This window comes from Chloroflexota bacterium (assembly GCA_011322445.1).
GTDB lineage: Bacteria > Chloroflexota > Anaerolineae > Anaerolineales > DRMV01 > DRMV01.
Genome location: DRMV01000037.1, coordinates 1 through 57,671, shown reverse-complemented (window position 1 = coordinate 57,671; position 57,671 = coordinate 1). Strand labels below are relative to the sequence as shown.

46 protein-coding genes and 1 pseudogene (1 of these 47 running past the window's edge) are annotated in these 57,671 nt (G+C 62.2%); 18 read left to right on the top strand and 29 right to left on the bottom strand.

All coding sequences use genetic code 11. From position 1 onward, the window contains the following. From ENJ54_07735 to ENJ54_07700, 8 genes and pseudogenes are all read right to left on the bottom strand, one after another. Positions 1 to 379 carry the start of a metal ABC transporter ATP-binding protein gene (locus tag ENJ54_07735; protein HFC09719.1) on the bottom strand. 413 nt of this gene lie to the left of the window's left edge, so only the first 379 of its 792 coding nucleotides appear in the window; its start codon is at positions 377 to 379; its stop codon lies off the left edge, out of view. Further along, complete coding sequence (locus ENJ54_07730) at positions 376 to 1,380, bottom strand: zinc ABC transporter substrate-binding protein (GenBank protein HFC09718.1); 1,005 nt, start codon at positions 1,378 to 1,380, stop codon at positions 376 to 378. Before ENJ54_07730 ends, ENJ54_07735 begins: the two co-directional genes overlap by 4 nt. Further along, positions 1,377 to 1,874: a transcriptional repressor gene (locus ENJ54_07725; protein ID HFC09717.1), complete on the bottom strand. Its 498-nt coding sequence runs from the start codon at positions 1,872 to 1,874 to the stop codon at positions 1,377 to 1,379. Before ENJ54_07725 ends, ENJ54_07730 begins: the two co-directional genes overlap by 4 nt. Before the next feature lie 139 nt (positions 1,875 to 2,013). Continuing rightward, the gene (locus tag ENJ54_07720) at positions 2,014 to 2,826 is read right to left on the bottom strand and encodes a TlyA family RNA methyltransferase (GenBank protein HFC09716.1); all 813 of its coding nucleotides are present in this window, start codon (positions 2,824 to 2,826) and stop codon (positions 2,014 to 2,016) included. Between the two features lie 555 nt (positions 2,827 to 3,381). Next, positions 3,382 to 5,883, bottom strand: a pseudogene (locus tag ENJ54_07715) (alpha-amylase). A 58-nt stretch (positions 5,884 to 5,941) separates the two neighbouring features. Then, the gene (gene tatC, locus ENJ54_07710) at positions 5,942 to 6,832 is read right to left on the bottom strand and encodes a twin-arginine translocase subunit TatC (protein ID HFC09715.1); all 891 of its coding nucleotides are present in this window, start codon (positions 6,830 to 6,832) and stop codon (positions 5,942 to 5,944) included. 53 nt (positions 6,833 to 6,885) lie between these two features. Next, positions 6,886 to 9,276 (bottom strand): hypothetical protein, encoded by a 2,391-nt coding sequence (locus ENJ54_07705; GenBank protein HFC09714.1) that lies wholly within the window; start codon positions 9,274 to 9,276, stop codon positions 6,886 to 6,888. 217 nt (positions 9,277 to 9,493) lie between these two features. Next, on the bottom strand, positions 9,494 to 10,132 hold the full coding sequence (locus tag ENJ54_07700) for a hypothetical protein (protein ID HFC09713.1): 639 nt from the start codon (positions 10,130 to 10,132) through the stop codon (positions 9,494 to 9,496). 115 nt (positions 10,133 to 10,247) lie between these two features. Between ENJ54_07700 and ENJ54_07695 the strand changes: the two genes are divergently transcribed. Both ENJ54_07695 and ENJ54_07690 read left to right on the top strand, forming a co-directional pair. Then, positions 10,248 to 11,045, top strand: a complete 798-nt coding sequence (locus tag ENJ54_07695) for an SDR family oxidoreductase (protein ID HFC09712.1) — start codon at positions 10,248 to 10,250, stop codon at positions 11,043 to 11,045. Then, complete coding sequence (locus tag ENJ54_07690; protein HFC09711.1) at positions 11,017 to 11,928, top strand: DsbA family protein; 912 nt, start codon at positions 11,017 to 11,019, stop codon at positions 11,926 to 11,928. The genes ENJ54_07695 and ENJ54_07690 overlap by 29 nt, the downstream gene beginning before the upstream one ends. Before the next feature lie 119 nt (positions 11,929 to 12,047). On the opposite strand, the gene ENJ54_07685 is transcribed toward ENJ54_07690, so the two are convergent. Together ENJ54_07685 and ENJ54_07680 are read right to left on the bottom strand one after the other, a co-directional pair. Continuing rightward, positions 12,048 to 13,109 carry an HD-GYP domain-containing protein gene (locus tag ENJ54_07685; protein HFC09710.1) on the bottom strand — a complete coding sequence of 354 codons (1,062 nt, stop codon included), beginning with the start codon at positions 13,107 to 13,109 and terminating at the stop codon, positions 12,048 to 12,050. A gap of 33 nt (positions 13,110 to 13,142) precedes the next feature. Next, the gene (locus tag ENJ54_07680) at positions 13,143 to 14,051 is read right to left on the bottom strand and encodes a quinate 5-dehydrogenase (protein HFC09709.1); all 909 of its coding nucleotides are present in this window, start codon (positions 14,049 to 14,051) and stop codon (positions 13,143 to 13,145) included. Positions 14,052 to 14,128: 77 nt separating this feature from the next. Here ENJ54_07680 and ENJ54_07675 point away from each other — a divergent pair, with 77 nt between their 5' ends. Beyond that, positions 14,129 to 14,647, top strand: coding sequence for a hypothetical protein (locus ENJ54_07675; GenBank protein ID HFC09708.1), 519 nt, complete (start codon positions 14,129 to 14,131; stop codon positions 14,645 to 14,647). Between the two features lie 26 nt (positions 14,648 to 14,673). Here the strand turns inward: ENJ54_07675 and ENJ54_07670 are convergent, their stop codons facing one another. From ENJ54_07670 to ENJ54_07650, 5 genes are all read right to left on the bottom strand, one after another. Further along, positions 14,674 to 16,059 carry a DUF3459 domain-containing protein gene (locus ENJ54_07670; protein ID HFC09707.1) on the bottom strand — a complete coding sequence of 462 codons (1,386 nt, stop codon included), beginning with the start codon at positions 16,057 to 16,059 and terminating at the stop codon, positions 14,674 to 14,676. Positions 16,060 to 16,080: 21 nt separating this feature from the next. Continuing rightward, entirely contained in the window at positions 16,081 to 17,001 is a 921-nt protein-coding gene (locus ENJ54_07665) for a TIGR01777 family protein (GenBank protein ID HFC09706.1), read from the bottom strand. Between the two features lie 96 nt (positions 17,002 to 17,097). Beyond that, positions 17,098 to 19,116 carry an EAL domain-containing protein gene (locus ENJ54_07660; protein HFC09705.1) on the bottom strand — a complete coding sequence of 673 codons (2,019 nt, stop codon included), beginning with the start codon at positions 19,114 to 19,116 and terminating at the stop codon, positions 17,098 to 17,100. 61 nt (positions 19,117 to 19,177) lie between these two features. Continuing rightward, on the bottom strand, positions 19,178 to 20,803 hold the full coding sequence (locus tag ENJ54_07655) for a M23 family metallopeptidase (GenBank protein ID HFC09704.1): 1,626 nt from the start codon (positions 20,801 to 20,803) through the stop codon (positions 19,178 to 19,180). Between the two features lie 16 nt (positions 20,804 to 20,819). Beyond that, entirely contained in the window at positions 20,820 to 21,497 is a 678-nt protein-coding gene (locus ENJ54_07650) for a JAB domain-containing protein (GenBank protein ID HFC09703.1), read from the bottom strand. A gap of 93 nt (positions 21,498 to 21,590) precedes the next feature. Between ENJ54_07650 and ENJ54_07645 the strand changes: the two genes are divergently transcribed. Next, positions 21,591 to 22,148, top strand: a complete 558-nt coding sequence (locus ENJ54_07645) for a zinc ribbon domain-containing protein (protein ID HFC09702.1) — start codon at positions 21,591 to 21,593, stop codon at positions 22,146 to 22,148. Between the two features lie 21 nt (positions 22,149 to 22,169). On the opposite strand, the gene ENJ54_07640 is transcribed toward ENJ54_07645, so the two are convergent. The 3 genes from ENJ54_07640 to ENJ54_07630 are packed head-to-tail and all read right to left on the bottom strand — an operon-like array spanning position 22,170 to position 24,868. Next, positions 22,170 to 23,633 carry a hypothetical protein gene (locus tag ENJ54_07640; protein HFC09701.1) on the bottom strand — a complete coding sequence of 488 codons (1,464 nt, stop codon included), beginning with the start codon at positions 23,631 to 23,633 and terminating at the stop codon, positions 22,170 to 22,172. Between the two features lie 19 nt (positions 23,634 to 23,652). Next, positions 23,653 to 24,666, bottom strand: coding sequence for a hypothetical protein (locus tag ENJ54_07635; protein ID HFC09700.1), 1,014 nt, complete (start codon positions 24,664 to 24,666; stop codon positions 23,653 to 23,655). Continuing rightward, positions 24,659 to 24,868 carry a DUF951 domain-containing protein gene (locus ENJ54_07630; GenBank protein HFC09699.1) on the bottom strand — a complete coding sequence of 70 codons (210 nt, stop codon included), beginning with the start codon at positions 24,866 to 24,868 and terminating at the stop codon, positions 24,659 to 24,661. The genes ENJ54_07635 and ENJ54_07630 overlap by 8 nt, the downstream gene beginning before the upstream one ends. A gap of 221 nt (positions 24,869 to 25,089) precedes the next feature. Between ENJ54_07630 and ENJ54_07625 the strand changes: the two genes are divergently transcribed. The 11 genes from ENJ54_07625 (at position 25,090) to ENJ54_07575 (ending at position 35,519) form a co-directional block, all read left to right on the top strand. Further along, on the top strand, positions 25,090 to 25,683 hold the full coding sequence (locus tag ENJ54_07625; GenBank protein ID HFC09698.1) for a site-2 protease family protein: 594 nt from the start codon (positions 25,090 to 25,092) through the stop codon (positions 25,681 to 25,683). Further along, a complete protein-coding gene (locus ENJ54_07620; protein ID HFC09697.1) occupies positions 25,632 to 26,177 on the top strand; it encodes an HD domain-containing protein in 546 nt (181 codons plus the stop codon). Before ENJ54_07625 ends, ENJ54_07620 begins: the two co-directional genes overlap by 52 nt. 23 nt (positions 26,178 to 26,200) lie before the next feature. After that, positions 26,201 to 26,851: a protein-L-isoaspartate(D-aspartate) O-methyltransferase gene (locus ENJ54_07615; GenBank protein HFC09696.1), complete on the top strand. Its 651-nt coding sequence runs from the start codon at positions 26,201 to 26,203 to the stop codon at positions 26,849 to 26,851. A gap of 195 nt (positions 26,852 to 27,046) precedes the next feature. Further along, positions 27,047 to 27,343: a DUF4491 family protein gene (locus ENJ54_07610; protein ID HFC09695.1), complete on the top strand. Its 297-nt coding sequence runs from the start codon at positions 27,047 to 27,049 to the stop codon at positions 27,341 to 27,343. Further along, a complete protein-coding gene (locus tag ENJ54_07605) occupies positions 27,340 to 27,606 on the top strand; it encodes a DUF4491 family protein (GenBank protein ID HFC09694.1) in 267 nt (88 codons plus the stop codon). The genes ENJ54_07610 and ENJ54_07605 overlap by 4 nt, the downstream gene beginning before the upstream one ends. A gap of 24 nt (positions 27,607 to 27,630) precedes the next feature. Continuing rightward, complete coding sequence (locus ENJ54_07600) at positions 27,631 to 28,155, top strand: hypothetical protein (protein HFC09693.1); 525 nt, start codon at positions 27,631 to 27,633, stop codon at positions 28,153 to 28,155. An 87-nt stretch (positions 28,156 to 28,242) separates the two neighbouring features. Then, a complete protein-coding gene (locus ENJ54_07595) occupies positions 28,243 to 29,457 on the top strand; it encodes a tyrosine--tRNA ligase (protein ID HFC09692.1) in 1,215 nt (404 codons plus the stop codon). Between the two features lie 171 nt (positions 29,458 to 29,628). Continuing rightward, the gene (locus tag ENJ54_07590) at positions 29,629 to 30,414 is read left to right on the top strand and encodes a hypothetical protein (GenBank protein HFC09691.1); all 786 of its coding nucleotides are present in this window, start codon (positions 29,629 to 29,631) and stop codon (positions 30,412 to 30,414) included. A gap of 90 nt (positions 30,415 to 30,504) precedes the next feature. Continuing rightward, a complete protein-coding gene (locus ENJ54_07585) occupies positions 30,505 to 33,885 on the top strand; it encodes an MMPL family transporter (protein HFC09690.1) in 3,381 nt (1,126 codons plus the stop codon). A 149-nt stretch (positions 33,886 to 34,034) separates the two neighbouring features. Continuing rightward, positions 34,035 to 34,625: a sigma-70 family RNA polymerase sigma factor gene (locus ENJ54_07580; GenBank protein ID HFC09689.1), complete on the top strand. Its 591-nt coding sequence runs from the start codon at positions 34,035 to 34,037 to the stop codon at positions 34,623 to 34,625. A 21-nt stretch (positions 34,626 to 34,646) separates the two neighbouring features. After that, complete coding sequence (locus tag ENJ54_07575) at positions 34,647 to 35,519, top strand: hypothetical protein (GenBank protein ID HFC09688.1); 873 nt, start codon at positions 34,647 to 34,649, stop codon at positions 35,517 to 35,519. A gap of 188 nt (positions 35,520 to 35,707) precedes the next feature. Here the strand turns inward: ENJ54_07575 and ENJ54_07570 are convergent, their stop codons facing one another. From ENJ54_07570 to ENJ54_07535, 8 genes are all read right to left on the bottom strand, one after another. Beyond that, positions 35,708 to 38,005, bottom strand: coding sequence for a hypothetical protein (locus tag ENJ54_07570; protein ID HFC09687.1), 2,298 nt, complete (start codon positions 38,003 to 38,005; stop codon positions 35,708 to 35,710). Then, entirely contained in the window at positions 37,996 to 39,591 is a 1,596-nt protein-coding gene (locus ENJ54_07565) for a hypothetical protein (protein HFC09686.1), read from the bottom strand. The genes ENJ54_07570 and ENJ54_07565 overlap by 10 nt, the downstream gene beginning before the upstream one ends. Positions 39,592 to 39,598: 7 nt before the next feature. Beyond that, on the bottom strand, positions 39,599 to 41,701 hold the full coding sequence (locus tag ENJ54_07560; GenBank protein HFC09685.1) for a hypothetical protein: 2,103 nt from the start codon (positions 41,699 to 41,701) through the stop codon (positions 39,599 to 39,601). Further along, complete coding sequence (locus ENJ54_07555; protein ID HFC09684.1) at positions 41,691 to 43,229, bottom strand: hypothetical protein; 1,539 nt, start codon at positions 43,227 to 43,229, stop codon at positions 41,691 to 41,693. The genes ENJ54_07560 and ENJ54_07555 overlap by 11 nt, the downstream gene beginning before the upstream one ends. Further along, positions 43,226 to 44,032 (bottom strand): carbon-nitrogen family hydrolase, encoded by an 807-nt coding sequence (locus ENJ54_07550; GenBank protein ID HFC09683.1) that lies wholly within the window; start codon positions 44,030 to 44,032, stop codon positions 43,226 to 43,228. The genes ENJ54_07555 and ENJ54_07550 overlap by 4 nt, the downstream gene beginning before the upstream one ends. 7 nt (positions 44,033 to 44,039) lie before the next feature. Continuing rightward, complete coding sequence (locus ENJ54_07545; protein HFC09682.1) at positions 44,040 to 44,978, bottom strand: pseudouridine-5'-phosphate glycosidase; 939 nt, start codon at positions 44,976 to 44,978, stop codon at positions 44,040 to 44,042. A 10-nt stretch (positions 44,979 to 44,988) separates the two neighbouring features. After that, positions 44,989 to 46,080 (bottom strand): ribokinase, encoded by a 1,092-nt coding sequence (locus ENJ54_07540; protein HFC09681.1) that lies wholly within the window; start codon positions 46,078 to 46,080, stop codon positions 44,989 to 44,991. A gap of 1,689 nt (positions 46,081 to 47,769) precedes the next feature. Continuing rightward, positions 47,770 to 49,302: a hypothetical protein gene (locus tag ENJ54_07535; GenBank protein HFC09680.1), complete on the bottom strand. Its 1,533-nt coding sequence runs from the start codon at positions 49,300 to 49,302 to the stop codon at positions 47,770 to 47,772. A gap of 180 nt (positions 49,303 to 49,482) precedes the next feature. Here ENJ54_07535 and ENJ54_07530 point away from each other — a divergent pair, with 180 nt between their 5' ends. From ENJ54_07530 to ENJ54_07520, 3 genes are read left to right on the top strand one after another with little or no spacing between them, the layout of a single operon-like run. After that, positions 49,483 to 50,175 carry a FadR family transcriptional regulator gene (locus tag ENJ54_07530; protein ID HFC09679.1) on the top strand — a complete coding sequence of 231 codons (693 nt, stop codon included), beginning with the start codon at positions 49,483 to 49,485 and terminating at the stop codon, positions 50,173 to 50,175. 44 nt (positions 50,176 to 50,219) lie between these two features. Then, positions 50,220 to 52,052: a 2-oxoacid:acceptor oxidoreductase subunit alpha gene (locus ENJ54_07525; GenBank protein ID HFC09678.1), complete on the top strand. Its 1,833-nt coding sequence runs from the start codon at positions 50,220 to 50,222 to the stop codon at positions 52,050 to 52,052. A 4-nt stretch (positions 52,053 to 52,056) separates the two neighbouring features. Continuing rightward, the gene (locus ENJ54_07520) at positions 52,057 to 53,085 is read left to right on the top strand and encodes a 2-oxoacid:ferredoxin oxidoreductase subunit beta (GenBank protein ID HFC09677.1); all 1,029 of its coding nucleotides are present in this window, start codon (positions 52,057 to 52,059) and stop codon (positions 53,083 to 53,085) included. A gap of 135 nt (positions 53,086 to 53,220) precedes the next feature. Here the strand turns inward: ENJ54_07520 and malQ are convergent, their stop codons facing one another. The 3 genes from malQ to ENJ54_07505 are packed head-to-tail and all read right to left on the bottom strand — an operon-like array spanning position 53,221 to position 57,468. Further along, entirely contained in the window at positions 53,221 to 54,720 is a 1,500-nt protein-coding gene (gene malQ / locus ENJ54_07515) for a 4-alpha-glucanotransferase (GenBank protein HFC09676.1), read from the bottom strand. After that, complete coding sequence (locus ENJ54_07510; GenBank protein ID HFC09675.1) at positions 54,717 to 55,976, bottom strand: glucose-1-phosphate adenylyltransferase; 1,260 nt, start codon at positions 55,974 to 55,976, stop codon at positions 54,717 to 54,719. The genes malQ and ENJ54_07510 overlap by 4 nt, the downstream gene beginning before the upstream one ends. A 40-nt stretch (positions 55,977 to 56,016) precedes the next feature. After that, positions 56,017 to 57,468, bottom strand: a complete 1,452-nt coding sequence (locus ENJ54_07505) for a glycogen synthase (protein HFC09674.1) — start codon at positions 57,466 to 57,468, stop codon at positions 56,017 to 56,019. Positions 57,469 to 57,671 lie beyond the last annotated feature (203 nt).

The following is a 57,671-nucleotide window of genomic DNA, read 5'->3' as shown; positions in this document are numbered from 1 at the left end:
CCCGCTCAACGGCCGCGCGGTCAGCCTTGCCCGGCCGCCGGAACAGCCCGAGCCGCGCGTACCGTCCCATCATCACCACGTCTTCCACCCGCACCGGGAAGCGCAAATCCACCGCATGCATCTGCGGCACATAGCCAATCTGGCGGCGCAACCGCCCCAAAGCCGTAGCCGGCCTGCCAAACACCAGCACCTCCCCCCGCACGGGTTTGACCAGCCCCAGAATCGTCCGCACCAGGGTGGTCTTTCCCGCGCCGTTGGGGCCAATGATCGCCAGAAAAGCCCCCTCCGGCACGGTCAGGTTGACGTCTTCCAGCGCCTGCACCGCGCCATAAGCAACCGTCACGCCTTTCAGTTGAATAATCGGCGGCCTCTCGCTCACGGCGTGCCTCCTAACCCCTTTTGAAGTTGCTGCAAATTCCAACGCATGAGTTTGATGTAGGTCTCACGCGGAGGCAAACCGCCCAGGGGGTCAAGGGTGAGCACCGGCACACCGGCTTCCTGAGCAATGACCTGGGCTGCCCGCGGAGAAAACTGAGGCTCGGCAAATACCGCTGGCGCGCCGGTCGCCTTGATAATTTCCACAATTTTCGCCACCTCGGCAGCAGAAGGCTCCTGGCCCGGCGTGGCTTCCAGCACCGCCGCCTGATGCAAGCCATAATCGTGGATAAAGTAAACCCACGAAGCGTGAAAAGTGACCATTTCGCGGCTGTGGAAGCCCGCCACGGCCCGGCGGATATCGGCGTCGAGTTGCTGTAACTGCGCCAGATAGGCTTTGGCGTTGGCCCGATAGACGGCCTCGTGCGCGGGGTCGGCGGCAATCAGCGCATCGCGAATCCGGGCCACATATTTCATCACCCGCTGGGGGCTGAGCCAGAGGTGGGGGTTCCCCGTGGCATGGGGGCCGCTTTGAAGAATCTCCATGCCCTCGGAAAGCACCACCACCTGCAGGCGGGGATTCCCGACGGCCTGCACGGCCTTATCGGCCCAAAATTCCAGCCCCACGCCGTTGAGGAAGAGGATGCGCGCCGAAGCCAGGCGACGCATCTGCTCGGGCGTGGGCTCGTAAGTGTGCGGGCTGGCCCCGGGCGGCACCATTGTCAGCACTTCAACCTGGTCGCCGCCCACCTGGCGCACCATATCGGCAATCGGTGGAATGGATGCCGCTACCAGCATTTTGCCCGACGACGTGGCAGGCGTCGCAGCACTGCCACACCCTGCCAGCAGGGCAACCAACAACACACCTCCAACAAAATGCAAACCACCCTTCCAGGGGAACATTTTGGCTCCAAGCCCCTGCCACCGGCGGGCTTGCTTTTCAGGCCCACGCTGCCCCTTTGCCTTTGCCCAAGTTAACCTGGCTATACGAAAAACCCTGCTCATTGCTTTGCCTCCCGACACACGGAAGTTTTTCGTGCGTCCTCTTCAGCCCGAACAGCACGCTGACAATCGGCGCACAACCCTACCAACTGCAACCAATGGTCTTCAACCACAAAGCCACTCTCACCCGCCACCGCTTGCATCAACTCGCCCAAATCATCGCCGCTGAAATACCACACCCGGCCACACCGATGGCACACCAGCAAATGCTGATGCCCCGGCTCAGCGGCCACGTAAGAAGTGCACTGCGCGTTGCAATGCACCCGTTGCACCAACCCTAATGCCTGAAGGGTCTCCAACGTGCGATACACGGTGACCAGCCCCAGCCTGGGCACTTGCCGACGGGCCAGGTCGAAAATCTGGGTAGCGTCTAACGCGCGGTCGCTCTCGGCCAGCACGCGCAGCACAGCCTGGCGGGCGGGTGTCAGGCGATAACCGCACGCCTGAAGCGCTGAATGCCAGCGCGCAATCCGTTCCTCAGCGGAAGAGGCGCTCATGCAGGTCTCCACACCATCTGGGTTGCTCCTCGCCAGCGAGGAACAATTGAAAACGATTTTCAGTTTCGCAAAGATTATAGCGCCATCGCTCCCCCGCCGTCAAGGCATTCCCCCAAAAAGCGCGAAATCCACGCTGCGGTTACCCCTTCACGCAGGCTTCGATCCACACCGCGAGGGCATCTTCCGTGGCGGGAAGCCCCCCAACCTTCAGCCAGGCCAGAAATTCCACATTCCCTTTAGGGCCGCGAACAGGGGAACGCGCCAAACCGCGCACCCCGTACCCCTGTGTTTGGGCAAACGCCAGGACGGTCTGCAACACCCGGCGATGCACCTCCGGGTCCCGGATGACCCCCCGGCCGCGCGCGGCTTCCTGCCGACCCGCCTCGAACTGGGGCTTGATGAGCGCCACGACGTCGCCGCGCTCGCCTCCCTCAGCATGTACGGCTTCCGGGAACCAGCCACGCACCACCGGCAGCAGCACCCGCAAAGAGATAAACGAGGCATCAATGGTAACCAACGCCACCGGCTCAGGCAAGCGTTCGACATAGCGGGCGTTGGTCCCTTCCATCACCACCACACGCGGGTCATTGCGCAGTTTCCAGTGCAACTGGCCCTTCCCCACATCGAGGGCATACACCCGCGCCGCGCCGTGCTGCAACAGGCAATCGGTAAAGCCGCCCGTCGAAGCCCCCACATCGGCACACACCTTTCCCCCCACCGCAATGGGGAAAGCCTCCAGCGCGGCGGCCAGTTTCTCCCCCCCACGCGAGACAAAACGAGGCGGCTGGGCCACCTCGAGACGGGCATCGGCATCAACCCGCTGGCCGGGCTTGAGGGCGACTTGGTCGTTCACCCGCACCTGCCCGGCCATGATCAGGCGCTGGGCCTGGGTGCGGCTTTCCACCAGGCCACGGGTCACGAGCAAAGCATCCAAACGCGGTTTCTTCGGCATGGGTTCATTTTACCCCCAATTCACGCCACTACCTCAGCCGCGTTCGCGCGGCCGGGTTGCCTCAACGGCTTCCGCCCACAAGCCGGCCACGTCGGGCGTCTCTTCCGCAGGGATTTGCCACACCGCGGCCACAGCCGCGCGCACCGCCGTCGGCAGGCAAGGGAACGCGAGGCCAGCCAGCACCTGCAACGGGGTGAGCAAGGGAGGCGAAAGGTCGGGCGTTTCCTGCTTCCCGGAAACAACCCCACCCGCCATGCCGGCGCACAACCGCTTGCGCCACTGCCGCTGCCAGGCGCACCGTGGCTCCTGCTCCTCCGGGCACGGCGCCCACAAACGGTCAAGCGCCTGCCGCAACGCCTCCACCCGGGCGGCAAAAGTTGCCGCGGCTTTTTCCGCCGCCGCGCTTTCCACCTGAGCGGCCACAAGCACCTGCCGGAATGCCTCCACCACCGCGGCAGCATCCTCGGGCGAAGGCTGAGGGCCCAGCGGCTGGCAAAGAGGAAAGCGCCGCACCCATACCGCCGCCAGTTGCTCCGCCGCGGCCTGCAACGGCGGGAAACGCTCGCGATACGCGGCTTCCAGGTCGGGCACACCCGCACCGCCCAACGCCTCGGCCAGCCGCGCCCAACGGCCATCGGGGTCGGGAAGGACTTCCCAATCCACGAACACCTGCGCCTGGTAAGCCCGCAGGTGCACGTGCAACCCCTCGCGGTGCAACGCAGCGGCTTCCCGCAGATACCACAGGCCGCTCACCAGATCGCGGAAGCGCACCCACAGGCCGGGGTCGCTGGGCAGTCCCAGCGCTTCGGCCAGGGTTTCGGTGCGCGGGGGTGCATCCGGCGCGTGGGGGCTGACGAAGGGCGCGCTGTGGTGCAGCCGCCCGGCGGTTTCGGCATAACGGTTGTGATACACCACCAGCGCCCGCGCGTCACCCTGGCGGTTGGTGTAGGCGAAGACGTCGGGGTTTTCGCCGCCGTCGGTTTCCAGCAGGAACCAGCGGAAGGCTTCCACGCCCGCGAACAGCGCCCGCCGATGGAGCAGCGGCCCGAGGCGGCGGCGGTGCTCGGCGATGAAGCCCTCGTCGCGGCTTTCGTCGGTGCGGGGGGCACGGAATTCATGGCCGTATTGCTCCTTCAGCCCTTCGATTTGCCCGTGGCCGAACATGGGCAGGCCGGGGAGGGTTGCCATCAGGGTCGCCACGCCGAAATATTTATCGCCCTTGCCGAATTGCTCCACGGCGGGCTTCTCGTCGGGGGTGGTCATGAAGTTGACATAGCGCTGCAAAATGCGCGGGTCGAAGGTCAGGGTTTCCCGCACCAGTTTGTGATAAGCCGCGTTGCGCTCATCTCGCAGCATGTGCATGAAGGCGCTGTTGTAAACCCGGTGCATCCCCAACGTGCGCACGAAGTAGCCTTCCAGCAGCCAGAACGCCTCGGCAAGCAGCAGAGTGTCGGGGGCTTCGGCGGCCACGCGGTCCACCACTTCGCGCCAGAATTCGCGCGGCATGTGGCGCAGGAATTCGGCGCGGGTCATGCCCTGCTCGGCGCGGGAGGGGATTGCGCCGCCTTCCCCCGGGGCGGGGAACCACAGCCGCTGGTAATGTTTTTGGGTGAGGGTCATCGCGGCGTCGAAGCGAATGACCGGAAAGCGCCGCGCGACTTCCAGAATAGTGCGGATGAGGGCTTCCCGCACTTCGGGCAGCAGGTGGTTGAGTTGGGCGGTGTCGTTCCAGGGAATGGCCGTGCCGTCGTTGCCGTGGTAGATGTAACGGGTGCGCCCATCGCGGTGGTCGCGCATCTGGAAGACCACTGCCGCGTCGCTGCGGTCGTAGTAACCGTCTTCGATGCGGATTTCCACCGTGGGGTGCGAGGAAAGGTTGGGGCCGGTGAAGCGGTAGTTGGGGAAGGGGGGCGCGTCGGTCTGGATGAACCAGTCGGGATGCTCTACCACCCAGCGGGAATCCAGCCCCATGTGGTTGGGCACCATATCCGCGCCCAGGCGGATGCCAAAGCGGGCGGCCTGCGCCTTGAGGGCTTGCAGGGCGTCTTCCCCGCCCAGGTCGGCGGCCACGCGGTAATCGTACACCGAATAGGCCGAGGCCAGGGCGTCGGGATTGCCCATCAGGCGCTTGATTTTCTGCGAAGCGGGGCTGCGTTCCCACACGCCGATAAGCCACAGGCCGTTGATGCCCCATTCGGCCAGTTCGGCCAAAGCCTCATCGGGGATCTGGTCAAGGCGGTGAATGTCGCGCCCAAAGCGGCGGGAAAGTTGCGCCAGCCAGACATAAACGTGTTTGGCGACCAGCACCAGGCGGGGCATCCATTCCCGATCGGGGGAATAGGCTTCGGGGGCGTCGGCATCGAAGGGCACGGCGGCAAAATCGGTCTCGTCGGGCGGCGGGGGTGCAGCGGGGGCACGGCGCTCGGCCTCGCGGGCGAAATCCAGTCCCCGCAGCAGGTTGGCGCGCATTGCGCCCAACGCCTCGCCCCAGGCTTCCAGCACGTAGGCCAGTTGGGCGGCCAGGCTGTGGGGGGAGCGGCGGGCAGGGGCGAGCAGGGCTTCGGGCACGGGCAGGTTTTCGGGGGGCAGGGGCGGCTGAGTAGCGAAATAGGCTTTAGCAGCAGCCATCGCCCGCGGGAAGGCCTCCCCCAGGGCCTCGACCGGGCACAGGGGGGCAAACACGGCAGCCGCGGGGTTGTTGGCCGTGGCCCAAAGGATGAGCAGGCTTTCCCACAACCTGTTGCCGAGGGCCGGGGTGCAGGCATCCCCAAAGGTCGCGGTCAGGCCATCCACCGCGGCGTCACCCAGTGCGGCGCGCAGGTAGGCTTCCAGGCCGGGGAAAACGGCAGGGTGAGCCCGGCGATAACGGCGCAGCAGCAGGCGGAAGGCATCTTGCAGCAGCCCCAGGGCATAAAGTTCCGCAGGGTCGGCATCGGGAGCCAGCGCCGCCGCCAGGGCGCGCGCCGAGCGAATGTCGAGCGGGAGACCGTCGGCATCAGGTTCTCCGGCGTCAGACAAGCGGCCCATCCAGGAAGGGTGGAGCAAAAGAGAGGGCATAGGGGCAATCGTTGAGTTGGATAGTCGCGGGCGGGTAGTCAGGGGGTGACGCAGTCGCTTAGTCGTCAGGTCGGGTGGTCGTTTGGACAGGCGGGCGAGAGCGCTCGGCAAATTTCGCCAGAACGGCACCCAGGAAGTAAAGCACCGTCAACGGCGCCATCACCAGCAGCATGTTGATGGGGTCTACCGTGGGTGTGATGACAGCAGCCACCACAGCAATCGCCACCACGGCTTCCCGCCAATGCTTCCACAGCATCGAAGCGCGCACCACCCCAAACGCTGCCAGCAAGTAAATCACAAGGGGAAATTCAAACGAAAGGCCAGTCCAAAACAGCAGCGCGGTCACAAAGCGAATGTAAGAATCGGGCCGCGGCACGGTGTGAATGCCCATGAAGTTGAGCAAAAACGGCAGTGCCGTGGGCAGCATGGCATAGTAAGCAAACGCCATCCCGCCCACAAAGAACAACAACACCAGCGGGAAGCCCAACAGCCCGATACGGCGCGCACGCGGCCGCAAGCCAGGGGCAATGAAAAGAAAGAGTTCCAGATAAGTATAAGGCAAAGAAACGGCAAAGCCCAGCAACAACGCCACCCGCATGAAAACCCCGATGGGTTCGGTGACCTCGATGGCCTGCAAGTGGCTCATGCCGCCAATCGGGCGTGCCAGAAAGTCGAGAAAGCGGGGGGTGTAGATAAAAGCCGCCACCGTGGCGACCAAAAAGCCCAGAAAGGCCCGCAAAATATGGCGGCGCAAAGCCGCGATGTGGGGCAACAGCGCCGCGGGGGATTGCACAACTTCTTCCAATGCATCGCCCAGCGGGCGCTCCTCCGGCTCCTCAGTAAGAAACCGCACCACCGTCTGACGGGCGCGATACAGTTGCAACGCGGCCCATCGCCAGGCGCGGAACGGGGCGGTAAGAAAACGGAAAAGGCGGCGAAAGAGGGACATGGGATTGGCTATTGCAATTGAGAATCAGCGATGAGCGAGTGGCGGTTCGCGGGTCAAGGTGCGAAGGCCAAGGTAACGGTTTGGGTCGCCGTAGGGAGGAAGAAAACGCCATCGGCGCGGGGCGATACGTCGTGCCCATCGGCTTCCACCCGCAGCGATGCAGCCCCATGCACCACCAACCGCAACCGCTGGTAAGGGAAAGCAAACTCGCCCTCCACCGTGCGGTGCAGGGTCAGCACCGAGCCACTCCGGTGCACGGTCCAGTCTTCCACGCGAGAGGAGCCTTCGCCATCCCCCGCGTCGAAGAAAACGCGGCTGTGATATTCGCCTTCCGGGGGCCAGCCCAGCCACAGGGTCAGGGCCTCGCCGTCGTCCAGTGGCAGCAATGCCCCGGCGCGCACCAACAAGGCCGGATGCTCCAGAGGGGTGGGCAAGAGCACCTCCGCCGGGCCGTAGTGGGGTTCAGCAGGCGCCCAAAAATCGTACCACGCCCCCCACGGCAGTTGCAAGAAACGCTCTTCCTGCCCCGGAGCCAAAGCAGGGGCCACCAACAAGGCATCACCCAACAGGAAAGCATCATCCACACCCCAAAAGTCGGCCTCCTGCGGGGCCAGCCACCACAGAGGCCGCACCAACGGCTGCCCGCGAGTATGGGCTTCCCAGGCCAGGGCGTAGAGGTACGGCAACAAACGGCGGCGGAAACGCAGCACCTCGCGGGCATGCGAAGTCCACGGCTCGCCAAAAGACCACGGTTCACGGCCGGGGGTATGCACCGCCGAATGCGTGCGGAAGAAAGGCAACAACGCGGCCAATTGCAGCCAGCGCAGGTAAAGTTCACCATCGGGCGCGCCCGCAAAGCCACCTACATCGGGACCCACAAAGGGCACCCCACTCAAGCCCATTCCCAACACGGTAGCAACCGTAAGCCGCAGGGTTTCCCATGTGCTTTCGGTATCCCCCGTCCACGCCCAGGCGTAACGCTGCAACCCCACCCAGCCAGAGCGGCTAAGCACCCAGGGGCGGCGGTCGGGGCGGGCTTTGCGCAGGGCTTCGTGCGCGGCCCGCGCCATTTGCAGGCCATAGACGTTGTGCACCAGCCGGTGGTCGCCTCCCTCGCCTTCCAACGCGTGGCGCGTTGGCAACGGCAGCGTGGGGTCGCCCGCGTCCACAAAGGCGGCCGGTTCGTTCATATCCAACCACAAGCCGTCAATGTGCCAGGCGTCGACAAATTCAGCCACGTGCCGGCCCCACCACGCCCGGGCTTCGGGATCGGTGAAATCCGGGAAAGCGCACCATCCCGGCCAAACCGGTGCGCTCACCTCCTCCCCATCAGGCAGGCGGCAGAAAGCCCCCGCGTCCCGGCCTTCCTGATAAATATCCCAACGGGGGTCGCGCTTGACGCCTGCATCCACAATCGTGACCAGGTGCGCGCCCTGCCCATGCGCTTTTGCCGCCAGCGCCTGCAGGTCGGGGAAACGGCTTCGATCCACGGTAAAAACCCGGTAGCCTGCCATGTAGTCAATATCCAGGTGGAGAGCGGCGAGGGGCATCTCATGTTCCCGAAAGCCGTCGAGCACCGCCGCGGCCTGCCCCTGCGTGCGGTAGCCCCAGCGAGATTGGTGATAGCCCAACGCCCAGCGAGGCGGCATGGCCGGGAAACCGGTCAGTTCGGCCCAACGGCGGGCAATGTGGGCGGGGTCGCCGGTGATGAAATAGGCCACCAGCGCGCCGTGGTCGAAACGCACATGGAAGCCATCGTCAAGGCGCACTTCGCCAGGGGCAGGGTTGTCGTAAAAAATCAAATACGCGCCCGCAGGCTGCAATACCCAGGCCACAGGCATGGTGATGTAAAGCGGGTCGCGACCAGGGCCATAATGGCCGTTGGGATCCTGATTCCACAAACGGTAGGTGCCAGGGCGCAGGTTAGGGCCCGCGGCGCGCTCACCCAGCCCGAAGACCGCCGCTTCAGGGTGCAGCGCAGCCGATTGCCGCCAGCCCTCGCCCCGGCGGGAAGGCCAGGTTTCGCGGCGCAGCAGTTCACCCAGGGCCGTGTAAAAAGCCAAACCCTCGGTGGTGACGACGAGTTCCAACGCATCGGTGCGCAGTCGCCAGGCGTCGCCGCGCTGGCGGAAGGCCACCTCTGGCAGCGGCCAGGCGGGAGGCTCAGGTATGGCATACGGCGGCGGCGGTGCGCCGGGCTCCCACGTCAACCGGACGACATCAGGGGCGAGGAAAGCAATTTCCAGCGCGGCAAAGGCAAAGGTCACTCGCGCGCCGTGCCTGGTCTGCGTCACGGTATGCAACGCGCCCACCCCTTGCAAGGGGGCAGGCTGACGCATCAGAGGCATATCGAGGGCTTCCTTGCGGCGGCGATAAGTCCATGCCCGCCAGGCATTTCGCAGGCCGACCAACCGCAAAGCCGCAAGCGTCTCTTTCCAATCCATAGGGCTATTTTATCAGCCTTTCGAGGCAACGGCTTTCCCGGCCAGCGGCAGCCTTTCCGCCACCTCCACAACTCTCCCTCCCAAGGCGCACCTTTCCCCCATTTCACCGCCCAAAGTGCTTGACATCCTCCAAAATCGGGCCACAATTAAAGCACGGCTGGCGCGTCACACCAGCGCATGCCGCGGCAACAAGCGCGCCAGATTTCAGACCCCATTGCTACCGGCGGGAAGCCGCGGCACAGGCTGCAGCCAGGGCTTCAAAAAAGGCCCTGGCAGGCTCTTCTTTCGCCTGCAACGGCGGCAACGAGAGCCGCAGAACGACGTGCGGTTGCCGCCGAGAAACCGAAAGCGAAATCAGCGCATCGCCATAACGCTCCAGGAAAGCCTTCCAGGGCTTCAAATCGGCTTCCCGGGTCTTACCGCGCAACAAAAGCGTCAGGCCGTGCGGCCCATCAACCGCCTTCGCCCGGCCTTCCGTCTGCATTTGGCGAAGTTCCGGGCTGCCAGCCCGCGCCGCCTCCCACGCTGGCGGGAGGGTACGCAACGCCGCCTCCAAAACCATGTAATCGCGATGGCCGCGCAGCCGCTGGAAAAGCCACCACGGCAAAATGTCGCGCGCCTCCAGGCGGAACACGACTTCCATGCGCCGAAAAGGCGAGCGGGCTTCCCCCACCACCAGCCGCGCCCCGGCTCCGAGCCAACGCGCCTCGGTGAGTTCCCCCACCGCCTCCCGCAAGCCCTCCCGCAGCCAGTAATAAGTGGCAATACCACGCTTGCGGTTGATGATCATTCCCCCAAAATACCACAACATCAGCACCACGCTGAGCGCGACGAGAAGCATCTGGCCTACATTCACTGTGGTAAACTCCTCAAAGAGTATCGGATGACCCCGGCAGTGTAACGCAAAGGGTGCACATTGTCAAAACACACCTGGCAAGCACCTCAACGCTTGCCCCTCACAGGAGGAACTCATGGACCTGGGCTTGAAAGGTAAAAAAGCCTTCGTCGCCGGTTCCAGCAAAGGGCTGGGGCTGGCCATTGCCACGGCATTGGCGCAAGAAGGCTGCGCTGTGGCAATCAACGGCCGCAACTTCGAGCGCCTGAAAGAAGCCGAGCGACGCATTCGGGAAGCCAGCCACAACGCGGTGGCTATTGTGCCCATCACGGGCGACCTGGCCGACCCCGAAACGCCGCGCACGGTCATCGAACGGGCCGCCACTGCCCTGCAAGGGCTGGATTTGCTCGTCACTAACACCGGCGGGCCGCCGGCAGGCGCTTTTGAGGCCTTCGACGATGCAGCCTGGGAAAGCGCGGTCAACACCCTGCTGCTGGCGCACGTGCGGCTCATTCGGGCAGCGTTGCCGTTTTTGCGCCAATCGACCGCCCCCAGCGTGCTGACGCTCACTTCCTATTCGGTCAAACAACCCATCCCCAACCTGGTGCTTTCCAACAGCATTCGCGCTGCCACAGTCAACCTGACCAAAACCTTAGCCCTGGAACTGGCCAAAGAAAACATCCGCTTCAACAGCATCCTGCCGGGGTGGACGAAAACCGAGCGGGTCACCGAACTGCTGGCTGCCCGCGCCCAGCAAAACGGCCGGACGCTGAACGACGAACTGCAAGCCGTGGTGAAAGGCATTCCGCTGGGGCGCATGGCCGAGCCAGAGGAGTTTGCCAAAGCGGCGGTCTTCCTGCTTTCCCCCGCGGCCTCATACATTACCGGTGTGGCGCTGACCGTGGATGGCGGCGCTTACCAAGGCACGTGCTGAAACCTGGTACACAGCCATCTTTTCCGTCGGGCGGGCAGGCCAAGCCGCCCGACGCCGTTTTTGGACAAAAAGCCCTTTCTATGGCATAATCAACGCAAACCCATTCCTGCGAGGAGGCCAACACATGGCTGCCAAACGCTCAAAACGCGCGAAAAGCCGCCGCCAGCGGCTGGAACGTCAGCGCCGCGAACGCATCATCACCATGGTGGTAATTGCCGGGCTTATCTTGCTCGTCGGTGGGCTTTTCCTGCTTACCTCCTCTTCCAAGTCCACCGCCACACCCACCCCGGCAGCCACCGACATCATGATGCCGCCCTCTCACCCCCACCCGCACGCCAACATGAATGTCGTGGGGGATCCCAACGCACCGGTAACCATCATCGAATATTCCGACTTCCAGTGCCCCTTCTGCGGCCGTTTTGCCCGGGAAACCGAACCGCTCATCTTGCAAAACTACGTGGTGCCTGGCAAAGTGCGCCTGGTGTATCGCACCTTTGGCGACTGGATTGGCCCCGAATCGCTGCTGGCCGCCGAAGCCGCCTACTGCGCTGGCGACCAGGGCAAGTTCTGGGATTTCCACGACATTCTCTTCTACAACCAACACGGCGAAAACGAGGGCGCCTTTAGCCGCCCGCGCATTGAAACCATGGCTAAAATGCTGGGCCTGAATATGGACCAGTTCAACCAATGCCTCGACAGCCACAAATACCAAAAGCAGGCCATGCAAGATTTGCAAGATGGCAAAGCCGCAGGGGTCAAAGGCACGCCTTCCTTCGTCATCATTGCCCCCGACGGCAGCCAGCAGTTCATCGAAGGCGCCTTGCCTTACGCCCGTTTCCAGGAAGCCATTGATGCCGCGCTGGCCAAGCAACCTTCAAAATAACCTTCAAGCCGTTTTCTCCACGCGAACCTCACGAGCGCAGCCCGAATGCTGCGCTCGTGTGACGTAAGGGGGCTTTAAAAGGCAAAAAAACTTCCTGCAATGCCAACTGTTTACAGCCTTCAGGCATTTTCTTGAGCGTACTTTCCCCCTTCCCCAAAAGCAGGAGCAAACCACCGCGCCGCCCGCCGCTGCAGAGCCCGCGCCCATTGCAGCACACCCCAGCCCTGCCCGGTTCGTTGCAGCGCAGGGGGCATTCGGAGGTTTTCTTCCCTCGCTAAGCGGCTTTCCCTGCCAAGAAGACGGACAAACGTCGCCGCGATCGTCGGGTCAAGCGACGTGCCCGCCTGCGCAAGCAAATAATCACGCGCCTGCGCCACGGGCAAAGGAGCATGATAAGAACGCACCGAAACCAGAGCGTCCCACGTATCAACCACGCCCACAATGCGGGCCAACAGCGGAATATCCCGGCCGATCAGCCCCTGCGGATACCCTCCCCCATCCCAGTGCTCATGATGATACAACACCACTTCCAACACCTCATCAGGAATCCCTGGCACTCCGGACAGCAATTGATATCCCCAGCGAGGATGCTGGCGCACAACGCCCCACTCTTCCACCGTCAAGGGGCCGCGCTTGTTCAAAATCGCTGCAGGCACATGCATTTTGCCAATATCGTGCAACAGCGCGCCCCAGCGCAGATATCGCAAAGCACTCCCCTGCAAGCCCAAAACACGTCCCAGCCGTACGGACCATCGCGCTACCCGCTCACTATGGGCATAAGTGGCCATGTCGCGCTGGCATAGCACCCGGCACCATCCGCCCAAATGATGGTCAGCGCGAGGCTCATGATCTCCCCACCTTCCAGGTGCCGCGCCCCTTGCAGACAAGGGATAGGGCGGCCTTCCCACAGCCTCGCGCCCGCTTGCCGCCCACCGCTCCTCACGGTCGGCCAACCCTGCTGCGGCAAACGTCGCATAAACTTCACGGGAACTTTGCCAACGCTTTTCCCTGTTCATCGTCCTGCTCCATCCCGCCTTTAATGGCAACACGGCTACCTTTCGCTTCTTATGACGCAAAGACACCGCAAAAGATACGCCCTCCGTTATCCAAGCCCAAACACACCACGTCGCGCGCCCAAAAACAGAGGCCCGGGAACGCTCGTCTCCGGGCCTCTGTTGCATACGCGGCAGTGCATGGATGTTAGCCAAAGCCCCTCAGGGGCTCAAATACAACACCGTGGGGCGCAAATCGAGTTCATCGATCAGAGCATTGAGTTCTTCCAACGTCAACGGCCTGCCTTTGCCCGCGTAGGCGGTCAGAGCGGCTTCCATCATGTTAGTACCAAAAGAGCGCCCATCATAGCGCGGTGTGGTGGTAATCAGCAAGCGCACGCCGTGTTCTTTCAAAAAAGCCACGTTTTCTGCCGTCGTGGTATTGGCCACCAGCGTTTTGCCTTTCAACATGTGAGGCGGCATATATTTCTTCATGAACATAAAATCACAGGCAATCAGGTCGGCCTGCTGCCAGTATTTCTCGTATTTCGGCTCGTTTTCCACACCGTCGCTGCCGTAAAACAACATGCTCATCGGGAAAAAGCCCACCACGGGCAGCAAAGTCTTCAGCAACCGAATGTAAGTTTTCAGCCCACGGATGGGGATAGGCAACCCCAGGCCCACCATGAAATCGCCGAAGATAACCTCATCGGCCACCTCGTCCACTGCCTGGGCCAGACCCACGCGGTCAAGCGCCAAAGGCATAAAGGCCGTTTTGAAATGCAACGGCTCTCGTAATTGCGGGGCTGCCAGTTCGAACACCCGCCGCTCCAGCGTGTGCTTCAACCCCTGCCCATCCACCACAGGGGTTTGTTTCACATCTTCGATGAGTTTAAAAGCCGCCCGCAAAGGATATTTATGGCCGTCGACGCGCAGATACATATCCACGCCGCCCATCCCAAAGGCATCGACTTTGCCATCCAGTTCACGATAAAGCCGTTTGGCGGCTTCCACATCACCATCGGTGCCAATGCGCTCGATCACCACGGTAGTATCGCCAAACTGCACCGTGACTTTTTTGTCGCGCTTGGAGCTTCCCAAACTGATGCTGACAGCGTGACGGGTTTTCATAGCGGCAGCCTCCTCAGTTTGCAAGGTGTGGTGCCATTTATTATAATACCCCCACCTGTCACCGGTAGGAGATTCCGATGAGCACACCGCCTCCCCCAAACGTCCCACCCACGACAACCACATCGCCACGCCGCCACCGGCTGCTCAACCTGCTCGCCAGCCTCGACGACGTGTTACAGTGCATCGCGGGCTTCCTGCTGGCAGGCGTTGCCATTGTGCTGCTTTACCACAGCGCGCTGGTTTTCCGAGAGATGCTCGCCCCCGAAAGTTACCAGGATGCCGTGCTGCGCGCCATCCACGACATCTTGCTGGTCATGATCGTGCTGGAACTTTTGTGGACGGTGTTGGCCTACCTGCGGGAACACGCCGTCCCGCTGGAACCGTTCCTTTTCGTGGGCATCATTTCCAGCGTGCGGAAGTTGCTGCTCATCGGGGCGCAGATGTCCATCGAGCATCAGACGCCACAGGTTGTCAACCTCCAACTCCACGAAATGGTCGTGCACGGCGGCCTGATTTTCGTGCTCATCGTGGGGCTGGTGCTGGTGCGCTGGTCACGGCGGTGGCGGCTGAAAGACGAACTACGGGTAAGCAAATAGGGGGCTACGCTGCCGGGCAGGGTCGTTCAGGCCAACCACACCACCTGGCGCGGCAAAATATCCCAGTGGAGCGTGTCACCAGCCACCACACCCTCGCCGTGCCCCAACAAATCGTGCACGATGCGCCCGTCTTCCCACCCCAACGCAGCCACTGGCAAATGGCAATGTCGTTTGACCGACGAGGCATTGGCAACCACCAGCACGGCTTCGGCCCCTAACACGCGGCCAAAAGCCACACACTGACGACCGTCTTTCGCTTCCACCAGCCGAAAATCCCCCCGCCGCAACGCCGGGATGCGCTTGCGCACCGCAATCAGCCGCTGCACCCAGGTGCGCACCCCCTGCCGCCATTGCGCTTCATCCCAGGGGAAAGCGCGGCGGTTGTCAGGGTCTTTGCCACCTTCCAGGCCAATTTCATCGCCGTAGTAAACGGCCGGCGCCCCAGGGTAAGCAAACTGAAGCCCCAACGCCAGCCGCACCTTCTCTTCGTCGCCGCCCAGCACGGTCATCAACCGCTCAGTATCGTGAGAACCTAACGGCAAATACATGCCCCTGGCATGTTCGCCGTAAAGGGTGAGGAATTCCTGCAAGCGGGAAGCAAAAGCAGGGGCCGCGAGGCTGCCTTCGACGAAGCCCAAAATGGCTTCCCGCAGGGGGTAATGCATCAGTCCATCGAAATGCTGCACCCAGCGGGCATCAGCCGTCCAGATTTCTCCCACCAGGCAAGCGTCAGGATTAGCGGTTTTCACCACGTGGCGAAATTCCTGCCAAAAGGCATCATCATCAATTTCATTGGGCACATCCAGCCGCCAACCGTCAATGCCCTGCTTCAGCCAGTAACGCGCGACGTCAAAGATGAATTCCCGCACCTGGGGGTTCGTGGTGTTCAACTTAGGCAGGCTCCGGAAACCCCACCACGCCTCGTAATCCTCGGCTTTCCCTTCGCCGTAAGCCTGCACCGGGAAACGGTGGATGAGATACCAGTCCTTGTAAGGGGAATGCTCGCCGTTCTCCAAAATGTCGTTGAAAGCAAAAAAGCCGCGGCCGGTATGGTTGAAAACGCCGTCCAGAATCACACGAATGCCGTTCGCGTGGCAGGTTTCCAGCAAGGCATGGAAATCGGCCAGGGTGCCCAATTTGGGGTCAATGCGGTAATAATCGGTGGTGTTGTAGCGATGGTTGCTGGTCGCATGGAAAATGGGGTTGAAATAAAGCGCGTTGACGCCCAGGTCAAGCAAGTAATCCAGGTGCTGAAGGATGCCCCGCAAATCGCCGCCCATAAAATTCCAGATTGTCGGCTGGCTGCCCCAGAGGGCGACGTTGGGCGGGTCGTTGTCGGGGTCGCCGTTGGCAAAACGGTCGGGGAAAATCTGGTAAAAGACGGCATCGGGAAGCCAATAAGGCAGGGTCATGAGCACCTCAGCAAAGGGAAATCAAGCCATACGCGGCGCGAGCAAATTATCCAGCGCCGCATTGAGCACAGGGTAACGAAAAGCATAACCAGCATCGAGCAAACGGTTAGGCAGCACGCGCTGGCTGGCGAGCAACACACTGCTCATTTCGCCGAAAAGCAGGCGTAACATAAAAGCCGGCACACGGAAGAACGCCGGGCGGTGCAGGCGCTGCGCCAGCGCGCGGGTCAGTTCGGCATTTGTCACCGGTGTCGGCGCCACAAGGTTGAAGACGCCTTCCGCCTTCTCGTGGGTCATTAGAAAAATCATTGCGCCAACGTGGTCGGCAATGTGAATCCACGGCACCCACTGGCGACCGGTGCCCAGAGGGCCTCCCAACCCCAGGCGGAGAGGCCACAACAAGCGGGGCAAAGCACCACCTTCCTGGCTCAGTACCACCCCGGTGCGCAGCACTGCTCGCCGGACACCCAAACCTTCCACCGTGGCGGTGCTGGCTTCCCACTCAACACACAGCCGAGCGAGGAAATCATCGCCGGGCGGCGTGCTTTCGCCCACCAGGTCATCGCCCCGGTCGCCGTAATATCCCACCGCAGAAGCCTGCAGCAGCACCTTGGGACGCGGCTGGGCCAGGCGAATGGCCGATGCCAGCACCCGGCCAGTTTCCACCCGGCTGGCAACCAGGGCGCGTTTGCGAGCAGGTGTCCAACGGCTGGCAGCAATGTTCTCTCCCATCAGGTTGACCACCACGTCGGCTTCCCGCAGGTGCTTTGCTATCGCGCCGGGGGACTGAGGCGTCCACTGCAACAAGCGCACCGTCGGGGGCAGGCCGCGTCGGCGCTCTGGCTCACGCGTGAAAATAGAAACGGTATGCTGCCGCATCAGCAGAGCATCTGTCAATGCTCTCCCCAGCATACCCGTGCCGCCCATGATAATCACATACATAGGGCATCTCCTATCGACCCAGGCCACCTTGCCGGCGATGTCATTGCAAGCGCCCTTTAACGCTACCGCCACAGCGGCTGCGCTCAGGGCAGGCTCTCAGGTACCAGCCTTAGCGCCCAATGTTTGAGCACTCAACGGCACATATTGAGGCACCAGTTGCATGGGAATGGCCTTGGAAAAGTAATATCCTTGAATAATGTCAATGCCCATCTGTGCCAACCTGCGAGCCTGCTCTTCCGTCTCGACGCCTTCGGCAATGGTCGTAAGGTGAAGGCGATGGCACAAATCGATCATGTGCTCCCAGATCATCACCCCTTTCGCATGTTGCAAAAGGGGAATCAGGCTCTTGTCCGTCTTCACCGTATCAACATCCACTTCCGAGAGGAAGCGGTAACTCGAATAGCCTCGGCCAAAATCATCAATCGCTATACGAAATCCGTGTTGCTTGAGCATCTCTAAATTGTGGGCTATGTCGCTACCTCCCAGAAACGAGCGTTCAATGATCTCAAACTCGATCGGCTCGCCCTCCAGAAGCGAAACAAGTTGCCTCACAACCTCCACGCTATTGATGGTATCGGGGTGAAGATTGATGCTGATGTGGGGTGCAAACCCTTTGGCTCTCCACGCTCGAAGGTGGCGTTCGACTTCACGCGCCACCCACAAGTCAATTGTAGGGGAAAGCCCGGCATTTTCAATATCTCGCAGGAAAAAAGGGCCGGTCACTGTACCATCGGAGAGCCTGACGCGCAAAAGCGCCTCAAACCCCACACAGCGCTGGTTGCGGACGTCGATCTTCGGCTGATAATACACCAAAAGTGTCTTCGTGGAAAGCAGGTGAATAATCTCATTGAGGCGCAGGTTGGCCTCAATGATTTCATGTTGCGCTTTATGCAGGCTTAAACCCTGATGGACATGAAGGGATTCCGGCAGCCCCAGGTTGAGGTAAAGGTTTTTGAGGTGATAGTCGAGCGAACGCGTCGCGGAAAAACGCTTGACAAAGGGGAAATAAACAGCCACACCCACAGCGACGAGGAAAGCCTGCAACAGCAGCAGCCAGATATTTCCCTTCCCCACAATCCACGCATTGACAAAAACAGGCATGGTCCAATGAACCCGCGAAGTGTAGAAAGTGGTGGGGAAGATTGAGAGAAACACATACGCGATAAGCGAGGTCAAGAGAGGAACCAGGAAGAAAGGAATGAGCAAAAAACGATTCAAAACCACGGGGAAGCAATAAATGACAAAAGTGTTGATATTGAAAATCACAAAGGGCGTCGAGATATGGGCAATGCGCAAGCCGTGGCGGTCTTTATGATTGAGGTAAAGGGCAATAATGAGCGCAATACCCATCCCCGTGCCGCCCGCTGAAGCAAACAGGCGATAAAACTCCACCAGCGACAGATTGGGGAAAATCTCTTGCTGCAAGAGCGACGGTCCCATGAGCGCATTGGCAACCCGACTTCCCTGAATCCCCATGAACCAAAAGGATTGAGCCAGAAGCGTGCGAACCTCTACCAAGAAATGTGCGGGAAGAAACGCGAGCAAGCGATGAGAATATTCCGTGAAAACGGCAATCGGCCTGTTCAGCCCAAGCCACACGCCCAACAAGAGGCTATAACTCAGCGCGAAAGTGTAAAGATGCCGGAGTACCCGGCACGCGTACGTGCTACACTTTTCTTCATCCAGAGGAATTGCCAAATAAGGCGCCAGGGCCTTCATGAGGAAAACCGAGGCAATGGGGATCACAATTTGCCAAATATCAAGACTAAAAGGCAACACCAGGAGGGGCGAAGTGCGGCTCGCGGAAAGCACAAGCGTGCTCAGAAAAACGGCCAACCCCAACAACATCGCCAACATGCGTTCCGCATCGTATCGCACCGCAAAATGATACGAAACGGAGACAACCGTCGCGATAGACATCAGCTGCTGCATCCCCCTGGAAAGAAAATTGAGGGTTTGAAAGAGGTTTGGGGGGAACGCCCAGTGAACGTAAAGAGGAATCTGGGCAAGCAAAGTCAGGAAAGACATCAAAATAGCAAAAGGCGCCAGTGCAATTAAAGCTTCCTGAAGAGCAACAACGAACCGGCTTTCCTTGAAATGAGGCGAAAGATCCATAAGCGTCTCTTGTATGGCTTGACGCGGCCTATCAACCCAATGAGGACACGTCTTGGAAAAGTCACCACCCGCGGTTGGCGACTTTGGTCACGACGACACTCATGCGGCCGGCAGCATCGCTCCAACCGAGGTAAGAGGCGGCATCACCAGGGGTCAAATAGTCAGCAAAAGCCGCTCCAATGCCCGGGCGCTCGTAGAGGTAGCGGTAATACGAAACATACTGGTCACCACGGATATCATCGTCGGTAGCGCGGTTGACATTGGCGAAATCGGTCACGAAAATCAACTTGTGGGGATAGCGCAAGCGCAGCGTTTCGTAGCATCGCCCGCCCTCAGGCCGATTCATTTCAGCGAACAACGACCAGTAACAGGCCGCGCCCAGCCAGTCGGCCGATAGGGCAGCCTGGTCAGCCTGGTCGAGGAAACGCGCCGCGGCAAAGCGCTGATTGGGCACGTCATCACCGGGGGAAAGCGCCGGGAAGCCAAACCTGGCTTCCGGGAACTGCTGCCGCCACGCGCTCAACACTTGCAGGAACCACGCCCCAAAAGAAGCCCCATCCGTCCAGGAAACCATCCAGCCATTGGCGTGGAGGTTAGGCTGCGTGTGGATTTCAAAATATCGAATTCCCTGCGCATAAAAGCGCGCAACCTGGGGGCGCAAAGCCTCGGCAAACTCGGCTCCTGTGAGTTTGTGGGTGCGCATATCGGCCGTGATGCGGGCAAGGAGGAAAATGTTAGGGTTGATTCGTCGCAAACGCGCTAAAGCCTCGTCGGGGGTCGCCTGGGTAATGCGCACGGCTTCCAGGCGGGCGTTCTTGACCACCGCGAAATCAGCCTCTCCAAACTGGCCGTCGGGGCGGCATGCGGCCCCCACCAGACCATGCCCGGGTTCCCAGCCGTATTGCGCCCGCCGAATAGCCTCTTCGGTGCCCGGCCATACCAGAAACGGCGTGGGGTCAATGATGTCATACGGGTAGTTCGTCTCGCCGCGCTCGGTCGCACCTTCTTTTTTGAGAGTCAGGTGCAGGTGAGAGCCATAGGAATTGCCGGTATTGTCGGCCTTTCCAATAATCTGCCCCGCCTTGACAAAATCGCCATTGGCTACCAGCACCTCATCAAGATGCGCATACACGGTTTTGTAACCCGCGCGGTGGCGCACGCGCACCTGCCGTCCATAAGCGCCCACGGGCTGGGGTTCCGTGCGATACACCACGCCATCGGCCGCGGCGTACACGTTCGAGCCGGTGGGCGCGCGAAAATCCACCCCTTCATGGCCGGGAAGCCCCCACTGGCTGTAAATTTCGGGGTGCGCTCCAAAAGGCTGGGTAATGACCGCGTAATCCGTCGGCCAGAGCAACCGGAAGGGGCGGGTAGTATCGCCGTAGCGGTCAAGGGCAGCAATGCGTTGGGCAAGCACATTTTCCAATTCTTCCGGCGTGTTGACTTCAATGACATCCAGCCGCACACCGGGGTAATGCTGCACAAACCAGGCGCGGATATCGCCCTGGGCCGGGTAGCCATTAGGCGGCAGCACAATGGTGATAGTTTGGTTTGGGGCCATGTAGCGTCCCGCGTTGTTGGGGTCAGGCGTAATGGTCGTTCCGAAAGTGAGCACGTAATTGCGGGCAGCCTTCACCCAATCCCAAAAGTGCTCCCGTGGCACAAGCATAATCTGGCGTTCTTGCATCGGTGCCTCCTGCGGGTTAGAACAGCCCGCGCGCCTTGAGAGAAACAAAGCGGTTATCGGCAATGATCAAATGGTCTAATACAGCAATATCCAACAGGCGTCCGGCTTCCTGGGCCTGGCGGGTGAGGGCAATATCGTCGGCGCTGGGGGTGGGGTCACCACTGGGATGGTTGTGCGCCAAAATCAGCGCGACCGCATTGACCCGCACGGCCTCGCGAAAGATCTCGGCGATCCGCACCTGGGCGCTGTTGACCGAGCCGCGCACGACATCGTGCATTTTGAGCACCTGATGGCGCGTATCCAACAGCAGCGCCCGCAAATGTTCCTGCTCCAGGCCGCTCATCTCATAGAGGAGCAACGCGGCAGCATCTTCAGGTGCTGTAATGCGGGGGCGATCGCCGAGGCGCGTCCATTGCAACCGCCTTCCCAGTTCCAGCGCCGCTTTGATCTGCGCCGCCTTGGCCGGCCCCACGCCGCGCACCGCCCGCAGATCGTCAAAAGACGCCCGTTGCACGCCTGCCAGGCCGCCAAATTGTTGCAGCAAGCGACGTGCCAAGTCCACGGCGGTTTCGCCTTCCCGCCCCACTCGCAAAAGAATGGCCAGCAGTTCGGCCGTGCTCAGGCTCTGCGCCCCCAACTGCTCCAGCCGCTCACGCGGCCGCTCATCTTTTGCCCATTCGCGGATGGTATACATCGCGTGCTCCTGCTTTTACTTTACCACAAAACGGCTCAAAACCAAGGAAGCCAGGCCCCCTCCTCCGTCGCTTGCGCAGCCCGAGAGGCGTTCATGCGCCCGCGGAGGTTATGCTATAATCTCCCCATCGCCGCAAAGGAGCAGCCGATGGGCTTCAATCCAACGCTTACGCGCAACCTTCTGGTCATTGCCACCGTGTGGGGCGGGGCTTTCCTGGCCGCCCTGTGGGTCAGCCTGGTGTTCTGGACTTATCGCGACATGCGCGCCCGCGGCCGCGATCCCCTGGCGCCCATCTTAGCGGCGTTGGTCGTGGCGGTACTTTCCCTTCCCGGCCTGCTGGTGTACCTCATCCTACGCCCCAGCCGCACTTTGGATGAAGAATACCAGCGGACGCTGGAAGAAGAAGCCCTGCTGCAGGCGGTGGAAGAAGCCGCTCGCTGCCCCGGCTGCGGCCGCCGTGTCAAGGAAAACTGGATGGTGTGCCCTCACTGCCACACCAAACTCAAGAAAGTGTGCCATCACTGCGGCAAACTGATGGAACTCTCGTGGAACATCTGCCCTTACTGCGGCACACCCGCGCCCGGCGTGCGAAAAGAAGGGGGAACCTTAGACGACGCCCTGCAAACCATAGCCCAGGCCAGCGAAGATTAGCGCCCCATCCCTCGCCTCCATTTAGCCCAACATCACGGCTTCCAGCCCCACGAGCACATCGGCCGTTTGGGGGCGACGTCCGCCTTCGGTTTCGCAGCGCACATTGACGGCGTGCTCGAACTGCTGCCGCGCTTGCTGCCATGCCGCGGGCGTCACCCCCGGCCAGGCCAGCATCAGCGCGGCTTCAGAAACTTCCGGCGAGAGGCCGCCGTGCAGCCCCTTCACCGGATGCCCAAAATAACGCCCGCTCCCCGGTGAAAGCAGCACCACCATGTCACCCGAGAGCGGCGAAGTCATCCCCGCGAGGCGCGGCAGGGCTTCCACGTGGTCGTGCGCGGGCAGCCGCCGGAACCAGGCTTCCAGCGTTTCGAGCCCGCCGTCGGGCGTCAGGGCCACGTAGCCGCTGCGCCAACCGGCGTGGGCCACGTCGCGCACCAACACCGCCGCCACCGCTCCTTCCAAAGCCGGCGCCCCTGCACCGCTGCGGTGGGCTTCCCAAAAACGGCGGGCCAGGGGCAACACCTCGCGCTGAAAATCGGGCGGCTGCGCCCAGGCTTCCCCCTGGCGGCGAAGGTACACGAAAGCCATGCTGCCGTTGAAAGCCATGACCGCATCGCTATGCCGCCCCTCGCCCGGGTAATCGAGCAAGTCGCGCCCTTCAGCAGCGAAAAGCGGTACCACCGACCGCAAAGAAACGGCGTGGGCGTCATCGTCGGGCACAGCCCGTTGTCCGTGGTCGGCAGCCAGCATCCAGAACGGCGGATGGCCGCGCGGGGCCAGTTCGTCCACCGCGGCGCGCAGTTCCCCCACCAGGGCGTCGAGGGTTTCCCGCAAATAGGCTCGCTGGCCTTCCGGACCGTGGGCATGGCTGTAAGCATCCAGCCCCATGAAATACACGGTCAGAATATCGGGTAAGCCATGCGCGCACAGGTCTTCCAGGGCCATATCGAGCACATGGCGATCAAATGCCGCCGGGGTAACGCGCAAAGGGCCAGGCACCCTGGTCAAACGGGCAAGCATATCCACCTTCGGGGGAAGCCAGCGGTCCGCACCGTTAGCATACATGTGCCCCACCACCACAGAACGCTGGCCGCGGGAACCCGCCCGCTCGTAAAGAGTGCGCGCGCCCAGGCAGCGGCTTGCCAACCCCTGGGTAAACACCGCTATCGCGTCGTCAATTTCCAGCGTGTCGCCAACATCAAAGGCATAATGCCGCGCTTTGCCCCCGTGGTGCATTCCAAAACGATCGAAGAACTGATTGCCAGGGACGTCGTGACGATTGGGATGCGCGCCCGTCACCAAACTGGCCTGAGAAGCAAACGTGATGCTGGGCGCAGGGGCAAGCACCGAGGTTACCCAGCCATGATTCCCCTCTTCGCCCAAAAGCCGCTGAAGGTGGGGCACTTCGCCAGCGCGCACGGCCTCTGCCAGCACGTCGGGCCGCAGCCCATCGATGAATACCAACACCACATGACGAGGGGGCACTACAAACCTCCTTCAGTCGTTACGGCTCGGCCCAGGTAATGAACGAGAGGGTAATGCGCCAGGTTGCCCGATCCACGGCTTCCAGGCGGGCATAGCCGATATGCCCATCGCTGCTGCGATAGCAAAGGTAAGTGCCTACGCCCAGGCTATCCACCGGAATATCGGCCGCGCTGCGGTTGCTCTGGCGACAGGTTCCCAGCGAGGGTGGGTCGCTGCCAAAAATGCCCCAGCGAGCGGCGTCTTGCGGGCGCAGCACGTGCGCGCCGTTGACCTGCAAGTAGAGCACATCGGTGGCCGAGGTTTTCTCTCCATCTACCTCCAGCCCATCGCCCAGCATGAGGTCTTGCTGGCCTGTGGTCTTCACCGGTGGCGTGGGGGTGGGGGAAGGCGTGGGGGTGGGGGTAGCCGTGGGCGGTGGGGTGATGGTCGGTGTGGGCGTGGGCGAAGGGGGGCGCAAGGAAACTACCACAATGCGTACCCAAAACGGCGTGCCTGCCCCCGGCCCAATGCCAAACAGGGAACCCTCAGGGGCGCGCAGTTTCCAATAACTCTGATACACGCCCGGCGCAAGCGGCGCCACCATATCCACGGCCAGGTCAACCGCCTCGCCCGGACGCACTTCCCGCCCCAGGGGGTAGGATGCCGAAGTGCCCAACCGCGCGCCCGAAAACCACACCAGGCGATATGCCGGTGTCCAGGTGCATGTGCCGGTGTTGACCACCTGCCACACCTTGGTAAAGACCTGCCCTGGCCGCATCACCGTATCGTCGGGCACGGTGACATCGATGGGGCTGCCGGGGGCAGCCTGGTTGGTGCACGGGCGAGGGGTTGCGGTAGGCGGTGAGGGCGTCCGTGTGCCCGGCAAAGGGGATACCCCAGGGGTAGGCGTCGCGGCCAAAGTCACCGTAGCCGAGGGGCGGGCTGCCTCCACCACCGTGGCCGAGGGCACTGGTGCTCCCCCCTGGGGCAAATTGCAACCCGCCAACACCACCACCAGGGGAACCCAAAAGAGCCCACGGGCGAGTTTAAGCATCGGGAGGTTCTCCATCGTCGGGCGGTAAAATGACTTTCAGCCGCCGGGCCAGTTTGCGGCGCGTCAACAGAATGCGCCGCCCGCAGGTCAAGCACTCCAGGCCAATATCGGCCCCCAACCGCACGACGCGCCATTCATAACCGCCGCAGGCATGGGGTTTACGCAAACGCACTCGGTCGCCAAGATGCAAATCAGGGAGCATGAGGGAAATCCACAGTGCTGTTATGTGAAAGCCAAGAGGCACCTTCAGGGCCTCACCGCGATTATACCATCGCGCCTCCCCCATGATATAATCCGCGCGGCGGGCAGGGTTGCACTTCATCACGGCTTCCCTCTTCAAGAATCCCGCCCCTTTCCCCCATTCCTCTCTCCAAAGGCCATCTCATGCTCGTCCTCCCCGACACCATTGACACACTTTTTCGCTTGGCGATCCTCATGGTCGCTTTCCCCATCCACGAATTTGCCCACGCCTGGACGGCCACCCGTTTTGGCGATGATACCCCCCGGCGCGCCGGACGCCTGACCCTCAACCCCCTCGCCCACCTCGATATGTGGGGCACGCTGCTCTTCCTCTTCACCGGCTTCGGATGGGCAAAGCCGGTGCCGATTTCCCCCAGCGCGCTACGCAGCCGCCGGGCCTACTTTTGGGTAGCCTTTGCCGGGCCGCTTAGCAACCTGCTGCTCGCCATCGTTGTCGCGGTGCTCTACCGCTTCCTCTGGCTCAGCCTGCCCCACACCAGCCTCACGAACATTTTGCTGCGCTTTCTGGGCAGCGTGGTCTTCTTCGACTTGCTGCTCTTCTTCTTCAACCTGATTCCCATCCCGCCGCTGGATGGCGACAAAGTCATTGCAGGGCTCTTCCCCCGCCTGTGGCAAACTTACCTCGCCCCACTCCAGCCCTACGCCATGCCTCTGCTGCTGGTCGTGCTTTTTGTGCTGCCGTTGTTTCACTTAGATATTCTGCAATGGGTGGTGATATGGCCAACCCGCGTCCTGGGCGCGTGGCTCTTAGGCTGAGTTACCGCCTGCGGCAGTTCTGGGAAGCCCTGCGGGCGCGCCCAGACCCGCAAGGGCTGGAAGCCGCCCAACGGCTGCTCAGCCCACCGCTGTGGGCGCTCTTTCAGCGAATGCCCCCCAACGAGCAAGCCCACGCGCTGCGGGTGTTCCAACGGCTGCGGCAGAGCGGGCATACTGACCGCGACCTGCTCACCGCGGCCCTGCTGCACGATGTCGGCAAAGCGTTGCAGCGCCCCCGCCTGTGGGAACGCGTCGCTGTGGTGATATCCTATGCCTGCTGCCCGACGCGTGCTTTCCGCCTGGGGGAAGGCCAGCCGCGCGGCTGGCGGCGGCCTTTCGTGCTCGCCCGCCAACACCCCGAATGGGGCGCACGCCTCGTCGCGGAGGCCGGGGCTTCCCCCGAGGCCGTGGCGCTCATCCGCTACCACCAAACCGTCCCCCCGCCCGACATCCCGCACCTGGCCGCTTTGCAAGCCGCCGACAACGAAGAATAACGCCCATCTTTGGAGGCGCTCCTATGCCCGCCGATTGGCATCGCGAAGCCGAAAAAATGGTTGCCGAACAAATCACCGCCCGCGGCATCCGTAACCCGCGGGTGCTGACCGCCATGCGCCAGGTGCCACGCCATCTTTTCGTGCCCGAAGCCTATCGCACAGAAGCCTACGGCGACCATCCCCTGCCCATCGGCCAGGGGCAGACCATCTCTCAGCCCTTCATCGTGGCCTACATGACGGCGCTGCTCAACCTGCAAGGCGACGAGAAAGTGCTGGAAATCGGAACCGGCTCGGGCTATCAGGCCGCCGTGTTGGCGCACCTGGCGCGAGAGGTACACACGGTGGAACGGCTGCCGCAGTTGGCCGCCCAGGCCCAGGCACGGCTGAAAGCCCTGGGGCTGGACAACGTGCACGTCCACGTCGGCGACGGCACGCTGGGCTTGCCGGAATATGCGCCTTACGACGCCATCCTCATCACCGCCGCAGCGCCCGAAGTACCCGCCCCCCTGCTGGCACAACTGGCCGAAGGCGGTCGGCTGGTAGCACCGGTGGGCGACCGGGGTTACCAGCACCTGGAACGCTGGACCCGCCGCGAGGGACGTCTGGAACGGGAAACCCTCGATGCCGTGGCTTTCGTGCCGCTTGTGGGGGAACACGGCTGGCCGGCTTCTTAATCTCACTTTAGCCCAAGATTGCCAAAAACTGACTGGCAAAAGCCCCCAACAGGCGTTATGCTGAGGGGGCTTGCGGCGCGATGGCAGGGCAACACACGCCCAACACCGCGCCCGCACCGCCTGAGACGGAAGAACCGCTGAAGAACCGCCTGGGAAACCCCTTCCCCACATCAACACACTTTGCAGGAGGTCGCCGTGAACTTTACCGGCCTGATTTTAGGGCTTTTCATGCTGTTTGCCATCGGCTTCGGCTTCTTTTGGGTCATCAAACTGGAATACCATCTCGGTGCGCACATCTGGCCGGTGGTGCTGGCTGTAGGAGCACTGATGGCGGCAGCCTCCCTTTTCATCCCCTCCTTTTGGGGTTCGGCGCTGCTGGGGATCTTCGCCGGTTCGGTTATTTGGGGCAGCACCGAACTCCCCGACCAGGCCAGGCGGGTAGAGCAAGGGCTGTTCCCAGCCAACCCTCGACGGAAAAAGGTGCGCTCATGAACCTGCAATGGGCCGGTGTTGTGCTCGCGCTGGTCACGTTCGTGACCATTGGGCTGGGGCACGTCATGGTGCGGCGCTTCCATGCCCAATGGGGCACGCGGCCAGCCATTCCCTTTTTCGCTTTAAGCGTTGTCGTGTTGGCAGCGGCTTTTGCCAGCGCCAGCGACCTGCTCTCAGCCGTTTTCGGCATTACAGCCATCACTCTGTTCTGGGATGGCGTGGAAATCTTCCGCCAGGAAAAGCGAATGCGCCACAGCAAATAAAGCCGTTTATGCTATAATTCGGGCATGGCTAAAATGTCTTCTCTGACTGGCACCTTTCGCCCCCTGCGGGGTTCCCGCCGAGGGGAAGCCTACGCCTGGGGTCTGACCGCGGCCATGTTAGTGGTCACAGCCATCACTGCGTGGCGGCTGGGCACCGTGCCGTGGTTCCTGTGGGTGCTGTTGGGCTTCTTCGTCGGCTCGGCGCTCCTCAGTTCCTTTGGCAACTGGGTTGATAGCCGCACCGTGCTCACCTTGAACGCCGATGGGCTGGAATTTCACAACGGCCTGCGGCATGTAACACTCACGTGGCCGCAAGTGCAAAGCGTGCGCATTATCAGCGACCGCTGGGGGCAGCGGGTGCAAGTACAAGGGGAAAACGGCCAGCACTTTGCCTTCCGCACGCTGATGCAAGTAGAAATTCACGAAGGCAAACCCCAAAGCCTGTTCGGCTTCCAGGAAGGGGAAGCCCTTGCAGCGACCATCGTGCAGCAGGCGGGGTTAACCTCCCAACGCGCCAGCGACGAAGAAACCTATTACGCTCGTTCATAAATCCAACCCTGCGGGTGTTCCACCACGCACCCCGCAGGGTGCGTTTTTTTATGCTTTCAGGAGGCTGCCATGACCGACTTACGCCAGATGCCCATCGACGAACAAGTTGACCTGCTGATGCAAGGCACAGCCTACGGCGACGAAGCCCTTGCCACAGCCATGCGAAACGAACTCAAGGAACGGCTGATCGAAGCCCAAAAGGAAGGCCGCCCCCTGCGCGTCTATTGCGGTTTCGACCCCCGCACCTCTGACCTGCACCTCGGCCACACCGTGCCCATGCGCAAACTGCGCCAGTTTCAGGAACTCGGCCACGAGGTGATCTTCCTGGTCGGCAACTTCACCTCCCTCATCGGCGACCCTTCCGACAAAGACAAACTGCGCCCCCAACTCACCCCCGAAGAGGTCGAGGAAAACGCCCGCACCTACGCGGAGCAGGCTTTCAAAATCCTCGACCCCGAAAAGACCATCATCGAATACAACGCCAAGTGGCTTTCCAAACTGACGTTTGCCGACCTGATCAAACTGGCTTCTAACTTCACCGTGCAGCAATTCCTCACCCGCGAAAACTTCCGCAAACGCTGGGATAAGGGCGAACCGGTCTACCTGCACGAAACCTTCTACGCCATCATGCAGGGCTACGATGCTTACGCCCTGCGCGCCGACGTGCAAATCGGCGGCACCGACCAGCTTTTCAACATCGTCACCGCGGCGCGCAAACTGATGACCTTCATGGGCGTCAAGCCCAACATCGCCATCATTCTGGATATTTTGCCCGGCACCGACGGCGAAGTCAAGATGAGCAAGTCGTTGGGCAACCACATCCCGCTGCTTTCCACCCCTGAAGACATGTACGGCAAACTGATGAGCGTGCCCGACAAGGCCATGGGCGCGTACATGCGACTGCTCACCCGCTGGACGCCGCCGGAAATCACCGAACTGGAGCGCGGCATGGCCGAGGGCCGGCTCAACCCTCGCGACGTAAAGATGAAACTGGCGCGCGAAATTGTGGAAATCTACCACGGTGCGGAAGCCGCCAAGCGTGCGGAAGAGCACTTCGTGCGCGTCTTCCAGAAACACGACATTCCCGAAGACATGCCCGAATATCGCCTGCAGGAAGGCGAAACCGTGCTGCAAGTGCTCCGCAACGCGGGGCTGGTGAGCAGCAACAGCGAAGGCCGCCGTCTGATTCAGCAAAACGCCGTGCGGCTGGATGGCAAAATCCTGACCGACCCGCACGCTCCTTTCCCTGGCCCGGGGGTGCTCCGGGTGGGCAAGCGCAAATTCATGCGCGTGGTGGCATAAACCTTTCCCCCAGGTCTGACCTTCTCAGCACGCCAAAGCCCCACAAGCACGGCTTTGGCGTGCTTTGCCAAGGGCAAAACCCAAACCAGCGCCCTGGCAACCTCGCCCAAAACACTTGACATTGCAGTGAGGGGGACTTACAATTTATTCGGAATTTTCGGAGTTTATATCATGGCTTCCCAGACCCAACGCCCACTGACCCGCCGCCAGCAGGAATTTCTAAGCCGCTTCCTCGACCTCTACAAAGAGGCGCAGGAACCCATTCACTATACCGAAGTGGCCCGGCGTTTGGGCATCGGCAAAGTGACGGCTTACGAAATGCTCCGCCTGCTGGAAGAGCGCGGTCTGGCACGCTCGGAATTTCGCTTGCCGGAAGGCAAGCGCGGGCCCGGCCGCGCCAGCGTGGTTTTCGCCCCCACACCGCAAGCCGACGAGGCGTTAGCCAAACTTGCCGGCCCCACGGCCGAAACCGAAGATTGGGAAGCCATCAAGGCGCAAATCCTCGCGCAGTTGCGCGCCAGTGAGTCCAGCGATTACGAAAACCTGCTGGCCGACCTGCTGGCGCGCCTGCCAGAGCGCCGCCGACCGCTGCTCTACATGGCGGAACTCACGACCGCTATCCTGCTCGCCCTCCGCACATGGCTGGAGGGGATTCGCGGCAAACGCCTGCGCCGCCGCCTCTTGCGCATTGGGCTGCCTGGCGAGCCGGGCCTCAGCGCGCTGACCGGCCTCAGCCTGGCGCTGGAAGTCGCCGAGCGGGTCAACCGCCGCCTGGCCAGCGCCATTTTGCGCGAATCAGACCGATACCAACGCACATTGCAAACGCTTTCGGAAGAAAACCAGCGCTCGCTGGCGGCCTTCGCGCGCGAAGTGGTGCGGCAGATTTGCAGTGAAAGCGAGGAAACTCCCGACCCGGCCACCGCGACGCCACACCAAAGCAACCAAACAGCCAAATAAACAAATCGAAGCGGTCTTTCTTCCGCTTCCTTTTTTTGTCGCTTATTTTCGTTTTTTTCGGATGCCCCCATCCCCCAAAGGAGGTTGACCATGTTCAAATCCCTTGCGCGTTTCGTCACCCGCTACAAAGTCGGCATTGTCGTCTTTTGGCTGGCGGTGGCGGCAGCCATGGTGCTGTGGGCCCCACCGCTTTCAAAAGTCGGCATCAGCAACGAATCCGACTTCCTGCCAAAAGATTCCCCTTCGCTGCGCGCGCAAAAAGTGTTGGAACGGGAATTCCCCAAAATGGCCTCGGGGAGCGACACCCTCGTGGTGTTGGCCAACCCCCACGGCCTTGACGACGCGGATCGCGCCTACGCCAAAGCACTGGCCGCCTGGCTGCAGCGCGACCCCGACGTCCAGCAAGTGACCACCGTGTTCAACCATCCAGAAATGAAGCCCATCTTGCTCAGCAGCGACGGCCAGGCCATGCTCATGCAGGTGGACTTGAAGTCGCAGCCTTACAGCGATGAAGCCAACCTGACCGTTGACCGAATTCGCACCCACATCCAGCAAACTCGCCCCCAAAACCTCACCGTTCATCTCACGGGGCAAACGCCCATCGGGCGCGACTTGATGCACCATATCCTCAAAAGCGTCGACAGCACCACCTGGGCAACCATCCTGCTGGTGATTGTGGTGCTTTTGTTAGTCTATCGTGCGCCGATTGCCGCAGGGGTGCCGCTGGTCACCATTGGGGTGGCTTACCTCACCAGTCGCGGCATTTTGGGCTATCTTGCCAAGGCCAACATCATGAAAGTTTCCACCATGATGGACGCCTTCCTGGTGGTGCTCATTTTCGGAGTCGGCACCGATTACGCCCTCTTCCTCATTTCGCGCTACCGCGAGGAAGTTTCCCGCCGCCCCAACCAGGATCGTGAGGAAGCCGACCGCGAAACCGTGACCCGCATTGCCCCAGTACTCACGGCCAGCGCCGCCACCGTGGTCATCGGCACTTTGAGCATGATGGTCGCCCGCTTCGGGATGACCCGCGCCCAGGGCCCTGCAATGGCGCTCGCGGTGGCTATGGCGTGGTTGGCCTCCATCACCCTCACCCCGGCATTGCTTTCGCTGCTGGGGCCCTACCTCTTCTGGCCCTTCCACCGGAAAATTCGCGACCAGCAAAGCGAGCATCGCTCCCCCTTCTGGGAACGCGTGGCCCATGCCATCACCGCCAAACCCGGCCTGATTGCCGTGGTCACCACCGTGGTACTGTTGCTGCCTTACATCCTGCTGCCACAAATGCACCGCTCCTTCGACATCTTGAACGAAATTCCCGCCAGCGCCGATTCGCGGCAGGGCTTCGAACTCATCAAAGCCCACTTCAACACCGGCGAGATGATGCCGATCATCGTGGTGCTGGATGGCGACCACGACCTGCGCTCGCCGCAGGGGCTGGAACGCATCGCTGCGGTGAACCAGGCCCTGGCGCAAGTTGATGGTGTTGCCAAAGTGCGCAGCGTGGTACATCCCACCGGCGGCGAACAGCCTCAACTGGAACAGGCCCTCCTTGCCCCCGACCAGCTCCGCACCCTGGCTTCGGGCCTGCAAAAAGGGCTCCAGGCCGACCCGCACGCGCTGGCCCAGGCCAAAGGCGACCCCACCGCGGCCTTGCACACCCTGGAAGCCTATCTCGATGACTTCGGAAAGGCCTTCCCCAAAGCCGCTCAACAGCCGGAATACGCCGACGCCCGCCAACGGCTCAAGGACCTGCGCACCCGGCTGGATAACTTGATGCAAGGGTTGCAAGTCAGCACCCAATTGAACCTGCTCGCCCAAAACATGGACAGCCTGAAGCCGGGCGCCCCCTCCGCGAACGCCGCCGAAGGGCTACAAGGGCTCGAGGCCTATCTGCAAGCCCTGGCGCAGGCTTACCCCGAAGTCAAAAACGCCCCCGGCTACCAGCAAGCCTTACGCGCCCTCGCCACGCTTCAGCAGGGCATGGCGCAGGCCGAGAAAATGCAACAGGCGGATGCTCAACTGGCAATGCTCGCCCAGGCCCTCGACAAAACGGCAGCCCAACTCAACAACCCCGCGGCCCTGCAAACCCTGTTCACCCCCCAGGGGCAACAGGCGGAAAGCCCGCTCACGGTGGTGGGTGGCTATCTCGTCGCCCTGGGCAAGGCTTACCCGCAAATTCAGGCTCAGCCTGCTTACGCCGATGCCCTCACCCGCCTGCAGGCCATCCAGGTCATCCAGCAAACCTTGCAGCAGGCCCAGGCGGAAGGCAACGAAGCCTCAGCCCAACAGGTCCAGCAAGCAGTGGCTTCACTGCAAACGGCCTTACAGGGTCTGAGCCAGGACCTCAGCACACTGGCTCAAACCTTCGCCGGGCAGCCTGCGCCGTTCTCCTACCCGCCGTTGATGCAACTTCCCGCGGCGCAGCAACAAGCCGAGGCACTGCAACAAGCCACCACGGCTCTGAAAACCGGCATCCAGACGCTGGCAAAGCGCTTTGAGGGGCGCGATGCCCGCTTTGTGCCGCCTGCGCTGCCCGGCATGGATACCGCAGCAGCCCAGCAGGCCATCGCCGCGCTGGAAACGGACGTCAAAGCGCTCACCCACGACCTCAACGCCTTAGCCGATGCGCTGCCCGCCAATGCCTACTTCCTCCCCAACGCGCTCGTCGAGCAGCAACCCGAAGCAGGCACCCTGCTCAGCACCTTCCTGAGCCAAGATGACCGCGCAGCGCAAATTCAAGTGCTGGTCAAAGGCGACCCCTATGGCGAGCAGGCCCTTGAAACCGCCGGGCGCATTCGCACCGCCGCCCAGGAAGCCGCCCAAGCCCAAGGCTTGCAGGCCCACGTCACCGGCCCCATCATGCAGGTGTACGACATCCGCACCATCGTAAGCGAAGACTTTCCCAAAGTGATGGCTGCGACCACCGTGGGCGTGCTTCTCGTGTTCATCATCCTGCTGGGCAGTCTGGTTGCGCCGCTCTACCTCATCCTCACCGTGCTCCTTTCCTACGGCAGCACGATGGGGCTGAGCGTGCTTGTGTTCCAGAAATTGATGGGTGCGCCGGGGGTGAACTACTCCATCCCGGTGGTGATTTTCACCCTGCTGGTGGCCCTGGGCGCCGATTACAACATCTTCCTGACTTCCCGCCTGTGGGAAGAAGCAGAAAAGCGCGGCAGCGTGCGGGAAGGCGTGCTGCGTGCTTCGGCCTATACCGGCGGGGTCATCACCTCCGCGGGCATCATCCTGGCAGGCACGTTCGGCGCGTTGATGACCTCATCCATCACCAGCCTTTTCCAGATCGGGGCTGCCATTGCTATGGGCGTGCTGTTAGATACCTTCATCGTGCGCGCCGTGCTGGTGCCTTCCATTGCCGCCGTGCTCGGCCGCTGGAACTGGTGGCCGGCCAAACACCCCATCGGCCACGGCGGGCTGTTCCGCCTGCTGGCCGAGCGGGTCAGGCACAAAGCATAACCCTTCAGGGCTTCGACCGCCGGGGCGCGGCTTTCCCGCCCCGGCGGTGTTTTTTTCTGGTAACATGTAACCAATAACATGTAACCAACATCCCCCGGAATGCGTCTAAGAAATACCACAGGGGTTTCCCCCAGCCGGAGCATGTCACCATGAGCGTTTTCCCTTACCCTGACGAAATTACCCTGGTCGCCGCCCTGCGTCGCGGTGAAGCCGACGCCTACGAACAGCTCATCGAGCAATACGCCGACGGTGTTTACCGCACCGCCTACCGTCTGCTGCAAAACCCACACGACGCCGAAGACGCGATGCAGGAAGCCTTCCTGACAGTGTACCTTCGCATCGGCGATTTCCAGGGCCAGGCCCGCCTCAGTTCGTGGCTCTACCGCATCGTCACCAACAAAGCGCTGGATATACTGCGCAAACGCCAACGCAAAACCGATGCCGCCACCGACTCACTGGAAGACCTGAGTGAAGACGCCGCCGAACTGCTCCCCGATACACAAGCGGTGCTGCCCGAAGATTGGCTGGACCGCCAGGAAATCAACGCCCTCATCAACGCCGGGCTGGAAACCCTTTCCCCCACACTGCGGGCGGCCTTTGTGCTTTTCGAGATGGAAGACCTGAGTATGGAAGAAGTCGCCGACGCGCTGGAAATTTCCGTTTCCGCCGCCAAGGTCCGGGTGCATCGCGCCCGCAATGCCCTGCGCGCCTTCCTTAGCAACCATTTGACAGCCGCCTGACCCCCCTCTGGAGTGTGCCCCATGACCCCTAAAAATCCTTCGGACGAAAAACTGATTGCCGACTACCTGGACGGCCTGCTGCCCCCCAAAGTGCGGGCCAGTTTTGAAGCGCGGCTCAAAAACTCGCCCACGCTGCGGAAGGCTGTGGAAGAAATGCGTGCCTTACGCGAGAAAGCGCGGGAAGCCACCGCCAGCACGCTGTCGCCGGAGGCCAAACTGCGGCTTTACGAGCGCATGAACGCCGAGCGCGCCCGCCGTGGCGAGCCTTTGCTGCGCATTCCGCAGGAACTGCTGGCGTTAGCCAAGGCCAAAGCCATTGCGGCAGGGAAAGCCGCGACCGAGGTTGCCTCGGCCAGCGCCAATGCAGCCCAAACCGCGGCCCGAGCCGGCGCAGCCACCGCCCAAACCGCGGCCCAAAGTGCCTCTCAGGCTGCCCGACAAATGGGGCAAGCCGGCAAAACTGCCCTCAAAGGCAGCACCGAAGCCCTGCAAACCGGCCTGCAAGCCACCGCCGACGCTGCCGCAACCCTCGCCGAAACCGGCGAAGTGTTGGAAGACATCGCCGAGAAGCCCCTCAAAGGCGCGCTCACCGCACCGCCGAAAGTGGCATCCAAAGTTGCCAAAGCGGGCCTGCAAGCCGCCCACGGTGCGGCGAAAACCGGGGCAAAAATGGCACAAACCGGCGCCAAGGTTGCCGCCGAAAGCGCCAAAAGCGCTGCCGAAGTGGCCAAAAGTGGGCTGAAAACCACAGTGGCAGCCGCGAAAGGCGCTGCCCAAACGGCCAAGGCCAGCGCAGAAGTGCTCGGCACAGCCGCCGCGGGGGCCAAGAAGGTGGTGCGCGCGAAAAAAGAGCCCGAAGCAGAAGACACCAACACCCCCAACGACGAAGAATGAGCCGCCGGCTTTTCGCTCGCCTCGCCTCAACGCAAGTCGTAAAGCGTCTGCGCCTTACGCCCCGCCCACACCTTCCCCCGTGGCGGGGCGTTTGCGTTTTCCTGCCAGGAAATCCCCCCCCTTACCCAACCGCAATAACATGGCTATACGAAGCCCACGACAGCGAAGCCCCTCCCCGTTTTTCTTGGCTATACGAAACCCTTTGCCCGCCGGCGCCACCACAACACAAACAGCGCCAGCACGGCCAACAGGCTGCCCGCCGCCCCCACCGGCCACCACCACGGGCGATACTCCAGCATAATCTGATGCTTCCCCGCCGGCACCGGCACCGCCCGAAAGAGGTAATCGGCGCGGTACAGCGGCACCTGCTGACCATCCACCCACGCCTGCCAACCCGGATACCAGGTTTCGGAAAACACCACAAAGCCGCCATCTTGCGGCGCCTGCACTTCCCACACCTCACGCTGCGGCGTCCCCGCGACGCGCTGCACCGACCACTGGGTGCTGCAAGCAGGCTCAGGCGGTTGCGGAGGGCCTTCCAGCACCACCACACATTGCCACGCCGCCCCCCCCTGCCGCGCCCGACGGGCGAGTTCACCCCACGCGGCCCCGGCGGCGTTCACCCACACCGCGCGCGGCACCCATCGCGCCTGCGGCTCAGCCGCCAGGGCTTCCCACTGCACGCTGTAAGGCGGCCCGGCTGCGACATGCCCCACCGCGCCCACGCCCAGGCGTTCCCACAGGCGTTGCCGGGCAACAGGCGGTTGAGCCGCACTGGCCATCGTGTACCACACATAGCGCGCCGGGAGCAAGGGGTCAAAATTATTGGCCGAAGCAAGGCCATCCAGCAGGCTCAGGTTGGGCAACAGCGCGGGGCGCAAACTTTCCCATCCACCCGGTGGCGGGGAAAAATCATCAAAGCGGAAGAACCGCTTAAACTTCAGGCGTTCCTCATCGTTGGGCGGCAGGTAAACCCGTCCGCCTGCCGCCAGGGTCTCAACCCTCCGAACCTCCGGTGGCGTCGCGCCGTAAAGGGGTTGCGCCCGCGCGGCAGGATTCAACCCCCCGCCTGCCACCAGCAAATCGGCCAAGACCCAGAGCGCCACTGCCCACGGCCACAGCCCAACCCCCGCTGCCTTCTCAGAGGAGCTCGCAGCCTGGGGCGCTCGCAAGGCCAAAAGCCCCACCCCCAGCGCCCAAAAGCCTGCCAACGCCGCCGAGCGCACCATCGTCAGCCGGACATCCCCGGCCAGCACCCACGCCAACCCCGCGCCTAACGCCACCGCCAACGCCCCTGCCGTGCCCAGACGCGTCCAGTAAAGCGCCCGTCCCCGCGGGCGCCGCCATGATGCCACCCCCAGGCCACCCAAGAGCGCCAGCGCGGTTTCCGGCCAAATCAGCCAACGCGCCGGGGCTTTGAACATGGCAAACGTCGGCACATGGCGATACAGCACCATGAAAACCGGCGTGAACTTGCCCAAAGCCAGCACAAAACCGCCCACAACCACAATCCCGCCCCACACCACGGCGCGCCGCGGTTTTCCCCAGCGCAAGGCCAGCCCGGCCAACAATAACGGCAACATCCCGAGATACACGGCATCTTCCCAAAACGCGCCGTAGCCCCAATAATTGCCGTGCGCCGGGTTGCCAAACGCATCGGGCATGAGCAGCGTGAGAAAATGCCACGGCCAGAAGGAATAATCCAGCGCCCAGGCCGGCGCGCCGCCCGCCCGCTGCGATTGCCACAAATACACCGCGGTGGGCAACCACTGCACCGCGGCCAAAGCCAGGCCCAGGAAAGCCGCCGCAGCCAGCGCCGCCACCCGTTTCTTCAGCGGCTTGCGCAGCCAGAAGAGCACCCATACCCCCACCAACAACGCCGTGTACCAGGCCGTTTGGGTGTGGCCGGCCAAAAGTTGCAAGCCCCACAGCCCCGCCAGGCCCGCCACCCGACGGCGGGTAGGCCTCTCAGCCACCCGTCGCGCAGCCCATAACAGCCACGGAATCCACGCCGCGGCCGCGTTGATACTGAAAAAGCCCAGCCGCGCCACCAGATAGCCCGAAAGGGCATACGCCAACCCGGCCACGGTAGGTGCAGGCTCGGGGGCATCAAAATCGTCCAACACCTTCGCCATTCCCCACCCGGCCAACGCCAGGTGCAACGCAGCCAACAAGCCATGCGCCCATGCCAGCCCCACCCGCCCCCCCAGGGCAGCAAACGGCACCAGTAGCCAGTTCAGAGGGTAGAACAACGCGCTCTGATCATTCGCCGCCAACGGCGCCCCCGCGCCCAAAAGCGGATTCCAAAGCGGCAGATGGCCGTGGCGCAGCACATCCCACGCCCACCAATGCCACGGCACAAACTGCAACGCGGGCGTTCCCCAAAAGAGGGCGTACCCCGGCCGTAGCGCAGGCGCAAGCAAGAAGAACGGGGCCAGCCAAAGCAACACGCGCGGCGAAAGGCGGCGCAAGCGGTTCACCGGCATACCTCCCAGAAGGCATAGCCATCCTGCTCATAGCGCAGGCAAAGCCAGGCGCTTTGGTGCGGGTCCCAGCCACCGAGGGCGCGTTCGGCAGGCCCCCAAAACACCCAACGCAGGTGGTTTTCCTGCAGGAAGGCACGCCGCCAACTGTCGGGCGTTGCGGGCGAGAAGAACTGCCGCAACGCGGCTTCCTGCACTGCCAGGTGGGGGCTTTCCGGCCCCAGCCCCGCAACGACCCGCACCGGCGCCCAGGCAGGCAAGGCGTTGCCGGTTGCATAAGCGGCCAAAACACCGTCGCCGGAGGCCACCTGCGCCCCCAGCGCCTGAAAAGCAGCCACCTCACGCTCAGGCAGAAAAGCCGGCGGTGCGTGCCGAAAGGCCATGCCCATCACCCCCACCAACACCAGCACATTGGGGACCACAGCCATCCCTAACACGCCCCAAGCCAGTTTGCGGATGCGGGAATGCCCCCAGCGGCGAGCGGCTTCGGCCAAGCCAGCCGCGGCCAATACTGCCCACGCCACCCAAACGCCATCGGCCAGGCGGCGCTGGACGGTGAGAGGGGCGTAAACCAGGGCAGGGAAAATCGCCACCCACACCAGCGGCAAAACCGTGCGCCACCCTCCGCGCCGCCACCGCCACCTGCCCCACCACGCGAAAGGCAGCAGCCAGCCATACGCCAACCCGTACTGCCACCACGGCGGTGAAGGGAGCAAATTTTGCGCCGTCCAAACGCGCAAATACGGGTTGACACGCGCAAGCCAGGCGTACCCCCCCGCCGCCAGGCTGGCTACGGCCAACGCTGGGCCTGCCCGAGGGGCTATCTGACGCGCCTGGCGGATGGCCTCTGGCTTTCCTTGCCGCCACCACGCCCAAAGCACTGTGCCGCCACCCCAGCCGCCCAACACCGCCACCAACGGCAGCAATTCCAACGGGTGCAGCCAGGCCAGCAACGCCGCCAACGCCGCGGCCTGCCATTCCATCCTGCGGGGCGAAGCAAGCAACACGCGGCGCAAAATCCACAACAGCAAAGCCCGCGCCCAGAGCAAATGCGGCAGCAACAGCGCCGCCAAAAAGCCATAAGTTTCGGGGGAATAAAAGCACAACGGTCCGGCCCAACTCAAACGCGCCCAGGGGGCAAGCAACCAACCCAGCCCTGCCCCCGCCGTGGCAAGCACTACCGCCCAACGGCGCCAGCGTTCCGCGGGCAGGAAAAGCGCGGCAAAATCATAGGTCGCCAATACCCACGCCACCACTCCTGCAAGGCGCGCCCAATGGAAAAGCACCGCCAATTGCAAGTGCAATCCTGCGCCGGCGGCCAATTTCCCCAACCAGAGATAGGGCAAAAACACCGGCAAAGGCGCGAGGCGCCAGGTGGTATAAGGTAGCCGAAAGAGCCACGCTCCTCGCGCCCCCAAAAGCATCTTGGCAAGGTAAGAATTGCCGTCTTCCACCCCCATCAAAAAGCCGCTGAACCGCCACGCCTGCCCCTGCGCCTGCCATGCTGCGGCGTAAGGCAACGCCACCAGCACAGCCAGCACAAGCCCGTACCCCAAAGCCCAGCGGCGAGAACGCAGGTAAGCCTTCATGCCCCGATTATAGCCCAAACCTCGGAAGCCGCCACGCCAGCAACACCCCCAACAACGCCAGCGCCAAACCCACGTAGAGATCCCACGGCACGAAGCGCCACACGACCTCATGCCTGCCGGCGGGCAGCGTGATCGCGCGCAAGACGCCATAAGCCGTGGTTGCAGATGCCGGGCGGCCATCAACCGTTACCCGCCAGCCCGGGTAAGCGATTTCGGAAAGCACCAGCCTGCCCGCGCCCTCAGCCGTCACCGATACCCGGTTGGGCTGCCAGGCCACGGCCACAGCCGGGTGCCACCCCGCCGCCGTTTCCACCCACGCTCGCGGTCGCGCGAGGGTGTTGCGGTAAACCCACAAGCCATCACCGTGCGCCAGCGGCACCAGCCCCGCCGCCTCCACCGGATACGCAGCAGCCACCACCGTGACATTCAACAGCCCCAACAACGCCGCATCGGGCTGCGCGTTGCGGTCGGCTTCCAGGTCACTGTTTGGCAAAGGGGGCACCACGACGCTATAACCTTCCAGGGGCACGCCGCTGGCCCGGGCCATAAAGCGCGCATAAGCCTCCAGCACCAACGGGTCCACGCCGTTGGCGAGTTCCCAACCGTGGGCAGCAGCCACCTGCTGAGGGATGCTATACGAGGGCGTGTAAAAGCGAAAAAGCGCGGGGGAAGAGGCAGTCGCGGCTTCCAGCACCGCAGGCGTAGAGAAGGCACGTTGCGGCGGCACCGCCATCACCTGCGACGACGCCATCCACAGCAAATCCAGCGCCAGGAAAGCAGCCCAATAGCGCCAGTGCCCCCTGGCGGCAGCACCTGGCCGGGACATCGCCCACGCCAGCAAAGCCGCCACACCCCAGGCCAAGAGACCATGCAGCCCTACCCAGAACGCTCCCAATGCCCAGCCGAGCACCAGCGAGACCACCATGCCAAGGGTAATCGCCCCAAACCACAGCAAATTGCGGCGACGAGCCGAAGATTGCCCCATTTCGGCCAGGGTTTCCCAGCCAGCAGCCGTCGCGGCGGCCATCGCAAACCCCAACAAAAACAACCCGCGCGGCGGCACACGCAGCAAACTCACCCCTGGCAAGAGCGCCAGCCATGCTTCCCCCGGCAAGTGACTGCCCAAGGCCCAGAGCAGCGCCACCAGCGCGACGCCACCCCAAAAGCGCGCCCGGCCAGCCGCCCACGCTGCCACGGCCAGCAAAATGACGCCTGCTCCTGCGTAAGCCACCCACTCCGTCATGCCACCCGCGGGGGCCAAAAGCCCCAGCAAGCGTTCCCAAGGCAACGAAAAAACCAAAACATCGTGAGGCGTCAAATGTGCGCGCGTACTCAAACGGGTAAAACGCAGCAGCGGCAGCCAAAGCGGCGCTGCCAGCAAAGCGCCCAGGCCCCCTTCCACCGCCAGGGCCAGCACCCGGCGAGCCCAAGAACGTTGCCTCGCCGCAACGCCCACCAGTTCCCACGCCGCCCAAAGCCCTCCCGCGTAAGCCGCCCAGCGCGGGTCGGCCAAAAAGATCAACGCCAGCACCACGCCAGGCCGCAACCACCGCCCGCGGCGGCACGAAGCCAGCAACAGCCAGGGCGTCCATGCCACGGCATAGACCAAGGTGAGATGCCCGCCGCCCCAATGCGCCCAGACTTTCCCGAAGCCCAACCAGGCCAACGCCCCCAGAAACGCGCCCGTCTCTCGACGCCCCAACACGCGCAAGAACGCATACATACCGACGGCGCTCAAAAGCCAGTGCAAACCCACCGTCAGGCTTAGCCCCCACGGCAAGGGCAAAACCACCGCCAGCCACCCCGGCGGATACCAAAGCCCCGCCAACGGGTCGGCGTAAAAGGGATAACCGCTGTAATAAGTCGGCGCCCACAAAGGCAAAGTATGCCATGCCGTGAGTGCCCGCCGCAGGTAAAGGATTTGCGGCACATGAGCCACCACAATGTCGGAAATCACCGCCAGCGGCGGGTAGGGAAATCCCCCGGCTTTGGGCACCAACAAAACCGCCAACCAACCTGCCCACGCCGCCCACATCCACCGGCGCGGCTTCAGCGCCCGCCAGGAAAGTTGGCTGCCGCTCGTGAGGGAGGGCACCGCTTCACGGCACACGGTAAACCACCACCTCTCCAAAGCGCGCGGCTACCGCGCTGGGCAGCAGATAAATCGGCAGCCCGCCCAAAGCACGCTCGCGCGGCCCCAGGAAAATGTAGTCCACTCCCTCTTCGTGCAGGAAGGCCCATGCCGCGCGTCCCTTCATGCACCGGCGGAAGAAATCGCCGACCAGTTCCCGATAGCGCGGGCCATCAATGGTTTCCATGAGATGCCCATACACCACTCGCCGCCCGCTCCACGCCGGAATGATCGCGCCGGTCTGCGGGGCAGCCAACACCACCGTCTCCGGTGGCGTGTGTTCCCGCAACCACACCATCGCCTGCTGTTCATCGCGGGTCAGGAACCACAACGAAGCCCGCGGCTGGCTCGCCTGCCACGGAAAAACAACCCACACCGCGATCAGGCTTGGCACCACCGCCGCGCTCAACACACCCACCCACCACCCACGCCGGCGACGTTGAGTCAGCCACAGGGCAGCAAGCCCTACCAACGGCACTTCAAACCCCAACAGAAAACGCCGTTGCACAGCCAACGGCAGCACCGCCAGTCCCAACGCCATCCCAGCCCACAATGCCAGCCTGCGCTTTGCCGGGTGCCGCCGCCACAGCCCCGCCACAGCGACCAGCGCCCACGGTGCAAAAGCCGCCAACAAATTCCACCCTCGCGGCAAGGGCGTGCGATTTTGCGCCGTCCACTGCGCCAAAACCGGGTCATGGTGAGTTGCCCAATAGACGTAAGCCGTATAAGGTGCCCCCCCTAACGCCACCCACAGGCCGCGGCACCACACCTCAGCCCCTGGAAAACGAAAAACCCCACATCGGCGTCCTTCCCCTCGCGGGAAAGTGTACTCCACCGCAAACTGCACCGCCAGCACCAACCCCACCAACACCACGCCAAAAGGCGAGAGCAGTGCCACGCCGAGGGCGATCAATGCATCCCACCACCGTGGCCTGCCTGGCCGCAGCAAGGCGACTACTCCCGCCAGAGCCCAGGGGAAATGGGCATTCGTAAGCAACGCCAGGAATGGATAGGCATCGGTCAACCAGAAATCGGCCGGCGGCATGCCGCTCGTCCAAGGCAACACCACCCACCCCATCCCCAGAGTAAACAGCGCAACCACCCACGCTGTCCGCCGGGCAAAGGCATCTTCGGGGAACAGCCCGCCGAAAAACCACCCCAGCGCCCACACCAGCGCCACGTCTCCCGCCAGGCGAGCAAGGTTATAGACCAATGGCAGCGAAAGGCCCACCAGCCGCGCCAAATGCCCCAGCGCGAGGTAAAAGAGGTACAAATACGCGCCTGGCCCCGGCCGCGGCGTATATGGCAACGTGAAACGCCACGCGCCCATCCAGCCTTCGCGCATCTTGGCAAGATACGTGTAGCCATCGTAAGGGTTGTAAACCAGGCCACTGAAAACAAAGTCTTTGCCAGCCCGCAGCCACAGGGCAAGGTACGGCGCCGCGGCGACCACCAAAACCAAAGCGGTCAACCCCCAAGACCAGCGGCGGTCTTGCTTCCAGTTCACGCCTGGCCCTCCGGCAAACGATAAGCCTCCGGGCGGCGATGCGCCCACACCGGGAAGGCCTCCCGATACGCCCCAGCCTGCGACAAATCCACCCCGGCAAGCACCAGCGCTTCATCTTCCCCCGCCTGCGCCACCACTTCACCCCGCGGCGTCAGCACCACACTATGCCCGCCGAAGCGCGTCTCGCCCTGCCTTCCCGCCCGGTTGACGGCGACGACGAAGGCCTGATTTTCCACGGCACGGGCGCGCAAGAGGGCATTCCAGTGGGCCACGCGGGAAAGCGGCCACGCAGCCACCAGCAACAACCATGGCACGCCGGCGCTTCGCTGCACCCGAAACATTTCCGGGAAACGGAGGTCGTAGCACACCGCCAGCCCAGCCGCACCCCAGGGGGTTTCCACCAACCCCACAGCATCGCCTGCGGTCAACACACCCTCACCCAAAGGCAAAAAGCGGTGAACCTTGCGATATATGCCCCAACGGCGGCCATCGGGGCCGTAGAGCGCGAAGGTGTTGTAAAGATGCTCGCCGTGGCGCTCTACATGCGAGCCTCCCACCGCGATGCGATAAGCCGCCGCCAGCGCCGCCATACGGGCAAAGAGGCCCTCATCCAGCGCCTCGGCACAGGCAGGGAAATGCGCTGCGCTGTACCCACACCCCCAAAGTTCCGGCAACAGCACCAACGCCGCCCCCGCACGCGCCGCGGACGCCACCATTTCGGCTGCCCGCCGGAAGTTGACCTCGCGCGCATCCTCGTCCACTGCCATTTGGGCCAGTGCAAGGGTCAGACGCTCGCCCGCCATCGCCGCCTCACACCATGTAGGCCATCGGCGCAGGGAAGAGCGCCCGGGCAATTTGCGCCGCCACGACAGCGTTGTTCTTGAGCAAGGCCAGGTTGGCCTGCAAACTGGCGTGGCCGGTCAGTTCGCTGACCCGTTCCAGCAAGAAAGGTGTACTGGCCTGACCGCGCACCCCGCGGGCTTCGGCCTCCTGCAACGCCTGCTCAATCGCCGCATCAACCTGCTCACGCGGCAGCGCTGCTTCAGCAGGGGGCGGCACCACCACCAGTACCGCACTTTGCAACCCCAAGGCCCAGTGGGCTTTGGCAATTTGGGCAACCTCCTTGGGCGTGTCGGCGCGATGCGGCGTTTTCAACCCGCTTTCCCGTGAGTAGAAGGCAGGAAATTCATCCGTCTGATAGCCCACCACCGGCACGGCGAGAGTTTCCAGCATTTCCAGCGTAGCAGGCAGATCAAGAATGGCCTTTGCCCCTGCGCAAACCACAATGACGGGGCTGTTCGCCAGGACAGGCAGGTCAGCCGAAACATCGTGGGGCGGCCAGCGATGCACGCCGCCAATACCGCCGGTGGCAAACACGCGAATGCCCGCCAGCCGCGCCGCCAAGAGCGTGCCCGCCACCGTAGTGCCGCCATCGGCTTTCTGGGCAATGGCCGGGCCAAAATCGCGCACGCTGATTTTGCAAGGGGAAGCCACACCAGCAAGCCGCGCCAGTTCGGCATCGTCCAGCCCCACAATGACCTTCCCGCCCAACACCCCTACCGTGGCTGGCGTCGCCCCGGCATTCTGCACGGCAGTTTCCATATCATGCGCCAGTGAAAGGTTGTCGGGTTTGGGCAAGCCGTGGGTGATGACGGTCGATTCCAGCGCCACCACAGGCATCTTTAACGAAAGCGCCCGCGCAACATGCGGGGCGATTTGAACTCCAGGGGGAAGTTGACGGTTTTCCATAGACTCCTCGTTACACCACCAGTTGATCGTAGAGTCGTTCCAGCGAAAGGTCGGCAGGCACATTGCCCTCGGCATTCAAAGCGAGGGATGCCGCCGAGATGCCCAATTGTATCGCATCATCCACCGGGAAGCCATGCAGCAAGCCGTAAAGCACCACGGCGGTCAGGGCATCGCCCGCGCCGGTGGGGTCGAGGATTTCGGTACGCAGGGCCGGCAGGTGCCCTTGCCCATCGGAAGTGGCGTAGCAAAGCCCAAACTCGGCCAGGGTCACCACAGCCAGCCCAACGCCCTGGGCTACCAGGTCCTTAGCCGCGCGCGTCACCTCCTCAAAATCGGTGGGGTCAAGCGGGCGCTCCAACAATGCAGCGGCTTCCTGATGGTTGGGTGTGATGAGCGCCAGGCGGGGCAGGTAGCGGCGCAGGTTGCGCGCCAGTTGCGGCGAGGTTGGGTCGGCAGTCACCGGCAAACCGGCTTTGCGGGCCAAAGCAAAAGCCGTGCGCAAAGTCGCCTTGGGCAGGTTAGCATCCATCACCAGCGCGGCAGCATCCATGAAAAGGTTGGCATGATGGCGCAAATAGTCGGCCGTCAGCGAGCGGCTAATGCGCATATCGTAAAAGCCGTGGTAAAGGCCACCCTCCGGCCGCAGCACCCCCACATAGCGTCCGGTGGGGTAATCGGTCACCCGCAGCACCGCGTGCACGTCTACCCCCAGCGCGGCCAGTTCTTCCAGCAAGCGGTCGCCTGCCGCGTCGCGCCCCACGGCCGAAAGGAAAACCACCGGCTGCCCCAATCGCGCCAGGTTCTCCGCAATATTGCGCGCCACGCCACCGCTGGCCGTGCGCATGTGCGCCGGCACGGCTGCGCCCTCTTCCAGCGGCGTTTGGGGGTAGGCTACCGTATCTACTGCGGCGCTGCCAAGCACCAGCACGGGGCGGTCGGGGTCAATATTCTCCCAAACGGTCATGGCTACCTCTCTTCGTCGGGCAAAGCGCGAGCAGAATGATCTTCGCCGTCGCCATCGCCGCCTTCGCGGAGGCCTTCCTCTTCGCGGTCTACCTCGCGCGGAAGAAGCGACTGAAGGTAAGCGATGGTGCGCCGCCATTCCGAAGGCGCCAGGGCAACGCTGCCATACCGGCCCAGGGCTGCCACTTCCAGACGACGGACAAAGTAACGCAACAGGACAACCTCGCGAGTTTGCGGGGTTTCACCTTCCGTGCTCTGGAACCAGGCCAGCAACTCGCGCACATATTCCGTAAACGCGGAGAGGTGTCGCTGGCGGCGCAGCTGGCTCAGCGCCGCCTCGCTGGAACGCAACACATTGGTCACGCTCAACCGCCAGGCCTCCAGGTGCTGATCAATGACCTTGTCCACCGGGGTGTGCCAGGCGCCCAGGCCAATCCACTGCAGGCCGACACCGCGCTGGCGGGCGCGCTCGCCTTCGGGGCCATTAGCCAGCACGTCGAACCGCTCGGCGATGCGGGGGCGAGGCACAAAATGCGGCGCCCGCGGCAAAGTGGGCAAAATTGGCGCGCTTTGGTCATGCGGGGCCACGGTTTCCTGCGCCAGTTCCCGATAAAAGGTCTGCAGCGTTTCCATATCCATCGGCGCCACGCTGGCGAGGAATTCCACCACGGTCTGCGAGCGGATGAAGCGCGTGAGTTCCGAGCGTGCCATCACCCGCATGGCATTGGTCAGCAACCGACTACTGGCTAAGGCTTCCTGCCGGTCAACCACTGGCGAAGCCATTTCGCCATACACCAGTTGCTCTAATGCCGGCGGGTAGAACGGGAAAGGCTCTTTTTCGGTCGGTTTGCGCCCGCCGCGATAGATGCTGAACAGCAATTGGACGTCTTTTACTTCGATAGGGATGCCGTCGCGGCTGCGCGCGCTGGCGCTCAAGGTCATCTGGTGCTCGCGCAGGCTGACAATGCGGCGCAGGCGCTCAAAGCCTTCAATCAGTTCCAGGCGGCGGGTGGTCGGGGCAACCACGTGGGGGGTGCCATCCACCCGCTCAAACAAAGCCGCGCTATCGGTGCTCATGAACACATAACCCGGCCCGCCAATGAGCAAGAGCGGCGAGCGCATCTCTTTGACCTCGCCATTCACAATTGCCAGGGTATGAGGGCACCCCACGGGGGCACCACGCAGGAAATCCCACACCCGCCGCAAGAAGGGCACCTTGACCCCATACTGACGGCTGCGCCCCCACGAAAGACATTCCTCTTCGGTAGGGCACACCATCGGCCGCAGCCGCCCCAGCAAACGGCACGCGAAGGTCTTGCGTTCCTTGACCCGCCCGTAACTGTGTGCAAACGCTGCCCGCAACAAGAATTCCTGCGCGACCTTCAACCCTTCTGCACGGTCTTTCAAGGCATCACTGACCTCGAAAACGTCTTCCACATAGCGCGCCGCGACATACCAACCCAGCAAATAAGGCAACAACACGGGAAGCCACACCCGCAGGCTATCGGGAAGCAGGAAAATGATAATCAGTTTGCGCACGTAAAAGGGAACGCCGAAGATAAGTTCCCCCAAAATCTTCGCCAACACCGAGCCCTGCACTGCATGCCAAATTTCAAGAAAGCCTGTGTGCGAAACGGTTTCCCAGTGCGCGGCTAAAATCCATGCAACCACGGCAAAGAAAAACAAATCACGGGCATAAACGCGCTTCAGACCGGCCGGCTTGTTAATCACAAACAAGCGATTCAAGAGGCCTTCCATGCTGCGCTTGGGAAGGGCTTTCAACCACTCGTTGAAGAGGACAAAATCATGCCAGAGGCGGCTCAACATCTCACGCATGGTCGTCTCCCCCTGTCCCCGTCAAATCTGTGCCATTAGCCTCAATGCGGCGGTTGTGCACCCAGGCCCACAACATTTCGAGCGCATCAAACTCGCTTCTGTGCGCCAGGTAAAGGGCCGGATCGCGCTGCACCGCCCGGCTCAACGCAGCCAACAAACGGTCTAAACACGTTGCTGGGGAAACATCCTCATCAGAGGTGCACGCCTCTTCCACAATGATCCTGGCCCACGCATCGGCGGCTTCCTGTTCGCCCTGCTTTTTCGCGAGATTGCGCCGCTGTTCCACAAGTTCACGCTCTTTACGGGCTCGCACCAGCCAGTTGGCCGTCCAACGCGCGACGAGTTCCTCTTCCACCTCCGGCGGCAGGAAAATCGCGGGCAAAGCCACCGCGATGACCCGAATGCCCCGCTCTTGCAGCAAAGCGTATTCCCGGCTGGAGAGCATTTCACCCGTCCGCTGCCCATCCAGGCCAAGTTCACGATACTGGGGCTGGGTCAATCGCTCGCGAATGGCCGCGGCGATGAAATCCAGCATGGGCGTGCCATCGGGGGAAACCTGGAACAGCGTGGTCAAGCGGAAACGCTGCAAATATTCCCGCCAAACGTCCACCGCCAGGCGCGCTGGTAGCCAATCCCACTGCAGCAAACGATCATCCGGGGTTTTCCCCGTGCCAAGGGCAGCCTTCGCGGCATCCACCGGGCGATGGGTCACTGCTCGCCACACCGAAACCTTATGGCCGAAAAAGCGGGTACGGAAGCGGCCCGCTTCCCACGCCTCCTCCGAAAGACCATCGGGGTGCTTATCAAGAGCAAAAACCACCACCAGGCGGGGCACCACCTCGGTGCCGTCGCGCGTCTTGGCGCTGGTTTGCCAGCGGTGGTTCATACGCTGGTCATACATCTCATCGGTTTCGTCAGGGCTGCGAGGGGCAAAGGGGTTTTCGTCCCCTTGGGGCCCCAGGCTGGCGGAATGTTTCCGCAAGTTTACCGTTGCGCCCGGCCGGGCTGTTTCCCCCGCCTTGGTAAACACCACACCTGGCCCCACGGCCCGCGTAAAGCCGCCTTCCGTTTGCAACACCGCGGCGCTGGCGCTATCCAACACAATCACGCCCGGCCCACGCCGCAACCTCTCCGCCTTGCTTTCAATTTTCTCACCATCTTGAATGAAAATCGCCGGCCCATGCAGCCCCGCGACGTAATACAGCAAACGCACAAAAATCGCCCGGCGCTCTTCGAGGGTTTGCACCGGCAGCGCGAACTGAGCAAAAAAGAAAAGCCAGAAAGCCACCATCGCCCAAAAGACCGCCGACCACCCCACAAACTTCCACAACGGCAGGTAAAACAACGAGCCCAGCATCCAATCCACCACCCCCTGCAACCCCCACACCTTGGGCCCCGCCAGCAGTCGTGCCAGAGGATGATACTGCCCCCACAACAAGTAGAAATACACCCCCACGCCCACGCTTACCGGCAAAAGCCAACGGCGGTATGGATGATTGTAGTAGCGCCAAATCCGTGAAATCACCGGCATGCCTCTCGACGGAAGCCTTCGCGCGAACACGACGGTTTCATTGTATAACAAAACGAGCGATAAAGGTAGCCTTTTCCGCGATATGCTGTTTCCCAAACCTTGACGCCCACCCTGCCCCAGCGGTACAATCAATGCATATCATACGAATAATTCAATTGATATGAGGAATTCCACGTGACCATCTGGGAGCAATTCCCGTTTCTGGAATATCTTGCCAACCAGGCCGCTCAAAACGGCAACGGCCACCATCTGCCACCCCTAAAAGAAGCGGGGAAAGCATTAGGATGGAGCATTACCCGCGTGCGGGAAGAACTGGCCGTCGCGAAGGCGTTGGGGTTCGTCGAGGCTCGCCCGCGGGTCGGGCTACGCCGTCTGCCCTACACCTTCACCCCGGCCGTCTCGCTCAGCCTGCACTATGCCCTACATCTGGATCAGGAAAAATACTTCCAGCAATTCGCCGACCTGCGGAAGAAAATCGAAGCCGCGTATTTCCATAAAGCAGCCCGTTTGCTCACCGACGAAGACAAAGAATACCTCAAAACCCTGGTCGCCACGGCGTGGGAACAGTTGCGCGGCAACCCCATCCATATTCCCCATGCCGAGCATCGCGACCTGCACCTCACCATTTACCGCCGCTTGAACAATGCCTTCGTTCAAGGCATTCTGGAAGCCTACTGGGAAGCCTACGAAGCCATCGGCTACAACCGTTATACCGACTATACCTACCTGAGCAAAGTGTGGCAATACCACGAGCGCATGGTCGAGGCCATCTGCGCCGGGAAATACGACGAAGGCTACCAGGCCTTGCTGGAGCACACCGAATTGCTCTACCACCGCCCTCTCGAGGGAATCACACCCACTGCGTAGAACATCCGGCTCTGCCGGTAAAAAATTCAAGGAGAGATGAGGTTATGGCCAAACAAACGCAACCAGCCTCCCAAAAGGGTGCTGTGGTGAACGATTTCTCGATCACCGTCAGCACCATCAACGGCACAGGAAGCCAGACTTCCAACCTGACCATCATGCGGGCCATCTTCAAGATGGGCATTCCCGTGCAGGGGAAAAACATTTTCCCTTCCAACATCCAGGGGATGCCCACGTGGTACACCATCCGCATCAGCAAAGATGGCTTCCTGGCCCGGCGCGAAGAGCACGAAATCGTCATTGCGATGAACCCCGCCACCATCAAAGACGATATTGAAGACGTGATGCCCGGCGGCGTTCTTTTCTATGCCGACCACCTGAAACTGCCCATCCAGCGCGACGACATCGCCATGTACCCCATGCCGGTGAAGAAACTGGCGCGCGAATCGGGCGCCCCCGCCAAACTGCGCGACTATGTTGCCAACATGGTGTATGTCGGTGTGCTGGCTGAAATTATCGGCATTGACATGGATAACATCCACGCCGCGCTGGACTTCCACTTCAAAGGCAAAGAAAGCCCCATCAACCTGAACTACGGCATCATCGAAGCCGCGGCGGCATGGGCAAAAGAAAACCTGGAAAAGAAAGACCCCTACCGCCTGGAACCGATGAACGCCACCGACGGCTACATCATGGCCGATGGCAACACCGCGGCTGCGTTGGGCGCCCTTTACGGCGGCGTGCAATTTGTGGGCTGGTACCCCATCACCCCGGCTTCCAGCCTGGTGGAAACCATGAACCAGTACATCCCCAAACTGCGCAAAGACCCCAAGACCGGCAAGAATACCGTGGTGGTGGTTCAGGCCGAAGACGAACTCGCGGCCGTGGGCATGACCATCGGTGCCGGATGGGCTGGCTTGCGTTCCATGACCTCCACCTCCGGGGCCGGCATCAGCCTGATGGGCGAATTCCTTGGCCTGGCTTACTACGCCGAAGTGCCGATTGTGGTTTGGGATGTGCAGCGCGGCGCCCCCAGCACCGGCCTTCCCACCCGCGTGATGCAGGGCGATATTACCCAGGTGGCCTTCATCAGCCAGGGCGATACCGATAACATCATGCTCTTCCCCAAAGATGCCCAGGAAGCCTTCGAGTTCGGCTGGCGCGCTTTCGACTACGCCGAGCGCTTGCAGACCCCCATCTTCGTGATGAGTGACCTGGACATCGGCCAAAATCAGTGGATGGTCAAGCCCTTTGAATACCCCACCGAGCCGATGGACCGCGGCAAAATTCTCTGGGAAGAAGATCTCGAACAGTGGGAGAAAGAAGGCAAGGCCTGGGGCCGCTATCTTGACGTGGACGGCGACGGCATTCCTTACCGCACCGTCATCGGCAACAAACACCCCAAAGCGGCTTACTTCACCCGCGGCACCGGCCACGACGAATTCGCCCGTTACAGCGAAGACCCCGAAGTGTGGACCCGCGTGCTCAAGCGCATCAAGAAGAAAATCGAAAACGCCCGCGAAATGCTGCCCAAGCCCGAAGTCCACACCATGGAAGGCGCTTCTTTCGGCATCATCTCCTTCGGCTCCAACGACCCTGCCATTCAGGAAGCCCGCCACTACCTCAAGGAAGAAAAGGGCATTGCCACCGACTATCTGCGCCTGCGGGCTTACCCCTTCTCGCAAGCGGTCAAAGACTTCATCGCCAGCCACGATAAAATCTACGTGGTGGAAATGAACCGCGACGGCCAGATGCGCCAACTGCTGCAACTGGACGTGCCCGACATGGCCGACAAACTGTATTCCGTGGCCAAAGGCGACGGCCTGCCCCTGACCGCCCGCTGGATTATGAATACCATCCTGGAAATGGAAGAGGAGTAATATCATGGCGAAGACAAACGCCCTCGGATTGAGCATTGCCGATTACAAAGGCGCCCCCACCACCCTGTGCCAGGGCTGCGGCCACAACTCCATCATCAGCCAGATCATCTCCGCAGTCTTCGAAGAAAACCTGCCGCCGGAAGCGGTCGTCAAGTTCAGCGGTATTGGCTGCTCTTCCAAAGCCCCCACCTACATGCTGGGCCGCTCTTTCGGCTTCAACGGCCTGCACGGCCGCATGCCCTCCCTCGCCACCGGCGCCCTCTTCGGCGACCTCTCGCTCATCGGCATCGGCATGAGCGGCGACGGCGACTCCGCGGCCATCGGCATGGGGCAATTCAAACACATCATCCGCCGCAACATGCCCCTGGTTTACATCGTCGCCAACAACGGCGTGTATGGCCTCACCAAAGGGCAATTCTCCCCCACCTCTGACCGCGGCCTGAAACTCAAAAAGCAGGGCGTCAACCCCTTCGAGCCGGTTGACATCTGCATGGAAGCCCTGGCCTCTAACGCCACCTTCGTGGCCCGCACCTTTGCCGGCGACCCCAAGCAGGTGAAGACGCTCATCAAAGCCGCCATGCACCACAAAGGCATCGCCATTCTGGACATCATCAGCCCCTGCGTCTCGTTCAACAACCAACCCACGGCCACCCACTCTTACGAATGGGGCAAGCAGCACGAAGTCTTGCTGCATGAAATGCAATTCCTCCCCGACGCCAAAGAAATCCAATTGCAGGGCGAAATGCAGCCCGGCGAAGTGCGGGAAGTCACCATGCACGACGGCTCGGTATTGGTGCTCAAACAGGTCGACCGCGACTACGACCCCACCGACCGCTTTGCCGCCATTCGGGCATTGGAAGAATCCAAACAAAAGCACATCTTGCTCACCGGCCTCCTCTATGTAGACACCGAGCGGCCTTCGCTGCCCGACCTCTACGAATTGCCCGAGGATGTGCCCTTCAACCGCATGCCTGCAGAACGGCTGCGCCCCGCGCCGGAAACCATTCAAACGGTCAACGAGTTGATGTTCTAACTCACCTCATCTCCTTCACCTCCTCAATACCTAAAGCGCAGGCCAGTTGGCCTGCGCTTTGGGTTTTCCCGAAACTCCAATTGCGTCCCTCTTCGATGCCAGGTGCGGCCCATCCCGGCCCACCCAACCTCGCGCTTACCCTTCCTTCCGGCCATAGATCGCGTTGAACTCAGCCAGCCGGGCAAGGGCATCTTCGGGCAAGGGGCCTTCCATGCGCCAGGCCCAGTTGCCGCCCAGGCGGCCAGGGTAATTCATGCGGGCGCGGTTGTCCAGGCTGAGGACATCCTGCACCGGGGCAATCGCCCACTTTGCCACCGAGCGCCACGCTATCCGAATCAAATCCCAGGCCACATCACGGCCATCGGTGGCAAGGTAGCGCCGCAAGAAGTCCTTTTCTTCCTCGGAAGCCCGCTGCCACCACCCCATCGCGGTGTCGTTGTCGTGGGTGCCGGTGTAAACCACGAAGTTAGGGCTGGTGTAATTGTGCGGCAAAAAGGGATTGTCGGGGCCACTGTCGAAGGCAAACACCAACACCTTCATCCCTGGGAAGCCAAACTGCTCCCGCAGGGCCACCACATCGGGCGTAATCACTCCCAGGTCTTCAGCAATCAGCGGCGGGTCGCCGAGCGTGTCGCGCACCGCAGCAAAAAACGCCGCGCCGGGCCCCGGCACCCAGCGGCCGGTTTCCGCGGTGGGCGCCTCGGCAGGCACCTCCCAATAAGCCGCAAAACCGCGGAAATGGTCCAGGCGCACCACGTCCACCAAATCCAGCAGCGTCCGCAAGCGCGCCAACCACCAGGCATAACCCTGCTGCCGGTGGGTTTCCCAACAGTAAAGGGGATTACCCCAACGCTGGCCCGTGGCCGAGAAATAATCGGGCGGCACCCCGGCCACCACGGTGGGCTGCCCAGCCTTGTCAAGGCAAAACAATTCGGGGTGCGCCCACACATCGGCGCTGTCGTGGGCTACGAAAATGGGCGCATCGCCGATGAACCGAATGCCGTGCGCCGTTGCCGCCTCTCGCAGCGCCTGCCACTGCCGGAAGAACAAAAATTGCTCAAAAGCCACCCGCTCCACAGCCTCTGCATGCTCCCGTGCCGCCTGCGCCAATGCATCGGGCTGGCGGGTGCGCAACGGCTCCGGCCACGCCGTCCAGGGCGCGCCGTCCTGGGCTTCCTTGAGTGCCATAAAAAGGGCAAAATCCTCCAGCCAGGCGGCATGTGCCTGCCGGAAAGCCACCCATGCGCCTTCCAGGTGGGGGGAACGGCCTTCCCGAAAGCGTGCAAACGCCCGGCGCAGCAAAGCGCGCTTCCACGGAATGACCGTGCCATAGGCCACCTGCCCCGCCGGGAACGCGGGACGCGCTGCCAAATCTTCCGGCACCAGCAAACCTTCGGCCAGCAAGTCGTCGGGGCTAACAAGGTAAGGATTGCCGGCAAAAGCCGAAAAGGTCTGATAAGGCGAATCGCCGTAGCCGGTCGGCCCCAGGGGCAACACCTGCCAAAACGTGCAGCCCGCCTGCCCCAAAGCAGCCGCGAACTCGCGTGCTGCGGGCCCTAAATCGCCAATGCCATAAGGCCCCGGCAGGCTGGTAGGGTGCAAAAGCAAACCTGAAGCGCGTGTCCGCATGTTCATACCTGATACGCTCGTCGTCGGGTTTCCAGGTGCTCCCCAGCGCGCACCCGCAAGTCCGCGGGGAAATCTTCGGCAATCACATCGGTGCCAACCCACGCCCCCGCTTCCAGCACCGCTTCTTCGGGAATTTCGCTCCCTTTCCCCACCATCGTGAGGTTGACCGGCTCGGTCAGCGCGCCCAGGCGTGCCCCCCGCCCTACGCGAATGCGCTTATCCAGAATGGCGCGTTCCAGCACGGCCTGGGCCCCGATTTCCGTATCGGTCAACACCACCGACTCACGCACCACAGCCCCTGATCGCACCACCACCCCCGGCGAAAGCACGCTGCGCTCGACCAGGGCGCCGCTTTCGATAATGCAGCCGTCGGAAATCATGCTCTCGCGCACCTCTGCCCCCGCAGCAATGCGCATCGGCGGACGCTCTTCCGTGCGGGTGTGGATCACCCACTGGCGGTCATAAAGGTTCAACGGCGGCGGCACTTCCAACAAGTCCATGTGGGCTTCCCAATACGATTGCACCGTGCCGACATCGCGCCAATAATCCGCATAAGGGTAAGCAAACACACGATACCCTTCCTTCACCATGCGGGGCAAAATATCTTTGCCAAAATCGTGGCTGGAATCGGTGCGACGGTGGTCTTCCAGCAACACTTTATCGAGGACGTCGAGGTTGAAAAGATACACCCCCATATTCGCCAAATCGGAAGGCGGTTCAGGCGGCTTTTCGACAAACGCGTTGACCCGCAGGTTGTCTTCCACCCCCACAATGCCAAAACGGGAAGCCTCTTCCCGCGGCACCCGGATAACCGCCATGGTGAGGTCAGCCTGATGCTCCCGATGGAATGCAATCATCGGCTCGTAATCCATTTTATAAATGTGATCGCCAGAGAGGATGAGCACATAATCGGGGCTGGCGTGCTTGACAAAGCGGAAGTTCTGCTGCACAGCATCTGCAGTACCCACAAACCAGCCAGCCGCGTTTCGGGCGCGATAAGGGGTGTAAATCCGCACGCCGCCGGTCCAGTCGCGGTTGAGGTCCCAGGGGGCGCCTGAACCGATGTGTTCGATGAGGGAATGCGGGCGATATTGCGCCACCACCATCACATCGAACAGACCAGAGTTGACGCAGTTGGAAAGCACAAAATCAATAATGCGGTACTTTCCGGCAAAGGGTACCGCCGGCTTGGTGCGTTTTGAGGTCAAAACGCTCAACCGCGACCCTTCACCACCGGCTAAAATGACCACACGGGTTTTCATAGGCGCCTCCGGGAAGGGAAAGAAAATCAGGAATTAGGGGTTAGGGGTCAGGAGCAGGGGCAAGCAAACGGGCATAAAGACGAGCATAGGCCTGAGCGGGTTTATCCCACGAAAAATCTTCAGCCATGCCGCGGCGTTGCAAGGCCTGCCATCGGCGGCGGTCTGCCCAACGGGCAAAGGCACGCCGCAAGGCAAAAGCCAGAGCCTTGGGGGTGGCTTCCGGCAGCAGGAAACCGGTGCTGCGGCGGCTGAGATCCACGTCGCGCACGGTATCTGCGAGGCCGCCGGTTTCCGTAGCCACCGGCACCGCGCCGTAGCGCATGGCAATCATCTGGGCAAGGCCACACGGCTCATAACGGGAAGGCACCATGAGCACATCGGCGCTGGCGTAAATGCGCCGGGCCAGCCCATCGTCATAGCGCAGCACCGCCCGCACCCGGTCGGGGAACCCGACTTCCAGTTGCCGCAGGGCGTCTTCCCACTGCGGCTCTCCTGTGCCCAACAGCACCGCCTGCCACGGAGAATCCGCCAGCAGCCTCAACGCCTCAGCCACCACATCAACGCCCTTCTGCTCGGTCAGGCGGCTCACCAACCCAACGAGAGGCATACGCCCCTCCGGCTGCGGCAAGCCTACTTCCTGACGCAAAGCCTCGGCATTGCGCTCCCGTAAAGCCAGTGTGCTGGCCGTATAACGCACATCCAGCGCGGGGTCGGTCGAGGGATTCCACAAGTCGGTGTCGAGGCCATTGAGAATGCCCCACAGGCGCTCGCGGCGGGTCTTCAGGAAGTCTTCCAGCCCCCGCCCAAAGGCCGGCGTAAGCATCTCGCGCGCATAGGTAGGAGAAACGGTCGTGATAGCATCGGCTGCGGCCAACCCCAGCGGCAGCGGCATGGTTTGCGCCCAAGGGGGCAAACCGCTTTCCAGCGGGGCGGGCGGCAGCCCAAAGGCTTCCAGCAGCCACGGCGACGCCGCACCCATGTAGGGCAAGTTGTGAACCGTCAACACCGTGCGAGTGGCAGCGAAGAAAGCATCGTAGGGGCGGCGAGCAACCAGAGCGTGGACGGCCAGGGCGGTGTGCCAGTCGTGGGCATGCAAAATATCGGGCTGCCAGTTCAGGTAGCGCGCCAGCGCCAGCGTCGCCAGCGAGAAAAAAGCATACTTGACAGCGTCGGCTCGCGGGTCTGGGCTATACACCCCCGGCACAGCCAACACCGGCCCGCCGGTGACGAAATACACCTCCAGGCCCCGATGCTCAGTATGGTAAATCTCTGCCGTAATCGGCCCATTGCGGTGGGCAATCGTAAAGGCTGTCAGCGGCTGCGCCCCCCATCGGCCTACATCCACGGTCGGGTGCAACGGCAGCACCAGCCGGATGTCCCATTCAGGGTGAGCAGTTTTCAACGCCCACGGCAACGCCCCCACCACATCACCTAACCCACCCACTTTAGCAAAAGGCGCGGCCTCAGCAGCAACAAAAAGGATGTTCATCAAAACCTCGCAGCGGTGTTTGTTTGATTATAGCATCACCCGCCAGCCCGAGAAGGAGCAATAAGAGTCTATCCGAAAAAAGCCAAATCGTGCACAATGGAGGCAGCAGCGAATAACACAAAGGCCAAATAGTTTTCCGGTTTTTTGCACCAACGGGTGCGTACACTCCGGCGTTTCACCAGCCAACTTAGGGTGCGCTCCACGAC

What these genes read in the sequence shown, in the direction of transcription:
- ENJ54_07630 (HFC09699.1), bottom strand. Translation starts at nt 24,868, where the DNA reads ATGCTCCCTGATTTGCATCTTGGCGACCGAGTGCGTTTGCGTAAACCC.
- ENJ54_07600 (HFC09693.1), top strand. Translation starts at nt 27,631, where the DNA reads ATGGCTAAAATGTCTTCTCTGACTGGCACCTTTCGCCCCCTGCGGGGT.
- ENJ54_07565 (HFC09686.1), bottom strand. Translation starts at nt 39,591, where the DNA reads ATGAAGGCTTACCTGCGTTCTCGCCGCTGGGCTTTGGGGTACGGGCTT.
- ENJ54_07705 (HFC09714.1), bottom strand. Translation starts at nt 9,276, where the DNA reads ATGGATTGGAAAGAGACGCTTGCGGCTTTGCGGTTGGTCGGCCTGCGA.
- ENJ54_07570 (HFC09687.1), bottom strand. Translation starts at nt 38,005, where the DNA reads ATGCCGGTGAACCGCTTGCGCCGCCTTTCGCCGCGCGTGTTGCTTTGG.
- ENJ54_07585 (HFC09690.1), top strand. Translation starts at nt 30,505, where the DNA reads ATGTTCAAATCCCTTGCGCGTTTCGTCACCCGCTACAAAGTCGGCATT.
- ENJ54_07510 (HFC09675.1), bottom strand. Translation starts at nt 55,976, where the DNA reads ATGAAAACCCGTGTGGTCATTTTAGCCGGTGGTGAAGGGTCGCGGTTG.
- ENJ54_07605 (HFC09694.1), top strand. Translation starts at nt 27,340, where the DNA reads ATGAACCTGCAATGGGCCGGTGTTGTGCTCGCGCTGGTCACGTTCGTG.
- ENJ54_07545 (HFC09682.1), bottom strand. Translation starts at nt 44,978, where the DNA reads ATGGAAAACCGTCAACTTCCCCCTGGAGTTCAAATCGCCCCGCATGTT.
- ENJ54_07645 (HFC09702.1), top strand. Translation starts at nt 21,591, where the DNA reads ATGCGCCCGCGGAGGTTATGCTATAATCTCCCCATCGCCGCAAAGGAG.
- ENJ54_07650 (HFC09703.1), bottom strand. Translation starts at nt 21,497, where the DNA reads ATGTATACCATCCGCGAATGGGCAAAAGATGAGCGGCCGCGTGAGCGG.
- ENJ54_07690 (HFC09711.1), top strand. Translation starts at nt 11,017, where the DNA reads ATGGCGGCGCTTACCAAGGCACGTGCTGAAACCTGGTACACAGCCATC.
- ENJ54_07695 (HFC09712.1), top strand. Translation starts at nt 10,248, where the DNA reads ATGGACCTGGGCTTGAAAGGTAAAAAAGCCTTCGTCGCCGGTTCCAGC.
- ENJ54_07685 (HFC09710.1), bottom strand. Translation starts at nt 13,109, where the DNA reads ATGCAACAGAGGCCCGGAGACGAGCGTTCCCGGGCCTCTGTTTTTGGG.
- ENJ54_07575 (HFC09688.1), top strand. Translation starts at nt 34,647, where the DNA reads ATGACCCCTAAAAATCCTTCGGACGAAAAACTGATTGCCGACTACCTG.
- ENJ54_07620 (HFC09697.1), top strand. Translation starts at nt 25,632, where the DNA reads ATGGGTGGTGATATGGCCAACCCGCGTCCTGGGCGCGTGGCTCTTAGG.
- ENJ54_07675 (HFC09708.1), top strand. Translation starts at nt 14,129, where the DNA reads ATGAGCACACCGCCTCCCCCAAACGTCCCACCCACGACAACCACATCG.
- ENJ54_07615 (HFC09696.1), top strand. Translation starts at nt 26,201, where the DNA reads ATGCCCGCCGATTGGCATCGCGAAGCCGAAAAAATGGTTGCCGAACAA.
- ENJ54_07665 (HFC09706.1), bottom strand. Translation starts at nt 17,001, where the DNA reads ATGTATGTGATTATCATGGGCGGCACGGGTATGCTGGGGAGAGCATTG.
- ENJ54_07655 (HFC09704.1), bottom strand. Translation starts at nt 20,803, where the DNA reads ATGCAAGAACGCCAGATTATGCTTGTGCCACGGGAGCACTTTTGGGAT.
- malQ (HFC09676.1), bottom strand. Translation starts at nt 54,720, where the DNA reads ATGAACATGCGGACACGCGCTTCAGGTTTGCTTTTGCACCCTACCAGC.
- ENJ54_07520 (HFC09677.1), top strand. Translation starts at nt 52,057, where the DNA reads ATGGCGAAGACAAACGCCCTCGGATTGAGCATTGCCGATTACAAAGGC.
- ENJ54_07580 (HFC09689.1), top strand. Translation starts at nt 34,035, where the DNA reads ATGAGCGTTTTCCCTTACCCTGACGAAATTACCCTGGTCGCCGCCCTG.
- ENJ54_07635 (HFC09700.1), bottom strand. Translation starts at nt 24,666, where the DNA reads ATGCTTAAACTCGCCCGTGGGCTCTTTTGGGTTCCCCTGGTGGTGGTG.
- ENJ54_07670 (HFC09707.1), bottom strand. Translation starts at nt 16,059, where the DNA reads ATGACCCTGCCTTATTGGCTTCCCGATGCCGTCTTTTACCAGATTTTC.
- ENJ54_07720 (HFC09716.1), bottom strand. Translation starts at nt 2,826, where the DNA reads ATGCCGAAGAAACCGCGTTTGGATGCTTTGCTCGTGACCCGTGGCCTG.
- tatC (HFC09715.1), bottom strand. Translation starts at nt 6,832, where the DNA reads ATGTCCCTCTTTCGCCGCCTTTTCCGTTTTCTTACCGCCCCGTTCCGC.
- ENJ54_07730 (HFC09718.1), bottom strand. Translation starts at nt 1,380, where the DNA reads ATGAGCAGGGTTTTTCGTATAGCCAGGTTAACTTGGGCAAAGGCAAAG.
- ENJ54_07590 (HFC09691.1), top strand. Translation starts at nt 29,629, where the DNA reads ATGGCTTCCCAGACCCAACGCCCACTGACCCGCCGCCAGCAGGAATTT.
- ENJ54_07525 (HFC09678.1), top strand. Translation starts at nt 50,220, where the DNA reads ATGGCCAAACAAACGCAACCAGCCTCCCAAAAGGGTGCTGTGGTGAAC.
- ENJ54_07660 (HFC09705.1), bottom strand. Translation starts at nt 19,116, where the DNA reads ATGGATCTTTCGCCTCATTTCAAGGAAAGCCGGTTCGTTGTTGCTCTT.
- ENJ54_07540 (HFC09681.1), bottom strand. Translation starts at nt 46,080, where the DNA reads ATGGCGGCGCACCATCGCTTACCTTCAGTCGCTTCTTCCGCGCGAGGT.
- ENJ54_07725 (HFC09717.1), bottom strand. Translation starts at nt 1,874, where the DNA reads ATGAGCGCCTCTTCCGCTGAGGAACGGATTGCGCGCTGGCATTCAGCG.
- ENJ54_07595 (HFC09692.1), top strand. Translation starts at nt 28,243, where the DNA reads ATGCCCATCGACGAACAAGTTGACCTGCTGATGCAAGGCACAGCCTAC.
- ENJ54_07550 (HFC09683.1), bottom strand. Translation starts at nt 44,032, where the DNA reads ATGGCGGGCGAGCGTCTGACCCTTGCACTGGCCCAAATGGCAGTGGAC.
- ENJ54_07680 (HFC09709.1), bottom strand. Translation starts at nt 14,051, where the DNA reads ATGAAAACCCGTCACGCTGTCAGCATCAGTTTGGGAAGCTCCAAGCGC.